The organism is Oerskovia sp. Root22 (assembly GCF_001429135.1).
Classification (GTDB): Bacteria; Actinomycetota; Actinomycetes; order Actinomycetales; family Cellulomonadaceae; genus Oerskovia; species Oerskovia enterophila.
Window position 1 is genome coordinate 679454 of the sequence record NZ_LMIL01000009.1, and the last position, 55387, is coordinate 734840.

The 55387-nt window shown below is 73.6% G+C and carries 57 protein-coding genes (2 of these 57 cut by a window edge); 21 read left to right on the forward strand and 36 right to left on the reverse strand.

What is annotated here, in order from left to right; translation table 11 throughout:
* The 3 genes from ASE15_RS13535 to ASE15_RS13545 form a co-directional block, all read right to left on the reverse strand.
* Positions 1-587, reverse strand: the 5' portion of a protein-coding gene (locus tag ASE15_RS13535; protein WP_056651838.1) for a PAS and ANTAR domain-containing protein. It extends 142 nt beyond the left edge of the window; only the first 587 of its 729 coding nucleotides appear in the window; it begins with the start codon at positions 585-587; the stop codon falls past the left edge of the window.
* Positions 588-732: 145 nt separating this feature from the next.
* Positions 733-1089, reverse strand: coding sequence for a helix-turn-helix transcriptional regulator (locus tag ASE15_RS13540; RefSeq protein WP_139107896.1), 357 nt, complete (start codon positions 1087-1089; stop codon positions 733-735).
* A gap of 5 nt (positions 1090-1094) precedes the next feature.
* Complete coding sequence (locus tag ASE15_RS13545; protein ID WP_056763657.1) at positions 1095-2378, reverse strand: MFS transporter; 1284 nt, start codon at positions 2376-2378, stop codon at positions 1095-1097.
* 85 nt (positions 2379-2463) lie between these two features.
* Here ASE15_RS13545 and ASE15_RS13550 point away from each other — a divergent pair, with 85 nt between their 5' ends.
* Positions 2464-2664, forward strand: a complete 201-nt coding sequence (locus ASE15_RS13550; protein ID WP_056763660.1) for a hypothetical protein — start codon at positions 2464-2466, stop codon at positions 2662-2664.
* Positions 2665-2667: 3 nt separating this feature from the next.
* Here the strand turns inward: ASE15_RS13550 and ASE15_RS13555 are convergent, their stop codons facing one another.
* The 3 genes from ASE15_RS13555 to ASE15_RS13565 form a co-directional block, all read right to left on the reverse strand.
* On the reverse strand, positions 2668-3129 hold the full coding sequence (locus tag ASE15_RS13555; RefSeq protein WP_056763662.1) for an HNH endonuclease: 462 nt from the start codon (positions 3127-3129) through the stop codon (positions 2668-2670).
* Positions 3130-3629: 500 nt separating this feature from the next.
* A complete protein-coding gene (locus ASE15_RS13560) occupies positions 3630-4118 on the reverse strand; it encodes a Fur family transcriptional regulator (RefSeq protein ID WP_200960548.1) in 489 nt (162 codons plus the stop codon).
* A complete protein-coding gene (locus tag ASE15_RS13565; protein WP_056763663.1) occupies positions 4115-4783 on the reverse strand; it encodes a GAP family protein in 669 nt (222 codons plus the stop codon). Before ASE15_RS13565 ends, ASE15_RS13560 begins: the two co-directional genes overlap by 4 nt.
* Here ASE15_RS13565 and ASE15_RS21680 point away from each other — a divergent pair.
* On the forward strand, positions 4770-4895 hold the full coding sequence (locus ASE15_RS21680; protein WP_255354309.1) for a hypothetical protein: 126 nt from the start codon (positions 4770-4772) through the stop codon (positions 4893-4895). The genes ASE15_RS13565 and ASE15_RS21680 overlap by 14 nt on opposite strands.
* Before the next feature lie 100 nt (positions 4896-4995).
* On the opposite strand, the gene ASE15_RS13570 is transcribed toward ASE15_RS21680, so the two are convergent.
* The 6 genes from ASE15_RS13570 to ASE15_RS13595 form a co-directional block, all read right to left on the reverse strand.
* Entirely contained in the window at positions 4996-6786 is a 1791-nt protein-coding gene (locus ASE15_RS13570; protein WP_056763665.1) for a SulP family inorganic anion transporter, read from the reverse strand.
* 145 nt (positions 6787-6931) lie between these two features.
* Positions 6932-8260 carry a magnesium transporter gene (mgtE, locus tag ASE15_RS13575; RefSeq protein ID WP_056651818.1) on the reverse strand — a complete coding sequence of 443 codons (1329 nt, stop codon included), beginning with the start codon at positions 8258-8260 and terminating at the stop codon, positions 6932-6934.
* 169 nt (positions 8261-8429) lie between these two features.
* Positions 8430-8990: a dihydrofolate reductase family protein gene (locus ASE15_RS13580; RefSeq protein WP_056763667.1), complete on the reverse strand. Its 561-nt coding sequence runs from the start codon at positions 8988-8990 to the stop codon at positions 8430-8432.
* A gap of 23 nt (positions 8991-9013) precedes the next feature.
* The gene (locus ASE15_RS13585) at positions 9014-9241 is read right to left on the reverse strand and encodes a hypothetical protein (RefSeq protein WP_056651814.1); all 228 of its coding nucleotides are present in this window, start codon (positions 9239-9241) and stop codon (positions 9014-9016) included.
* A 117-nt stretch (positions 9242-9358) separates the two neighbouring features.
* On the reverse strand, positions 9359-11923 hold the full coding sequence (gene hrpB / locus ASE15_RS13590; protein WP_200960549.1) for an ATP-dependent helicase HrpB: 2565 nt from the start codon (positions 11921-11923) through the stop codon (positions 9359-9361).
* Between the two features lie 68 nt (positions 11924-11991).
* A complete protein-coding gene (locus ASE15_RS13595) occupies positions 11992-13662 on the reverse strand; it encodes an ammonium transporter (protein WP_056763670.1) in 1671 nt (556 codons plus the stop codon).
* A 304-nt stretch (positions 13663-13966) separates the two neighbouring features.
* On the opposite strand from ASE15_RS13595, the gene ASE15_RS13600 reads away from it, so the two are divergent.
* Both ASE15_RS13600 and yidC read left to right on the forward strand, forming a co-directional pair.
* Positions 13967-14326: a hypothetical protein gene (locus ASE15_RS13600; RefSeq protein ID WP_056763672.1), complete on the forward strand. Its 360-nt coding sequence runs from the start codon at positions 13967-13969 to the stop codon at positions 14324-14326.
* Positions 14327-14422: 96 nt separating this feature from the next.
* Positions 14423-15406, forward strand: coding sequence for a membrane protein insertase YidC (yidC, locus tag ASE15_RS13605; RefSeq protein ID WP_056763674.1), 984 nt, complete (start codon positions 14423-14425; stop codon positions 15404-15406).
* A 45-nt stretch (positions 15407-15451) separates the two neighbouring features.
* Here the strand turns inward: yidC and ASE15_RS13610 are convergent, their stop codons facing one another.
* The 3 genes from ASE15_RS13610 to ASE15_RS13620 all read right to left on the reverse strand — a co-directional run bounded on the left by ASE15_RS13610 (position 15452) and on the right by ASE15_RS13620 (position 18108).
* The gene (locus ASE15_RS13610) at positions 15452-16051 is read right to left on the reverse strand and encodes a dihydrofolate reductase family protein (protein WP_056763676.1); all 600 of its coding nucleotides are present in this window, start codon (positions 16049-16051) and stop codon (positions 15452-15454) included.
* Positions 16052-16160: 109 nt separating this feature from the next.
* The gene (locus ASE15_RS13615) at positions 16161-17369 is read right to left on the reverse strand and encodes a beta-ketoacyl synthase (RefSeq protein WP_056763677.1); all 1209 of its coding nucleotides are present in this window, start codon (positions 17367-17369) and stop codon (positions 16161-16163) included.
* Positions 17370-17547: 178 nt separating this feature from the next.
* Positions 17548-18108 (reverse strand): GNAT family N-acetyltransferase, encoded by a 561-nt coding sequence (locus ASE15_RS13620; RefSeq protein ID WP_056763679.1) that lies wholly within the window; start codon positions 18106-18108, stop codon positions 17548-17550.
* 74 nt (positions 18109-18182) lie between these two features.
* On the opposite strand from ASE15_RS13620, the gene ASE15_RS13625 reads away from it, so the two are divergent.
* The 4 genes from ASE15_RS13625 to ASE15_RS13640 all read left to right on the forward strand — a co-directional run bounded on the left by ASE15_RS13625 (position 18183) and on the right by ASE15_RS13640 (position 23684).
* Positions 18183-19046 (forward strand): tryptophan 2,3-dioxygenase, encoded by an 864-nt coding sequence (locus ASE15_RS13625; RefSeq protein ID WP_056763682.1) that lies wholly within the window; start codon positions 18183-18185, stop codon positions 19044-19046.
* Positions 19043-20143, forward strand: a complete 1101-nt coding sequence (locus ASE15_RS13630; protein ID WP_056763684.1) for an amidohydrolase family protein — start codon at positions 19043-19045, stop codon at positions 20141-20143. The genes ASE15_RS13625 and ASE15_RS13630 overlap by 4 nt, the downstream gene beginning before the upstream one ends.
* Positions 20140-21405 (forward strand): kynureninase, encoded by a 1266-nt coding sequence (gene kynU / locus ASE15_RS13635; protein ID WP_056763686.1) that lies wholly within the window; start codon positions 20140-20142, stop codon positions 21403-21405. The genes ASE15_RS13630 and kynU overlap by 4 nt, the downstream gene beginning before the upstream one ends.
* Before the next feature lie 119 nt (positions 21406-21524).
* Positions 21525-23684, forward strand: a complete 2160-nt coding sequence (locus tag ASE15_RS13640) for an MMPL family transporter (protein WP_056763688.1) — start codon at positions 21525-21527, stop codon at positions 23682-23684.
* A 172-nt stretch (positions 23685-23856) separates the two neighbouring features.
* Here ASE15_RS13640 and ASE15_RS13645 read toward each other — a convergent pair whose 3' ends face one another.
* Positions 23857-28056: a beta-L-arabinofuranosidase domain-containing protein gene (locus tag ASE15_RS13645; protein ID WP_056763689.1), complete on the reverse strand. Its 4200-nt coding sequence runs from the start codon at positions 28054-28056 to the stop codon at positions 23857-23859.
* A 381-nt stretch (positions 28057-28437) separates the two neighbouring features.
* Here ASE15_RS13645 and ASE15_RS20870 point away from each other — a divergent pair, with 381 nt between their 5' ends.
* The 3 genes from ASE15_RS20870 to ASE15_RS13660 are packed head-to-tail and all read left to right on the forward strand — an operon-like array spanning position 28438 to position 31657.
* Positions 28438-29520 carry an acyl-CoA dehydrogenase gene (locus ASE15_RS20870; protein ID WP_157277219.1) on the forward strand — a complete coding sequence of 361 codons (1083 nt, stop codon included), beginning with the start codon at positions 28438-28440 and terminating at the stop codon, positions 29518-29520.
* Positions 29514-30941, forward strand: a complete 1428-nt coding sequence (locus ASE15_RS13655; RefSeq protein ID WP_056763691.1) for a bifunctional PIG-L family deacetylase/class I SAM-dependent methyltransferase — start codon at positions 29514-29516, stop codon at positions 30939-30941. The genes ASE15_RS20870 and ASE15_RS13655 overlap by 7 nt, the downstream gene beginning before the upstream one ends.
* Positions 30938-31657, forward strand: a complete 720-nt coding sequence (locus tag ASE15_RS13660; RefSeq protein WP_056763694.1) for a glycosyltransferase family 2 protein — start codon at positions 30938-30940, stop codon at positions 31655-31657. The genes ASE15_RS13655 and ASE15_RS13660 overlap by 4 nt, the downstream gene beginning before the upstream one ends.
* 122 nt (positions 31658-31779) lie before the next feature.
* Here the strand turns inward: ASE15_RS13660 and ASE15_RS13665 are convergent, their stop codons facing one another.
* The 4 genes from ASE15_RS13665 to ASE15_RS13680 all read right to left on the reverse strand — a co-directional run bounded on the left by ASE15_RS13665 (position 31780) and on the right by ASE15_RS13680 (position 34729).
* The gene (locus ASE15_RS13665) at positions 31780-32358 is read right to left on the reverse strand and encodes a Dps family protein (protein ID WP_056763696.1); all 579 of its coding nucleotides are present in this window, start codon (positions 32356-32358) and stop codon (positions 31780-31782) included.
* A gap of 122 nt (positions 32359-32480) precedes the next feature.
* On the reverse strand, positions 32481-33440 hold the full coding sequence (locus ASE15_RS13670) for a manganese catalase family protein (protein ID WP_056651775.1): 960 nt from the start codon (positions 33438-33440) through the stop codon (positions 32481-32483).
* A gap of 249 nt (positions 33441-33689) precedes the next feature.
* Positions 33690-34325: a hypothetical protein gene (locus tag ASE15_RS13675; protein ID WP_056651772.1), complete on the reverse strand. Its 636-nt coding sequence runs from the start codon at positions 34323-34325 to the stop codon at positions 33690-33692.
* On the reverse strand, positions 34322-34729 hold the full coding sequence (locus tag ASE15_RS13680) for a hypothetical protein (protein ID WP_056651770.1): 408 nt from the start codon (positions 34727-34729) through the stop codon (positions 34322-34324). The genes ASE15_RS13675 and ASE15_RS13680 overlap by 4 nt, the downstream gene beginning before the upstream one ends.
* Positions 34730-34786: 57 nt before the next feature.
* Here ASE15_RS13680 and ASE15_RS13685 point away from each other — a divergent pair, with 57 nt between their 5' ends.
* On the forward strand, positions 34787-36055 hold the full coding sequence (locus ASE15_RS13685) for a PEP/pyruvate-binding domain-containing protein (RefSeq protein WP_056651767.1): 1269 nt from the start codon (positions 34787-34789) through the stop codon (positions 36053-36055).
* Between the two features lie 11 nt (positions 36056-36066).
* Positions 36067-36678: a histidine phosphatase family protein gene (locus ASE15_RS13690; RefSeq protein ID WP_056763698.1), complete on the forward strand. Its 612-nt coding sequence runs from the start codon at positions 36067-36069 to the stop codon at positions 36676-36678.
* A gap of 24 nt (positions 36679-36702) precedes the next feature.
* Here ASE15_RS13690 and ASE15_RS13695 read toward each other — a convergent pair whose 3' ends face one another.
* The 3 genes from ASE15_RS13695 to ASE15_RS13705 form a co-directional block, all read right to left on the reverse strand.
* Complete coding sequence (locus ASE15_RS13695; RefSeq protein ID WP_056763700.1) at positions 36703-38298, reverse strand: MFS transporter; 1596 nt, start codon at positions 38296-38298, stop codon at positions 36703-36705.
* A gap of 112 nt (positions 38299-38410) precedes the next feature.
* Positions 38411-39631, reverse strand: a complete 1221-nt coding sequence (locus ASE15_RS13700) for an RNA polymerase sigma factor (protein WP_056763702.1) — start codon at positions 39629-39631, stop codon at positions 38411-38413.
* Positions 39628-40068 (reverse strand): YciI family protein, encoded by a 441-nt coding sequence (locus ASE15_RS13705; protein ID WP_056763704.1) that lies wholly within the window; start codon positions 40066-40068, stop codon positions 39628-39630. The genes ASE15_RS13700 and ASE15_RS13705 overlap by 4 nt, the downstream gene beginning before the upstream one ends.
* Before the next feature lie 238 nt (positions 40069-40306).
* Between ASE15_RS13705 and ASE15_RS13710 the strand changes: the two genes are divergently transcribed.
* Positions 40307-40903, forward strand: a complete 597-nt coding sequence (locus tag ASE15_RS13710) for a SigE family RNA polymerase sigma factor (protein WP_082618430.1) — start codon at positions 40307-40309, stop codon at positions 40901-40903.
* The gene (locus ASE15_RS13715) at positions 40896-41975 is read left to right on the forward strand and encodes a hypothetical protein (protein WP_056763707.1); all 1080 of its coding nucleotides are present in this window, start codon (positions 40896-40898) and stop codon (positions 41973-41975) included. The genes ASE15_RS13710 and ASE15_RS13715 overlap by 8 nt, the downstream gene beginning before the upstream one ends.
* A 30-nt stretch (positions 41976-42005) precedes the next feature.
* Here the strand turns inward: ASE15_RS13715 and ASE15_RS13720 are convergent, their stop codons facing one another.
* From ASE15_RS13720 to ASE15_RS13750, 7 genes are all read right to left on the reverse strand, one after another.
* Positions 42006-42602 (reverse strand): GNAT family N-acetyltransferase, encoded by a 597-nt coding sequence (locus ASE15_RS13720; RefSeq protein ID WP_200960550.1) that lies wholly within the window; start codon positions 42600-42602, stop codon positions 42006-42008.
* Positions 42603-42694: 92 nt separating this feature from the next.
* Positions 42695-43282, reverse strand: coding sequence for a hypothetical protein (locus ASE15_RS13725; RefSeq protein WP_056763709.1), 588 nt, complete (start codon positions 43280-43282; stop codon positions 42695-42697).
* Positions 43279-43839, reverse strand: coding sequence for a DUF6286 domain-containing protein (locus tag ASE15_RS13730; protein WP_056651741.1), 561 nt, complete (start codon positions 43837-43839; stop codon positions 43279-43281). Before ASE15_RS13730 ends, ASE15_RS13725 begins: the two co-directional genes overlap by 4 nt.
* Positions 43836-44276, reverse strand: coding sequence for an Asp23/Gls24 family envelope stress response protein (locus ASE15_RS13735; RefSeq protein ID WP_056763712.1), 441 nt, complete (start codon positions 44274-44276; stop codon positions 43836-43838). Before ASE15_RS13735 ends, ASE15_RS13730 begins: the two co-directional genes overlap by 4 nt.
* On the reverse strand, positions 44269-44448 hold the full coding sequence (locus ASE15_RS13740) for a hypothetical protein (protein WP_056763714.1): 180 nt from the start codon (positions 44446-44448) through the stop codon (positions 44269-44271). Before ASE15_RS13740 ends, ASE15_RS13735 begins: the two co-directional genes overlap by 8 nt.
* Positions 44449-44487: 39 nt before the next feature.
* Complete coding sequence (locus ASE15_RS20875; RefSeq protein ID WP_157277220.1) at positions 44488-44946, reverse strand: Asp23/Gls24 family envelope stress response protein; 459 nt, start codon at positions 44944-44946, stop codon at positions 44488-44490.
* Positions 44943-45503: an Asp23/Gls24 family envelope stress response protein gene (locus ASE15_RS13750; protein WP_056763716.1), complete on the reverse strand. Its 561-nt coding sequence runs from the start codon at positions 45501-45503 to the stop codon at positions 44943-44945. The genes ASE15_RS20875 and ASE15_RS13750 overlap by 4 nt, the downstream gene beginning before the upstream one ends.
* A 163-nt stretch (positions 45504-45666) precedes the next feature.
* On the opposite strand from ASE15_RS13750, the gene ASE15_RS13755 reads away from it, so the two are divergent.
* The 4 genes from ASE15_RS13755 (at position 45667) to ASE15_RS13770 (ending at position 48217) form a co-directional block, all read left to right on the forward strand.
* Positions 45667-46233: an RNA polymerase sigma factor gene (locus ASE15_RS13755; RefSeq protein ID WP_056763719.1), complete on the forward strand. Its 567-nt coding sequence runs from the start codon at positions 45667-45669 to the stop codon at positions 46231-46233.
* The gene (locus tag ASE15_RS13760) at positions 46230-46688 is read left to right on the forward strand and encodes a hypothetical protein (RefSeq protein ID WP_157257642.1); all 459 of its coding nucleotides are present in this window, start codon (positions 46230-46232) and stop codon (positions 46686-46688) included. Before ASE15_RS13755 ends, ASE15_RS13760 begins: the two co-directional genes overlap by 4 nt.
* Before the next feature lie 99 nt (positions 46689-46787).
* A complete protein-coding gene (locus tag ASE15_RS13765) occupies positions 46788-47396 on the forward strand; it encodes a hypothetical protein (RefSeq protein ID WP_056763722.1) in 609 nt (202 codons plus the stop codon).
* A gap of 29 nt (positions 47397-47425) precedes the next feature.
* A complete protein-coding gene (locus ASE15_RS13770; protein ID WP_082618431.1) occupies positions 47426-48217 on the forward strand; it encodes a glycosyltransferase family 2 protein in 792 nt (263 codons plus the stop codon).
* An 8-nt stretch (positions 48218-48225) separates the two neighbouring features.
* Here the strand turns inward: ASE15_RS13770 and ASE15_RS13775 are convergent, their stop codons facing one another.
* Both ASE15_RS13775 and ASE15_RS13780 read right to left on the reverse strand, forming a co-directional pair.
* Positions 48226-48894, reverse strand: a complete 669-nt coding sequence (locus ASE15_RS13775; protein WP_056763724.1) for a response regulator transcription factor — start codon at positions 48892-48894, stop codon at positions 48226-48228.
* The gene (locus ASE15_RS13780) at positions 48891-50063 is read right to left on the reverse strand and encodes a sensor histidine kinase (protein ID WP_056763727.1); all 1173 of its coding nucleotides are present in this window, start codon (positions 50061-50063) and stop codon (positions 48891-48893) included. The genes ASE15_RS13775 and ASE15_RS13780 overlap by 4 nt, the downstream gene beginning before the upstream one ends.
* 170 nt (positions 50064-50233) lie before the next feature.
* Between ASE15_RS13780 and ASE15_RS13785 the strand changes: the two genes are divergently transcribed.
* The gene (locus tag ASE15_RS13785) at positions 50234-51184 is read left to right on the forward strand and encodes an alpha/beta fold hydrolase (protein ID WP_056763867.1); all 951 of its coding nucleotides are present in this window, start codon (positions 50234-50236) and stop codon (positions 51182-51184) included.
* A gap of 241 nt (positions 51185-51425) precedes the next feature.
* Here ASE15_RS13785 and ASE15_RS13790 read toward each other — a convergent pair whose 3' ends face one another.
* From ASE15_RS13790 to ASE15_RS13800, 3 genes are all read right to left on the reverse strand, one after another.
* Positions 51426-52721 carry an MFS transporter gene (locus tag ASE15_RS13790; protein WP_082618432.1) on the reverse strand — a complete coding sequence of 432 codons (1296 nt, stop codon included), beginning with the start codon at positions 52719-52721 and terminating at the stop codon, positions 51426-51428.
* Positions 52722-52787: 66 nt separating this feature from the next.
* Entirely contained in the window at positions 52788-53546 is a 759-nt protein-coding gene (locus ASE15_RS13795) for a DeoR/GlpR family DNA-binding transcription regulator (RefSeq protein ID WP_056651713.1), read from the reverse strand.
* 567 nt (positions 53547-54113) lie between these two features.
* Positions 54114-54590, reverse strand: coding sequence for a hypothetical protein (locus ASE15_RS13800; RefSeq protein ID WP_157257641.1), 477 nt, complete (start codon positions 54588-54590; stop codon positions 54114-54116).
* A gap of 328 nt (positions 54591-54918) precedes the next feature.
* On the opposite strand from ASE15_RS13800, the gene ASE15_RS21875 reads away from it, so the two are divergent.
* Entirely contained in the window at positions 54919-55338 is a 420-nt protein-coding gene (locus tag ASE15_RS21875) for a dsRBD fold-containing protein (protein ID WP_369800606.1), read from the forward strand.
* Here the strand turns inward: ASE15_RS21875 and ASE15_RS13805 are convergent.
* Positions 55299-55387: the end of a universal stress protein gene (locus ASE15_RS13805; protein WP_056651708.1), read on the reverse strand. The gene runs 793 nt beyond the window's last position; the window shows 89 of its 882 coding nt (coding positions 794-882); its start codon lies off the right edge, out of view; its stop codon occupies positions 55299-55301. The genes ASE15_RS21875 and ASE15_RS13805 overlap by 40 nt on opposite strands.

Sequence of the window (55387 nt, forward strand, 5' to 3'; positions counted from 1 at the left end):
AGCAGCTCGCGGGCCACGTCGGGCAGGCGGCGGCTGCTCTCGCTCGCGTGCACCACGAGCAGGTCCAGGGCCCCGTCGGAGTCCAGCCCGTGCGTGGCCATGAGCACGCCCTTGGCCTGGTCGACGACGGCGCGGTCCGCGAGCCCCACCGCGACCTGGCGGGTCACCTCCCGGCGCAGCGCGTCCTCGTGGGCCGCGGTGCTGTCCACGACCAGGCCCACGACCTCCACGACGGCCCCCGACGCGTCCCGGCGCCCCTGACCCGTGACGGTGACCGTCCTGGTCCGGCCCCGGGCGTCGACGATCCGGTGGCTGCAGCTGAAAGGACGCCCCGTGGTCCGCAGCATCGCGATCTCGCGCAGGACCGCGTCACGGTCGTCGGGGTGCTTGTGCGAGGCCAGCAGCGCGGCCGTGGGCGCGACCGATCCCGGTGCCAGCCCGTGCAGCAGGTACATCTCGTCGGACCACCACCACTCGCCCGTGCGCAGGTCCACGCGGTACTGCGCGGTGGGGTGCGCGCGCCCGATGCTCAGCGCCTCGGCCAGAGGGTCGCGCCGGCGACGGCGGGGGGTTCGTTCGGTCGTCATGAGGTCTCGCTCTCAGCACAAAGTGTCGAGGGGCCGCTTCCTGACTCCTAGGTGCCCCACCTTAGGCCCCGGCGAGCAGGAGAGCCAGCATGCCCTCGCGTCCCGGCGGCCCCACGGTGACCTCCTGACGCCGCGGGCGCCCGCCTCACTCCTCGAGCGCGTGGTGCGGCGGCAGCGGGTAGAGCGTGTGCTCGGTGTGGTGCAGGACGTTCGTCACGAGCGCCCCCACGTGCTCGGTGGCCTGCGCGTAGTAGACGCTCGTGCCCTCCCGCCGCGAGGTCACCAGGTGGCCCGCACGGAGCTTGGCCAGGTGCTGGGAGACCGCGGGCACGGGCCGGTCGAGGGCCTCGGCGATGGCCGTGACCGACATCTCGGTGCCGGACAGCATCTGCAGCACGGCCAGGCGCGTGCGGTCGGCGAGCAGGCGCAGCACCTCGACCGCCCGGTCGAGGTCGGCCTCGGGAGGGGCGGCGGGTCGGACGTCGCGCTGCGTGGTGGCCATCCCCCTCATGCTCCCACCTGGGCGTGCGCCCGCACGGCAGGCGGCGCGTCCGCGCTGGGCGCGTCGCTCCCGGCGCCGGGGACCGGCCACAGCGCCCGCGCGGCCAGGGTCGCCGTGGCCGCGACCAGGGCGAGCACGCCCGCGGCCCAGGACAGGCTGAGCGCCCCCAGCAGTCCCGCGAGCGGGTAGGTCAGCAACCAGCACGCGTGGGACAGCGAGAACTGCGCGGCGAACGCAGCGTGCAGGTCGTCGGGGCCGACCGACCGGCGCACCACGCGCCCCACGGGCGTCTCGACCGCGGACCATCCTGCGCCGATCACCGCCCACGCGAGGACCACCCCGACCAGCGCGCCGCGCTGCGGGAGGGCGAGGACCAGGGGCACGACGGCGCAGCCCACCGTCACGAGGACGGCTCCCCCGAGCATCACGCGTCGCTCGGGCAGCGTGCGCAGCAGCCGGGGCAGGGTGAGCGCCGCGACCACCGACCCGCCGCCGCACACCGCCAGGAGGACCGCGACGCCGTCGGGCCCGAGCCCCAGTCCCACCCGCGCGACCACGACGCTCTGGACCAGCACGAACGAGACCCCCGCCGCGACCGCGAGGTCGAGCGCGAGCACGGGGCGCAGGGCCGGCGTGCGCACGAACAGCACCGCTCCCCGGCGCAGGCGCCACCCGAACGAGCCGTCCGGCCTCGAGGGGGCAGCCCCGGCCTCGTGCACCCGCCGTGGGAGCACGACCGAGACGACGAGCAGCGCCGAGGCCGCGAACCCCACCGCGGTCCCCCAGAAGAGCTGGGACGGGGTCAGGACCAGCAGGAGGACGGCCGCGAGCGCCGGGGACGCGACGGCCTCGAGGTCGTACGCCAGGCGCGAGAGCGACAGGGCCGAGGTGTAGTCGCGTTCGGCGGGCAGGACGTCGGGCAGGACGGACTGGAACGTGGGGGTGAACGTGGCCGAGGCGCACTGCAGCACCACGACCAGGACCAGCACCTGCCAGACCTCGCCCACGAACGGCAGCGCGAGCGCGACGCCCAGGCGCACGAGGTCCGCCCCGACGAGCACCGCGCGGCGCGGGGCCCGGGCGAGGAGCGCCGCGGCGAGCGGGGCCAGGACCACGTAGGCGACCATCTTGACCGTGAGGACGGTCCCGAGCACCGCGCCCGCGCGCGGACCCGCGAGGTCGTAGGCGAGCAGCCCGAGGGCGACGGTCGCGATCCCCGTGCCGGCGAGGGCGACGACCTGCGCGGTGAACAGGCGCCGGTAGACCGGGTGGGACAGGGCGGAGAGCATGCCCCCATCATCCTGCCTGCTTGCGCAGTGATGCAACTATGCAACCAATCGGCCCGGGGCGGCTCGGTCGTGGGATCCTGGAGCCGTGTCCGACCTGACGTCCCGTCGCATCCCGCCCGGCCCCATCCTGCAGGCGTTGCGCACGCACCGCTTCCTGCCCGACTGGGCCCTCGACGTGCCCCGGCTCGCGCTCGAGCACGCCCTGGACCTCGCCGAGGGAGACCCCCGGCGCCTCGTCCTGGAGGAGGACGGCACGATCCGCGTGGAGAACGCCCCGCAGTCCTGAGGGCTAGACCCTGCCGTGCGGGTAGACGTCCGCGAGCACGGGCTCGAAGGGGCGCGAACGCAGCGTCATGCCCGCCTCGAGGGGCGTCCGCCCGGCCTTGGCGCTGTTGCACGCCTCGCACGCCGCCACCGCGTTCATCCAGGTCGTGGGGCCGCCCTGGCAGCGGGGCACCACGTGGTCCATGGTCGTGGCCGGGGCCCCGCAGTAGCCGCAGCGGTGCCGGTCCCGGCGCAGGAGCGCCGCGCGCGAGTAGGGCACACGTCCCGTGCGCTCGTAGACCCAGCGGGTGTGGACGTAGCGGACCAGCTCGACCGAGACGGGGCGCTGGTAGGGGCCGAAGGTCTCGCCCTCGACGGCCTCGCGTACCGCAGCGACCCGCCGGTGCAGCATGCGGATCGCGTGCCCCAGCGAGACACGGCCCAGGACCTGCCCGCCCCCCAGGTTGTAGATGAGGACCTCGCTCATCGACCGACTCCCGTCTGCGTCCCGTGGCGTCGAGGTCCTCGACGCCACGAGCGCTCGCGCTGCGTGCGGAGAGGGCGGGAATCGAACCCGCCCCACGGGACGCTGGTGCGTCCCGTCGCCGTCCTTGGCACATGCCTCTCCAGGGGTAGCCGCCCGACTGCAGACCGGGCGACTTGGGAACTCCACGCACACCACGGTTCCCCGTCGTGACCAGGTTCATGTGCCTGGCTCGCCGCGCTACCACTCCGGCGCGGTCTCGTGTGCGTCAGCTCGTGCGGGCCGCCGGGGCGGCACCTCATGAGAACGGGTCAGGAGCGGTGACGTCCGGGCTGCCCCGTACGACGCCGGCCTCCTGACCGGACGATCACCACAGTAGCCTCCGCCCCCGGGGCCACGGCAAGGGCTTTTCGGGGAGGGATCGCGCAGGAGCTCCGCGGACGCCGTGCCGAGGGCCGCCGGGACCCGCTCCTGACGCCGGCGCGCCCTCCCCCGCGCCCGGCCTAGGCCCGGCAGGTCCCGCAGACCCCGGACAGCGCCACGTGCGCGGGGGCGAGCGTGAAGTCGGCCGCCGTCGCGAGCCACGTCGTGACCGGGTCGAGCAGGTCTCCGGGCAGGTCGATGATGCGTCCGCACGAGCTGCAGATCGCGTGCAGGTGCTCCCGGGACGGCTCGCCCGGGGCCAGGTGGTAGGCCGTGGCCCCTCCCCCGATGTGCACGTGCGTCACGACGCCCAGGATCGTGAGCCGGTCCACGGTCCGGTAGATCGTCGCGCGATGGATGCCCGGGTGCCGGTCCTGGACCCGGGCCGAGAGCTCGTCGGCGCTCGGGTGCCCCTCGCCCGTGGCCAGGACCTCGAGGACCGCCCGTCGCGCCTCGGTCACGCGGTGCCCGCCTGCCCGCAGCCGGTCCAGCGCGGCCTCGACGGGGTCGGTCTCCGGACCCGGACCGGGAGCGGCCAGGTGCTGGTGCTCGTGCCCCTGCCCGCTCACAGCGCCGTGATCCCGTCACCGACCATCTTGGCGCCCAGCACCAGGAGCAGCACGGCCATGATGACCGCGTTGTTCTGGATCATCCAGGTCTTGAGCTCCTCGAGCATGGTCGCGGCGCGCGCGCCCATCGCGAGGTAGATCACCACAGGGGCCGCGACCCCGATGCTCGCCACGACCACGAAGACCGCGAGGGCCCCGAGCTGCTCACCGGTCTCGGACGTCGCCGCCGCGATGGCCGCGGCCCCCGAGACCACGAGGAGGAGGTTCTTGGGGTTGACCGCGCCGAGCAGGACCGCGAGCCCGAACGCCTTGACGGGCGTGAAGGCGTCGATCGCGCTCATCCACTTCGGTGTCTCCGGGGTCGCGCCCGCGCGCGGACGCCCGCGCCACTGCTTGATCGCGAGCAGCAGGAGCAGGACACCCAGGACGATCTTGACGACGCTGGCCCACGCGGGCGGCCCGGACTCCGAGGGCGTCGCGGCCCCGGCCACGAGCAGCACGATCGACCCCAGCACCGCGATCCCGACGATCCACCCCAGCAGGAACGAGAACCCGTTCGCCGTGGCCTTCCTGCTGACGAGCATCAGCACGACCGCCACGATCGGCATGGGGCTGATGAGAACACCCACCGCGATGGGCAGGGACTGACCGATGGCTGCGCCCACGGCACTTCCTCTCGTCGTGCGGCGGGCGCCGGGACGCCGCGCCGCGTTCGTGGTCCTGCTCTCGACCCGGGCGCACGCGCCCGGTCCGGACCGGTTCGGCCGTGTCGGGTAGCGCCCCGCCGCACCGGTCACCCCGACCGTAGTGCCGCGCCCCTCGCGCCGCGCGGGAAGGATCCCCCGCCCCCCCGGCAGGTGCGCGGCGCCGTCGGGCCTCAGGAGGCGGGCGCTCCCGCGGGCGCGTCGCCCGCCGAGCCGCGCGCCGCCCCCGGGCCGTCCGCGAGAGCCGCGGCCACCGCGGTGTCGACGTCGGGGTAGGTGGGCGGCAGCTCGTCCGGCCCGACGGCGCCGCGCAGCACGTCGCGCACCTGGCCCACGTCCCGCGCCAGCACCAGGCGGGCGCCGACGCGGTCCAGGTCGCGGCGCAGGGTCCCGAGCATGTCGGCGGCCTCGACGTCGACGAACGGCACCGTCTCGGCGTCCAGGACCACGACCCGGGGCGAGGCGTCGGCGGCCAGGCGACGCACGGCCGCGCGCACCGTGTCGGCGTTGGCGAAGAACAGGCCCGACTCGACGCGCACCACGAGCACCCCCTCGACGCCCGTGCCCCCGTCCTTGCCCGTGGCGACCCGGCGTGCGCGGTCGACCCACACCCCGTGCGGGCTGCGCACGAGCACGGCCACGTGCGGGCGCGAGGCCCGCCCGAGCAGCAGGAACAGCGAGAGCACGATCCCGAGCACGAGGCCCGGCAGCGTGTCGAGCACCAGCACGCCGACCATGGCCGCGAGCGCCGCCCAGAAGTCGTGGCGGGCCGCCCCGCCGTACAGGTCCTTGCTGCGCGGGGTCGCGAGGTCGAACAGGCGGCGCAGAGCCTTGACGTCGACGAGCTCGATCACCGCCGCGATGACGACGGCCGCGAGCGTGGCCTCGGGCAGGGACTCGAACACGGGCGTGAGGAACAGCAGGGTCAGGACGGTCAGCGCCGCCGCGACCAGGCCCGAGACCTCGCTCCGGGCCCCCGCGCCGCCGTTCACCGCGGTCTTGGACAGGCTGCCGTTGACGACCATGCCGGACGCGAGGCCCGAGCCGAGGTTCGCGGCGCCCATGCCGAGCAGCTCGCGGTTGGCGTCGATGTCGTAGCCCTCGCGCGAGGCGTAGGTCTTGGCGGCGCCCAGCGCCTCGGCGAAGCCCACGAGCATGACGCCCGCAGCCGGGCCGATCAGGTCGGTGTAGGTGTTCCAGTCGATGCCCGTGGGCAGGCCGAGCGCGGGCAGGCCCGCCTGGATGGGGCCCACGATGTCGACGCCGTCGTCGTCGAGCCCGAGCAGCAGGACGAGCGCGATCCCGATCCCGACCACGACGAGCGAGCCCGGCACCTTGGGCAGCCACCGCTTGACGGCCAGCACCGCGGCGAGCGACCCCACGCCGAGGACCACGGTCAGCGGGTGCGCGGTGCCGAGCTCGGTGAGGATCGCCCAGAGCTTCTCGAAGAAGTTGCCCTCGCCCTTGTCGACGCCCAGCAGCGCGGGCACCTGCCCGATGACGATCGTCAGGGCCAGGCCCACGATGAAGCCCTTGAGCACGGGCTCGGAGATGAACGAGGCCAGGAAGCCGAGGCGGGCGATGCCCGCCACCAGGCACAGCACACCGGTCACGAGCGCGACCGCGGTCGTCAGCGCGACGAACGTCGCGTCGTCGCCCGGGCGGAACGCCGCGACCACGCTCGCGGACAGCGCCGCGGTCGCGGACATGGGCCCCACGATCAGGTGGCGCGAGCTGCCGAACGCCGCGTAGAGGATCAGCGAGGGCACGGCCGCGTAGAGCCCGACCACGGGCGAGACCCCCGCGATCGTCGCGTACGCGAGCGACTCGGGCACGAGCACGGCCCACACCGTCAGCCCCGCGACCACGTCGCCGCGCAGCCAGGCCCCGCGGTACCCCTGGAGGGACGCGAACAGGAGGCCGGGTCGGGTGCTCGTTGTGCGTGGACTGGTGCTGTGCGGCATGCGCCCGCCTCTCTCCCGGAGGCGCCGCGCGCGCCTCACGGGTGAACGTATCCGTGCGGGCCGCGCTCGGCATCAGGAAGGAACGGGGGCCCGACGGCGCCGCTCGCCTCGCGCTGGGGCCACGCCGCGCGTGCGGCCGTCCGGGCTAGATGCCCAGGACCACCTTGGCGACCGAGAAGTAGATGATCAGGCCCAGGGTGTCGACGAACGTCGAGATGAAGGGCGCCGCGACGATCGCGGGGTCGATGCCCACGCGGCGCGCCAGGATCGGGATGCTCGACCCGACCGTCGTGGCGAGCACGCACACCCCCACGACCGTGATGGCGAGGACCTGCGCGATCGAGACGCCCGCGACCCAGGCCGCGGGGCCGAACCCGACCGCGGCGAGCACCGTGCCGAGCAGCAGGCCCGTGAGCATCTCGCGGCCCACGACGCGCAGCAGGTCCCCACGCCGGATGTCCCCCACGGCCAGGGCGCGGACCACGGTCGTGGCGGCCTGGGAGCCCGCGTTGCCGCCCGTGCCGATGAGCAGCGGGATGAACAGGGCCAGGGCCACGACCGTGTCGAGCTCGGCCTCGAAGTAGCTCTGGACGCCGACCGTCAGGCTCGCCGCGACGATCAGCAGCAGGAGCCAGACCACGCGCGAGCGCACGAGCCCGAGGACCGAGACCGACAGGTACGGGCGGCGCAGGGGCTCGGAGCCGCCCACGCGCGCCGAGTCCTCGTCGTCCTCTGCCTCGAGGATGCGCATCGCGTCGTCGACCGTGAGGACCCCGAGGAGGCGGTCCTCGTGGTCGACCACGGGCACCGCGACGTACCCGCCGTCGCGCACGACGTTCGCTGCGTGCTCCTGGTCGTCGGTGGCCTCGACCGTCACGGCCGGGGACATGACGTCCTCGACCGGGGTGCCGGGGTCGCTCACGAGCAGCCGGCGCAGCGAGACCACGCCCTCGACCACGCGCCCGGGGCCCAGGACGGGCACGGTGTAGATGGTCTCGACGTCGTCCCCCGCCCGGCGCAGCGCGTCGAGCGCACCCTCGACCGTCGTGCCGCGGCGCACCGAGGCGACCCGGGGCGACATGCGCCGACCCGCGCTGTCCTCGGGGTACCCGAGCAGCGCGGTCGTCAGCGCCCGCTCGTCGGGCCCGAGCCCTTCCAGGAGCCGGGCAGCGACACCGGCGGGCAGCTCGTCGAGCAGCGAGGCCCGGTCGTCGGGGTCGAGCGCCGCGAAGATCTCCGCGGTCGAGTCGGCCCGCAGCGCCTCGACGAGCTCGGCCTGGATCGCCGGGTCGAGGTCCTCGAACACCTCGACCGCCCGGCCCTTGGGCAGCAGCCGGAACGCGACCGCGCGCCGCTCGTCGCCCAGCCGCCCCAGCTCGTCGACGACCTCCTGGGTGTCCATGCTCGCGATGCGGTGCTGGAGGTCCTCCAGGTCGTGGGGTCGCTCGGTCCGGGCCTCGGGGTGTGCACGCATGGCACCACCCTCTCAGGGGACCGGCCGGGGCGGCCCGTCGAGGAGAGCGCCGGCCGTCCGCCCTCGCTCCGCCTCGCCGCCCTCGGGCCCGCGCGAGATCGCCGGGGCTGCGGCGGCTCACCGCGAGGAGGTCACCGACCGACGATGTGCGGCGGCGGGCGAGCCCGGCTCAGCGGCGCACGCGGTAGTGCACGTGCACGACCCCGCTCGCGAAGCGCCGCTCGTCGACGAGCTCGAGGTCGGTGCGCACCCCGAGCGGGAAGTTCGCGAGCCCACCGCCCAGCAGGACCGGGCGTACCAGGAGCCGGACCTCGTCGACGAGCCCGGCCGCGAGCGCCGCGGCGGCGAGGGTCGGGCCCCCGAGGCCGACCTCGGCGTCGGCGCCCTGCACGAGGTCGCGGACCGCCTGGGGGTCGAAGGTCCGCTCGAGGCGCGTGCGGGGGGCCGAGACCTCGGCGAGCGTGGCCGAGTAGACGACCTTGTCCGTCTCGCGCCACTGGGCCGCGAAGTCGCGCGTCCCGGGCGACGGGTCGTCGAGCATGGCAGGGTCGTCCCAGACGGCCATGACCTCGTAGAGGCGCCGCCCGAACAGGTAGGTCCCGACGGGTCGCTCGAGGTCGTTGATGAACGCGAGCACCTCCTCGTCGGGGAAGCTGAAGGCGAACGAGCCCGACGCGTCGGCCACGAAGCCGTCGAGCGAGGTGTTGCTCGTGTAGGTCAGCACTCCCACGGTTCCTCCTCGGTGGGGGCCGCCTAGGCTCGGCCCGGGGGCGCGTCGCGGGGCGGCGCGTGGTGACGGGGGGTGTGCCGGGTCCGCACGTAGCGGGTGCCGCCGACCACCGCGAAGAGCACCGCGAGCAGGAGCAGCAGGAACGGCAGCACCGGGGCGCCGGTCGTGACGAGGAGCACGGCCAGGACGAACGAGCCGAGCGCGAGCCAGAGCACGTTCCCGACGGGTCTGGGTTCGCTCGGGCCGGACATGGTCCCCTCCTTGCGCTCGCGCCCTCTCAGCGTACTCCGGGGCCGCCGGGCGGGCATCGGGTCGCCCACAGGAACGGGCCGCCGCCGCGGGTCCTCACGTCCTGGACGGGCACCGGCTCACGCGCCCGGGACCTCGGGCCAGTCGTGCTTGGGGTAGCGCCGCCGCAGCTCGGCGCGGACCTGGGCGTACCCGGTACGCCAGAACGACTCGAGGTCCGCGGTGATCGCCGCGGGGCGCCGGGCCGGGGACAGCAGGTGCAGCAGCACGGGCACCCGGCCGTCGGCGATGCGCGGTGTGGCGCGCCAGCCGAACGCGTCCTGGACCTTGACCGCGAGCACGGGCTGGTCGCCCGCGTAGTCCAGGCGCGCGCTCCTGCCGCCGGGCAGGTCCACGCGCACCGGGGCGAGCTCGTCGAGCCGGCCCGCCGCGGGCCAGGGCAGCAGCCTGCGCAACGCGCTGGTCAGGTCGAGGCGCTGGAGGTCGGCGGCCGTGCGGACCCGCGCGAGGTCGGGCCCGAGCCACGAGTCGAGGCTCGCGAGGAGCGCGTCGTCGGACACGTCGGGCCAGGGGGCTCCCAGGGCGCGGTGCAGGAAGTCGAGGCGGCGGCGCAGCTCGTGCGCGGACTCGCGCCACGGCAGGACGTCCAGTCCCTCGCGCTCGAGCCCGGTCCGCAGCGCCGCGACGACCTGGTCGGCAGGCGGGTCGGCGATCCTCTGCGAGGCGATCTCGATCGCGCCCAGCCGCGTGGTGCGCCGGGCCTGGATCCTCCCGCCCGTCCAGGTCACGTGCTCGTCCTCGCGCAGCGCCGCCGACGCTGCCTCGTAGGCGAGGTCCTCGTCGATCGGTGCGGCCGAGCGGATCGTCGCGTCGCGCCGGCCCGCGCCGCGGTCGGCGTCGGCGACCGCGAGCCAGTCGTAGCCCGCGAGCGGGGAGCCGGGCGGGAGCGCGGCGCCGGTGCCCGACGCCATGAGGTACGTGGACCCGTTCGGGCGCCGGCGCGCGACCCTGTCGGGGTGCGCGAGCGCGACCACGAGCCCGACGGCGAGGTCGAGGCTCAGGTCCGCACGCCCCCGACCCGCCCCCCGGGCGCCGTGTCCCGGCAGCAGGCGTTCGAGCCGCTCGGCCTGGGACCGCCAGGACCCGCTCGCGGGACCACCGCGGCGCGCGTCCCGCAGGGCCGCGACGAGGTCCGCCCCGGGCGCGCGCACGTCGTCGGACAGGAGGGCGACCACCTCGGCGGCGAGCCGCGGCCCGACGACGTCGCTCGCGTCCAGCAGGGCGCGCGCGAGCCGCGGGTCGGCCGGGACGCGCGCGATCTCGCGCCCCCGGATCGTGACGGCTCCGTCGTGGTCGACCGCGCCGAGCGACTCGAGGGTCGCGCGCGCGACCGCCATCGCGGCCGCGGGAGGTGGGTCCAGGAGCGCGAGGTCGGAGCCGTCGGGGCTGCCCCAGCACGCGAGCTCGAGCGCGAACGCGACCAGGTCCGCGGTGAGGATCTCCGGGACGGGGTGCGCCACGAGCTGGGCGTGCTCGCCCGGCGACCAGCACCGGTAGACCGCACCCGGCCCCTCGCGCCCGGCGCGCCCCGCGCGCTGCTCGGCCGCCGCCCGGCTCACGCGCACGGTCACCAGGCCGGCGAGCCCGCGACGGTGGTCGGTGCGCGGCTCGCGCGAGAGCCCCGCGTCGACGACCACGCGCACACCGGGCACCGTGAGCGAGGACTCCGCGACGGCCGTGGAGACCACGACCCGACGACGTGGCCCGGGGGTCAGCGCCAGGTCCTGCTCGCGCGCGGGCAACCGCCCGTGCAGCGGCCGCACGTCGGCCGGGACGCCCGCGAGCCGGCGCGCGACGCCGTCGACCTCACCGGCTCCCGGGACGAAGACCAGCACGTCGCCCGGCTGCTCGGCCAGCGCACGACGTGCGGTCGCCGCGACGTGGTCGAGGAAGGCTCGCGGGACTCCCCGCTCGTCGAGCCGCGGCCCGGGCGCCGGGGCCCACACCTCCTGGACCGGGAAGAGGCTGCCGTCGGCAACCACGACCGGGGCCGGCGACCCGTCGCCCAGCAGGCTCGCGGTGCGCTCGGCCTCGATCGTCGCGGACATCGCGACGAGGGCCAGGTCGGGGCGCAGGGTCGCCCGGACGTCGACGAGCAGCGCGAGCGTCAGGTCCGCGTCGAGGTGACGCTCGTGGACCTCGTCGAGGACCACGACGTCGACCCCGGCCAGCTCCGGGTCGCGCTGCAGGCGACGCAGGAGCACGCCCGTCGTGACCACCTCGATGCGGGTCTCGGGACCCGTGCGCGACTCGCCGCGCACCGAGAAGCCGACCGTGCGGCCCACGGGCTCGCCCAGCAGGTGCGCGAGGCGACGCGCCGCGGCGCGGGCCGCGATCCGTCGCGGCTGGGTCACGACCACGCGGGCCGTCCCGGCACGCGGGGCGAGGCCGGCGCCCCCGGCGGCGCCGTGGGCCGCCGTGCCCGCGGCGGCGTCGTGGGACGCCCAGCCCACACCCACGCCCGCGAGCGCCGGCGGGACCAGGGTCGTCTTTCCCGTGCCGGGCGGGGCCTGGAGCACCGCGACGCCGCGCGTGCGCACCGCGTCGAGGAGCTCGGCCAGGTGGTGGCGGACCGGGAGGTCGGGCGGGGAGGCGAGCAGGCGTGCGATCGGGTCCGGGTCCACGGGGACATTGTCCCCTGCCGGGACGTCGTCCCGCCGGTCCTGCTCGCGGCGTCCCGCGACCTCGTAGGTCAGGCTCGCGGGGCCTCGACCAGCGTGTGGAGCAGGGGCGTGCGCAGGCCCACGGTCTGGCGAGACAGGAGCTCGACGACCGCCGGGGACGCGGCCTGGGCCACGCAGAGCTCGACGCGCAGGCGGCGCGCGAAGCGCGGGCGCTGCGAGGACTCGCGGAACCGCAGCGACGGCGGGTCGGCGACGACCTCGTCGACCTCGGTGACCTGGATCGCCCACGCCCCCGCGGCCTCGAGCGCGGTCGTGAGGGTGTCGAGGTCCGCCGAGTCGAAGGTCGCGGTGAGGACGACCGCGCCGGGAGCCCCCGTCGGTGCGGCGGTGCCGGGCTCCCCGGGGGCCGGGTGCTCGGACGCGGCGAGCGTCCCGGAGCCGCCCGGCCCACCTGCGGAGCCCGCTGCCGACAGCCCCGAGACCTGGCCCAGCGTGTAGGCGTTCGCGCCCTGCTCGACCTCGTCCATCCCGAACTCGTGTCCCGGGGCCACCTTGAGACCGACGGTCTTCTGGACCGCGAGCGCGATGAGGAGCGTCACGACGAACGAGAACGCGATCACGACGACCAGGGCGATCATCTGGGCGACCAGGAGGTCGGCGCCCCCGCCGAAGAACAGCCCGTCGACCCCCGCGGCGTTGATCGCGTGCGACCCGAACAGCCCCAGCAGCAGCGAACCGAGGATGCCGCCCACGAAGTGCACGGCGATGACGTCCAGGGCGTCGTCGAACCGGAAGACCGTCTTGAGGCCGAGCGCGAACGTGCACACGACCCCCGCGGCGAGGCCGATGACCAGCGCGGAGAGCGTGCTGACGTAGCCCGCGCACGGCGTGATGGTCGCGAGCCCGGCGACGCCGCCCGTGACCGCGCCGATCACGGTCCCCTTGCCCGTGCGCAGACGCTCCATGACCAGCCAGGCGGCCATGGCCGCGGCCCCTGCCACGTGCGTGTTGAGCAGCGCCTGGGCCGCGACGCCGTTGCCCTGGAGCGAGCCGCCGCCGTTGAAGCCGAACCAGCCGAACCACAGGATCCCGGCACCCGCGACGGCGAGCGGGATCGAGTGCGGGATCGAGCCGGCCCTCGGCCAGCCCTGCCGGCGGCCCACGACCACGAGGACCGCGAGCGCCGCGGCCCCGGCCGCGGCGTGCACCACGATCCCGCCGGCCCAGTCCTGGGCGCCGATCCCGACGAGCCAGCCGTCGGGGTTGAACAGCCAGTGAGCGACGAACGGGTAGACGAGCACCGACCACAGCGCGAGCGTGACAACCCAGCCGACGGTCTTGAGCCGCCCGACGGTCGCGCCGGTCAGGAGCGCCGGGGTGATGATCGCGAACATCATCTGGAAGGCCACGAACGCGAGCGTCGGGATGGCCACGTCGCCGTCGACGGCGTGCAGCGCGGGCGTCGGGGCCGTGTCGAGCCCCGTGAGGCCGAACAGCCCGAGGTCGCCCATGAACCCGTTCCCGATGTCGTCGCTGAACGCGATGCTGTAGCCCACCAGGATCCACGTCAGCGTGATCACGGCGATGGGCACCAGGTTCTGCTGCATGATGGCGAGCACGTTGCCGCGCCGGACCAGTCCCGCGTAGAACAGCGCGAGCCCCGGCATCATGAACAGGACGAGGGCCGCCGAGACGAGCACCCAGACGGTGTCGCCGCTGTCGATCACCAGCTCGGACATGAGACCTCCCGGAGAACGGCTCGGGGTGCCTCCTGGCACCCCGAGGCTACGGGCGCGTCCTTCCGCACGGCGACGCGCGAGACTGCTCTGGAGCCGACCGGGTCCCGTGGGCCACGGCGCGCCACGGACGTCTCCGGTCTGTGCGAGCATCGCACGGGATCGCCCAGTGCGACATCGGAGCACGCGAGCCCCGGGCCCGGACGGTGCGCGCCCTGCCCCGGCGCCCTCGCGTCCCCGTGGGGCGCTAGTCTGGGCGGACGCGCGGGACGGCACCCGCCAGGTCACGAGGGTCGGAGGTGGAGACGTGCGGACGGCCCAGGTACTGCGTGAGCGCTACGACCACCTGACCGCCGCGTCCGCGGCCCGGACCCTCGCGACGGTGCCGCTCGTGCTCGTGCTGGCGCTCGTCGTCGGGCACTCGCTGGGCACCACGTCGCTCGGGGCCGTGCTCTCCCTGCTCGGTGCGGCGACGCTCGCCGCGACCGCGGGCGCCCTGGGCGTCGCGCTCGCGTGCGTCGCCGTGGCGGTCCTGCTGCTCCTCACGGTCCCCGTCGCGGCCGAGCCGCTGCCGCTGCCGGCACCGGTGCGCCAGCACAGCCCCACCACGCCCGGACGGCCACGGCCGCGGGCACCGGGAGCCCTCGCGCTCCCGCGCACCGCCTGATCCCCCAGCCTTCCTGAGCCGTCCAACGGCCCGGGTGCTGCTGACGCGGCGCGGGAGCTCCACGCTCCCCTCCCCTCCGTCCCGCAGGAGTCCGCCGTGCCCGTCCTCGACACCCTCACCCATGCCCTCTCCACCCTCGTCCACCCGCTCCAGCTCGTGGTCGCCTGGATCCTCGTCCACCTCCACAGCGCCCTGACCGCCCTGGGCCTCGACCCCGCCGGGGGCGCCGGGTGGAGCCTCGCGATCGTCGGCCTCGTCGTGGTCGTCAAGCTCCTGCTCGTCCCGCTCGTGGTGACCCAGGTCCGAGGCATGCGCGCCATGCGGCTGGCCTCGCCCGAGATCCGCCGCATCCAGGAGAAGTACCGCGGCAGGACCGACGCGGCGAGCCGCGACGCGGCCCGACGCGAGCAGCAGGAGCTCATGGCCCGTACCGGGGCGAACCCGCTCGCGGGCTGCCTGCCCCTCCTGGTCCAGGCGCCGGTCCTGTTCGCGCTGTACTCGGTGCTCTCCGGGATCGGGCGTCAGACGCCCGTCGGCGCTCTCACGGGCGACCTGGTCCGCCAGGCCGACGCCGCCACGCTCCTCGGCGCCCCGCTGTCCGGCACGTTGACCGGTGCGCTGGGCGGTTCCGGCGGCCTGGCAGGGGTCCTGGTGCCCGCCGTCCTGATCGTCCTCATGTACGCCGCGCAGGTCCTGACCCAGCGGTTCAGCGCACGCAACAACCCGCCCGCCGACCCCACGAACCCGCTCGCGCGGCAGCAGGGGACGCTCGCGTTCGTGCTGCCGGCGGTCTCGGCCGTGGTGGCCGTGGGCTTCCCCGTCGGCGTCGTCCTGTACTGGGCCACGTCGTCGCTGTGGGGGCTCGGGCAGCAGCTCGTGATCGGACGCCTCGTGACGTCGGGCGAGCAGGACGGGTCGCGGTCGCGCCGGGCCCCTTCGCCGGGCAGCCCCGCTCAGGAGGCCCCGGCGGCAGAGCGCACCGAGCCGAACGGGCCCGCAGGACCCGCTGCGGCACCGCGCGCCGGAGGTCAGCGGCCGCAGCCCCGTCGGGGCACGACGCGGAAGGGACGCCGGGCCTGAGGCCTGCCGCCCGGGCGACCTGCTCGGTGCCGGGCGAGCCGCTGCTCAGTCGGAGGCACCCCGCACGTAGGTGAGGATGACGACCCCGCGAGGCGAGACGACGCTCTCGGTCAGCGTGAAGCGGGCCAGGCGGGCGCGCTCGTCGAACATGCGCTTCCCGGACCCCAGGACGATCGGGAAGACCAGCAGGCGGTACTCGTCGACGAGGTCGTGCTCGGCCAGGGCGCGGACCAGGGTCGCCGCTCCAAGGACGACGAGATCGCCGTCCTCGGAGCGGCCCGTGAGGTCCGTGACGACGCGGGGCAGGTCGGCGCCGACCAGGTGAGAGTTTCGCCAGGTGAGGTCGGCGGGCGAGAGCGCCGACGAGACGACGTGCTTCGGCATGCGGTTCATGGCAGCGATCGCCGGCTCGGAGTCGTCCGCCTGCGCCCAGGCGTCCCGGAGGATCTCGTAGGACCGGCGCCCCAGCAGCATGCCCGCGGCGCCGACCGTCGCCGCCTGCATGAACGCATCGACCGTGTCGTCACTCAGCGGGGGGACCCAGCCGCCGCGGTCGAAGCCGCCGTCGCGGTCCTCGTCGGGCGACAGGGGCGCCTGGACCACCCCGTCGATGCTGATGAAGCTCACGACGACTACCCGACCCATGGCCGACCTCCTGCTGCTGTTGCGCGGATGGTTCCGGCGGTGGGGACCGCGCCCGGTGCGCGAACTCATCGGTCCCCGCGGGCCGGCACAGCTCACCCCGTCTCGCCGCTCAGTCGCACGAGACCACGACGCTCGCGCTGTGGCCGCCGAACCCGAACGCGTTGACCAGGGCGTGGCGCGCCGTCGTCGGGCGCGCCACGCCGTGGACCACGTCGAGGTCGACCGCGGGGTCCAGCTCGTCGACGTTGAGCGTGGGCGGGACGGCGCCCTCGCGCAGCGCGAGCAGCGCCGCGACGACCCCGAGCGATCCCGAGGCGCCCAGGAGGTGCCCCGTCGCCCCCTTGGTCGACGTCACGGGAGGTGGGTCGGTCAGCGCGGCCCGCAGCGCGGCCGCCTCGTTGAGGTCGCCGACGGGCGTCGAGGTGGCGTGCGCGTGGACCAGGCCCAGGTCGCCGGGCGCCAGACCGGCCGAGCGCAACGCGAGCGAGACGGTGCGCGCCTGGTTGGCGGGGTCGCCGCCCACGATGTCGAACGCGTCGGAGGTGAGCGCGGCGCCGGAGACCGCGCCCAGGACCCTCGCGCCGCGGGCGCGGGCGTGCTCCTCGCTCTCCAGGACGACGATCGACGCGCCCTCGCCCATGACGAACCCGTCGCGGGCCGCGTCGAACGGGCGCGACGCCCGCCCCGGCTCGTCGTTGCGCGTCGACATCGCGCGCGCCTGGGCGAACGCGGCGATCGAGAACTCTTGGACCCCCGCCTCGACTCCCCCGCACACGACCACGTCGGCGCTGCCCGCGAGGATCATCTCGCGGCCCATGAGGATCGCCTCGAGCCCCGCCGCGCACGCGCTGACAGGAGCCCGCGCCCCGGCCTGGGCTCCCAGGTCGATCGAGAGCCAGGCCGCGGGCCCGTTGGCCATGAGCATGGTCACGGCGTGCGGCGAGACCCGTCGGTGCCCCTGGGTCTGGAGCACGCGGCTCTGCTCGAGCGTCGTGGCGATCCCGCCGTTGGCCGAGCCGACGGCTACCGCGAGGCGCGTGGGGTCGACGTCGGGGCGGCCCGCGTCCTCCCAGGCCTCGCGGCCCGCGACGAGCGCGAGCTGCTCGGCGCGGTCGGTGCGTCGCCTGATCCGCACGCCCAGGGTGTCGGCGAACGCGTCGTCCACGCGGGCCGCGATGCGCACGGGCAGCTCCCGGGCCCACACGTCGTCGAGGGCACCGACCCCCTGCTCACCGCGGAGCAGTGCGCCCCACGTCCCCGGCGCGGTCGACGACAGCGGTGTCACCGCACCGACCCCGGTCACCACTGCTCGTGTCATGAGGCACTCCCGTCACGGTTCCTACGGCGTCTGCCCGACCCTGGGTGCAGGCTAAGACAGGCGTACCGGATGCGCTTCACGAAAGGGCTTCACGTGAGCACCGTCACGCCGCGCCCGCCCGGTCCCGTCGGAGCCGGTCGCCCGACGACGGCGACGACGGCGACGCCCCGAGCGCTGCCTAGACGACCGCGAGCGCCATGACGTGCTGCGTCCGGCCGGCCGCGTCGAGGTACGCGCCGCGGTCGACGAACCCGGCACGGGCGTAGGCGCGCAGCCCGGCGGCGTTGTCCGCGTCGACGACGAGGACGACCGACGCAAAGGGTCCCCTGCCGAGCCGCTCGGCCAGGCGGGCCACGAGCGCCGGGAGCGCCGCGGCCACCGAGGACCCGACCCCGACCCCCTGGTGGTGCCGGTCGACGAGGAAGCCGCGGAAGACGACGACGTCCTGCGGGCGGGCGCCGTCGAGCCGGTCGAGCATCTCGTCCGACGCGCCACCCGGGTGCAGGACGCCGACCCCGGCGACCTGGCCGTCGCGCCGGACGACCAGCACGTGCCGGTCGGGGTCGGCCTCGGCGAGCGTGAGGATCTGGTCGGCGGACGCCGAGAACACGTCCTGACCAGGAGCGTCCGTGACGTCGCGCAGAGCGCGCAGCAGCTCTGCGCGCGAGGGCGCGTCGTCCGCGAGGTCGTCGAGGAACGCGACCTCGATGCTCGTCGCCCGCCCGGTTCCGCTCGTCACCCGGCGACCCTACGTCGGCACCGCTGCCCGCACGAAACGCTGACGCGGGCGCCGCGGCGCCCTAGTCTCGATCCATGACAACGCCGTCGTCCAGCAACGAGCGACCCCTCGAGCCGAGCATCGTGACCGACCTGCGCGACCGCATGACCTACGGCACCTACCTGCACCTGGACACGCTCCTGGACGCCCAGGTCCCGGTCAGCGCGCCCGTCCACCACGACGAGATGCTCTTCATCGTCCAGCACCAGACGACCGAGCTCTGGCTCAAGCTGGTCCTGCACGAGCTGGCCTCGGCGCGCGAGCTCATCGCGGCCGACGACCTGCAGTCCGCGCTCAAGCGCATCGCCCGGGTCAAGCACGTCCAGCGCACGCTGACCGAGCAGTGGTCGGTCCTCGCGACGCTCACCCCGAGCGAGTACGCGCAGTTCCGGGGCTTCCTGGGCAGCTCGTCGGGGTTCCAGTCCCACCAGTACCGCGCGGTCGAGTTCCTGCTGGGCAACAAGAACGCACGCATGCTGACGGTGTTCGCCTCGGACCCGGCCGCGCACGACCTGCTCGAGCGGCTCCTGCACGAGACGAGCGTCTACGACGAGTTCCTGCGCTACCTCGCGCGCCACGGGCACGACGTGCCCGCCAGGGTCCTCGAGCGGGACGTCACGCAGGCGCACTCCCTGGACGAGGACCTCGTCGAGACCTTCCGCGCGATCTACGAGGACCCCGAGGCCGACTGGCTCGCCTACGAGAGCTGCGAGGAGCTCGTCGACCTCGAGGACAACTTCCAGCTCTGGCGCTTCCGGCACATGAAGACCGTGCTGCGCATCATCGGCACCAAGCGCGGTACGGGAGGGTCGAGCGGCGTGGGCTTCCTCGAGAAGGCCCTCGACCTGACGTTCTTCCCCGAGCTCTTCGCGGTGCGCACCGAGATCGGCCCGCGGTGACGGGCGGCCGCGCGGGGTCCGGCGGAGCCGACAGCACCGCGAGCGCCGTCGGTCTCACCGTCGACGCCCGCTGGGAGCGGGGCGAGGGGTGGTCGGGCCCGACGGCGCTCGTCGCCACCGCGCGCGGCCTGCGGACCGCGAGGGGTGCGGATCCGGCGCCGGACCTTCACCTTGCGGGCACGGTGCTCCCGGGTCTGACCGACGCGCACGTCCACCTGGCCCTGGTCGACCCTGCGGCCCTGCGCCGGGGTGGCCTGGCCGCGGTCGACGACCTGGGCGGGGACCCCCGGGTCCTCGCGAGGCTGACCGGGACACCGGGACTGCCCGCCGTCCGCTACGCCGGAGCCTTCCTCACGGCCCCCGGCGGGTATCCGTCCGACCGGTCCTGGGCCCCGCCCGGCGCGGTCGAGGAGGTCACGGGCCCCGAACGTGCCGTGGCCGCGGTCGACCGCCAGGTCGCGGCGGGAGCGAGCTTCCTCAAGGTCGTGCTGCACCCGGGCGCAGGTCCCGAGCTCGACGACGAGACCCTGGGCGCGATCCTCACCCGGGCCCGCGCGCACGGTCGGCCCGTCGTCGCGCACGTCGAGGGCGAGCGGCAGGCCCGGCGCGCGCACGAGGCCGGGATCGACCGGCTGGCCCACGCGCCCTTCAGCGAACGCCTGCCCGACGACCTGGTCGGCGCGATGGCTCGCACGCAGCAGTGGATCAGCACGCTCGACGTCCACGGCTGGGCGAGCCCGACCCGCGAGCAGGACGTCGCGATCGACAACCTGACGCGGTTCGCCGCGGCCGGCGGGACGGTCGTCTACGGCACCGACCAGGGCAACGGCCCGCTCCCGGCGGGGATCGACCCGCGCGAGCTGCTCGCGCTCGGTGCCGCGGGCCTCACGGCCGACGGCCTGCTGCGCGCCCTGACATCGACCCCGACGGGGGCGGCGTTCACCTACGTGCCCGGCGAAGCCCTTGGTCCGGACGCCTCCCCCGAGGACCTCGTCGCCTGGCTCGCACGCGCCACGGTCCTCGTCCCCGACGACCTCACGCACCGGCCCGGCTCCGCCGGGCTCGCCCTCGAGACCCCCCGGAGGACCCACCCGTGACCGACTCCCCCGCCGCCTCCCCGCAGGTACCCACGAGCACTCCCGCGCAGCGCGCCGCCCTGCTCGACGCCTCGGACCCGCTCGCGCCCTTCCGGGACGCGTTCGTCGCGTCCGACGACGTCGTGGCCTACCTCGACGGCAACTCGCTCGGGCGCCCGACGCACGCGAGCGCCGACCGACTGGCGCGCTTCGCGACCGAGCAGTGGGGAGCCCGCTTGATCCGCGGCTGGGACGAGTCCTGGTACGAGCTGCCGCTGAGCGTCGGCGACCGGATCGGGGCGACCGCGCTCGGGGCCGCGCCCGGCCAGACGTTCGTGGGCGACTCGACGACCGTGATCCTCTACAAGCTCGTGCGCGCGGCGCTCGAGGCCCGCCCGGACCGCACCGAGATCGTGCTCGACAGCGGGAACTTCCCGACCGACCGCTTCGTCCTCCAGGGCGTCGCGGCCGAGCGGGGCACGACCCTGCGCTGGATCGCACCGGCCCACGACGGCGGCGTGACCGCCGAGCAGGTCGCGGACGCCGTCGGGCCGCGCACCGCGCTCGTGCTGCTCAGCCACGTCGCCTACCGCTCCGGGCACCTCGCGGACGCCGCGACGATCACGCGCCTCGCCCACGACGCCGGGGCGCTCGTGCTGTGGGACCTGTGCCACTCGGCGGGGGCCGTCCCGGTCGAGCTCGACGCCTGGGACGTCGACCTCGCCGCGGGCTGCACCTACAAGTACCTGAACGGTGGCCCCGGGTCCCCCGCGTTCGGCTACGTCCGCGCGGACCTGCAGGCGACGCTGACCCAGCCGATCCAGGGCTGGATGGGCAGCGCCGCGCCGTTCGAGATGGGCCCCGAGTACGCACCCCACCCGGGGGTGCGGCGGTTCCTGAGCGGGACGCCCGCCGTCGTGGGGATGCTCGCGATGCAGGACATGCTCGACCTGCTCGCCCACGCCGGGATGGAGCGTGTGCGGGCCAAGTCGGTCCGACTCACCGAGCTCGCGCTCGACCTCGTGGACGAGCTGCTGGTCCCGCTCGGGGTCGCCGTCGCCTCACCCCGCGACGCGGACCGGCGCGGCAGCCACGTCACGATCGACCATGCGGAGTTCGAGCGCGTGGTCCCGCGGCTGTGGCAGCAGGGCGTCGTCCCGGACTTCCGCCGACCCGACGGGCTGCGGCTCGGCCTGTCCCCGCTGTCCACGAGCTTCGAGGAGGTGCGGATCGGCGTCGAGGCGATCCGTGCGGCGCTCCTCGAGGGGCCCGCCGGACCCTGACCCGGGGGGCGCCCGGGGGCCCCGGGGGTCCCCGGGCTCCCCCGGTTGTCGTGCCCATCCGCCGGTGCCACCCTGGAGAGGTCGAGTACCCGGGATCCTCCCGAGGGGAAGGCACGCCCATGTTCGGCAGCATCGCTCGAACGGTGATCGCTCACCCGTGGCGCGTCATCGGCACCTGGATCGTCCTGGCGGCCGCAGTCATCGTGTTCGCGCCGAGCCTCGACGACTACACCACGGGCAACCAGCAGTCGTTCCTGCCGAGCACCTTCGAGTCGGTCGAGGCCCAGGCCGCGGGCGATGCGAGCTTCCCGGCGCAGTCCGGGGCCACCGGCAGCCTGGTCGTCGTCCGCGACGACGGCGCGGCCCTGACCGCCGCGGACCAGACCACCGTCGCGGGACTCGCGACCACGCTGGGCACCGACGCGATCCCCGGCGTCGTCTCGGTGCAGGAGACCCCGCAGTCCCTCTCGACGGACGGGCTGACCGCGGCGCTGTCGGTCGCGTTCGACGGACAGCCGGGCGACGAGGCCGTCGACGACGCCGTCCCGGCGCTGCGGACCGCGTCCGACCAGGCGCTCGCGGGGACCGGGCTCACGAGCGCGCTCACGGGCAACGCCGCGATCCAGGTCGACACGACCTCGGCCTACGCGAGCGCCGAGCGGACGATCACGATCGCGACCGTGCTGCTCATCGTCCTGCTCCTGGGACTCGTCTTCCGCAGCCCCCTGATCGCGGTGATCCCGATCGTCGTGATCGGCGTCGTGCTCTCGGTCGTCACGGGCCTCACGGCCCTGCTGGCCGACCTGCTCGACTTCCAGGTGAGCGACACCCTGCAGCCCATCCTCGTGGTGGTCCTGTTCGGCGTCGGCACCGACTACATCGTGTTCGTCCTGTTCCGCTACCGCGAGCACCTGCGCCGCGGCGAGACGCACCGCGAGGCGCTCGAGGTCTCGGTGGGGGTCGTCGGGCGCGTCGTGGCCTCGTCGGCACTGACCGTGATCGGCGCGTTCGCGGCGCTGCTGTTCGCGCGGCTCGAGTCCTTGAGCACGCTGGCGCCGGGGCTGATCGTGGCCGTGGCCGTCATGCTGCTCACCGCGCTGACGCTGATCCCCGCCCTGTTCGCGTTGCTCGGCCGGTCGCTGTTCTGGCCGCTCGGTCCTGGCCGCGAGCCCGCGCGCAGCCCGTTCGCGGCGGTGGGAGGGTTCACGGCGCGCCGCCCCGTCGTGCCCGCGCTCGGGGTGGGCGCCGTGCTCGTGGTCCTGACGCTGTTCGCCTCGGGCTACCAGGCGACGTACGACACGCTCGACGAGCTCCCCGCGAGCACCGCCTCGCGCCAGGCCTACACGACGCTCGACGCGTCGTTCCCGGCCGGTGCCCTGAGCCCCACGCAGGTCTACGTCGTGGGGTCCGCTCCGCTGGACCCGACCGCACTGACGACCCTCGCCACGAACCTCGCCGCGGTGCCCGGCGTCTCGACCGTCGCCCCGCCCTCCGTCACGACCGACGGCACGGCCGCCCTGGTGACCGTGGTGCTCGCGGACGACCCGTACTCCGGCGCGGCCATGGCGACCGTCGAGGGCCCGTTGCGCGAGGCGGCGCACGGGTCGGTCCCGGGGGCCGAGGTCTACGTGGGCGGCCAGACGTCCGCGTTCGTCGACGTGCGCGACCAGCTCCGCGCCGACACCGGGCGCGTCTTCCCGATCGCCGCGGTCATCATCGTGGTGATCCTCGGCCTGCTCCTGACCGCGCTGCTCGGGGCGGTCAACCTGCTGGTGTGCGTGGCCCTGACCTTCACCGCGACGCTCGGCGCCGTGGTCCTGCTCTACCTGCACGCCCTGGGGTACGGGGGCATCGACTTCTCGATCCCGATCGTGCTGTACCTGTTCGTCGTCGCGATCGGCACCGACTACAACATCCTGATCGCCGCGCGCATGCACGAGGAGTACCGGGCCGGGGCCGGCGCGCGCGAGGCTGCGCGCACCGCGATCACGCACGACGCGCCCACGGCCGCGGCGGCCGGGATCATCCTGGCCTGCACGTTCGCCTCGCTCATGCTCACGGGCATCGCGAACCTGGCCGAGCTCGGGTTCGGGGTCGCGGTGGGGATCGTCGTCGCGGCGTTCCTCATGGCCCCGCTGCTGGTCCCGGCGTTGTCCGCGCTCGAGGGGCGCGCGTTCTGGTGGCCGACGCGCCGGCACGCGGACGTCGGGCACACCGCCTCCGAGCAGGCGCCCGGGCGGGCGCAGGACCCGACCGCGGGCATGTCGCCCGCGTCCTGACTCGTCCGGGCACGGGCCGCGAGGCGCGGGTACCCCCGGTCCCCGGTCCCCGGTCCCCGGACGGACGCGGGGTGCCGGGGCACGCCGTCGGGCCGTGGCTTTGGATCGGAACCGACGGCCGCGCGCCGGTGCGGCCGGGACGTCTGCCCGGCCGCACCGACGCGCCCGGCCGTCAGCCGCAGGTGAGCGCGTCGTGCTCGACCTCGACGACGCTCGTCACGGCCGAGCCGTCGAGGACCGCGCTCGCCGTGACGCTCACGCTGCCCGCGGCCAGGCTCGCGGTCCGCACGGCGAACGTCTGGGACGCGCTCTTGCCCGGCGCGACCCCGGTGAAGGACTTCGCGCCCGACGCCGTCGTGAACTTCACGTCGACCGGCACCGCCTCACCGTTGACGGCCCGCACCGCGAGCTGGGCCCTGCCCGCGACGCAGCGCGGCGTGACGTCGACCGCGACCTCGACCGTCTCGGCCGGCTCGTCGGCCGCGACGATCGTCACCGTGTACGTCATCGACGTGGTGTGGTCCTGCGCGACCGCCGTGATCTCGAGCGTCGTCGGGCCACCGTCGCTCGCGAGGGCGACCCGGCGCCCGATCGTGTCGTCGACCAGGATCCCGTCGACCCTGACCAGTCCGCTCGCCACGTGCGGGTCGGCGTCGAGCGTGACCGCCGTCGTCCCCGGTGCGACGCGCAGCTCGTACTGCGCACGCGCGGGCGAGAACTCCGGCGCGAGGACCCCCGTGTCGAACGAGAGCGCCGAGAGCTCCGGGGTGCTGTCGAACACCGCCGAGCGGTCCGTCCGGACCCCGAACAGCCCGCCGACCAGACCACCGGTCGACTGGAAGCGGACCGTGACGACGGGGATCTTCTGACCGTCCTCGTCCAGGACGAGGTTCCCGCTGCTGTCCTTCTTGTAGCGGGTGTCCGGGCCGAGCTCGAGGAACCGGGCCGGGATCTCGGTCGAGTCGACGTAGAAGCCCTGCTCGTCCTTGTTCTCGGCCTTGTCGGTCACGGTGACGGTCTTGAGCCGCACGTCGTCGACGTACACGTCGAAGCTGCGCCCGCGGTCGCCCGAGTAGAACGTCGCCCCCAGGTAGTTCTCGTCCGCGCCCGGGTCGATCACCAGGTCGTAGCTGAACCACCCGCCCGCCTGGGCGTCGCGGTACTGGCGCCCCGCGAAGACCCCGACGCCCGACGCGCTCGAGCGCAGGTTCTTCGCGTTCTCGAAGTTGTTGTTGTCGAAGCTCGTGAGGCTGTCGATCGTCAGGTCCTTCGCGCGTTCCTCCTGCTTGGCACGCAGGATCCGGTCCTGCGCGGCCTGGCCGTCGGGCTCCTCGAGGTTCATGTAGATCCCGTACCGCTCGTCCCAGCGCGAGGTGTGCGGGGCGTACACCAGGTCGCCCGCGTCCGAGGTGTTCTTCAGGACGAACTGGACGTCGCCGGCCGCCGAGTCCTCGATGCGCACGACGTTCTCCGCGAGGCGCTCCTTCCAGGTGGCCGCGTCCATGCCCGCCGTGGTGATGGTCGTCTGCGCGTCCGGGTCGAACGTCGAGATGCGCACGAGGATCCCCGTGCCCACCGAGCCCCCCTGGTCCCGGGTGCCGAGCCCCGCGCTGAGCACCACGGGCCCGTACTTGAAGGCCACGAAGCTCTCGTTGTCGGCCGTGCTGTGCAGCGTGACGTCGAGCGGCATCGTGTACTCGATCACGTCGCCTGCGCGCACGTCCGTCAGGACCACGTACCCGCGCGAGAGCGTCGGGGTGACTGCGGCGCCGTTGACGGTCACGGCCGGCTCGCCCGCGATCCAGTCGGGCACGCGCAGGCGCAGCGCGGTGCCCTCGGCGACCGCTCCGCCGTCGAGCGCCCCGACCGTGAACCGGACCGTGTCCTCGTTGGGGAGGTTCGCGGTCTGGGTCAGCACCAGGTTCTGCTCCGCGTGCTCGAACGTCGAGCTGAAGAACATGTTGACGTAGACCGACCCCTCGCCCGTGAAGTAGATCGAGTCACCGAGCTTGGAGAAGTTCTCCATGCCCGTGCCCGTGCAGCACCAGAACTCGGTGAAGGGCAGGTTGAACACCTTGTGGTACCCCGGCGCCATGGGGTTGAAGTACGTCGTGGTGCCTGTCTCGGGGTTCTGCGAGGCGAGGATCGTGTTGATGAACGTGTTCTCGTAGTAGTCCGCGTACCGCACGTCCTTGCTCAGCCGGAAGAGCTCGCGCGACAGCTTGAGCATGTTGTACTCGTTGCAGGTCTCGGACGTCTCCGCGTTGGCGCGGGTCCCCTGGTTCGCGGCCCGGTCGAACAACGAGTCGGCCGCGTGGAAGTGCTCCGACTGGCTGTTGGCCCCGGTCACGTAGGTGTGGTGCTCGACCACGATGTCGAAGAAGTTCTCGGCCGCCGCGAGGTACATCGGCAGCTCCTCCTTCTCCTGCGGGGTCAGCAGGTCGTAGTACTCGGGGTTCTGCGTGAACACCGTGTACCGCTTGAGCGCACCGATGAGCTTGGGGATCGTCGTGTTGGCGTGCTTGCCCGCCAGGACGTCCTGGCCCGACGCGAGCTGTCGGAAGAGCGTCACCTCGTCGAACGCCTCGGCGGCGTCCTTGATGCGGACGTCACCCGTGAGGTCGAACAGCTCGTAGAGCGCCTCGTTCATGCCGCCGTACTCGGTGCGCAGCAGCACGTCGGTGCTCGGTAGCTTCGCGACCCGACCGGACACGTAGAGGCCGAACCCGGTCGCGATCTCGCGCGCCTTGTCCCCCGTGGGCCCGTCGACGTACTCCGCGACGTCGAGCAGGCCCGCCAGCACCTTGTGCAGGTTGTACCAGGGCACGATCACGTTCTCGTCCGAGGGCCCGGTGCCCTGGACCTGGTCCAGGACGCTCTCGCGGAACGCCGAGACGTAGCCCGCGCTGCCCGGATGGGCCGCCCCGTAGGCGTCCTGCACCCGCTCGAGGCCGTCGACGGCCGCGACGATCTCGGCCGACAGCGCGTCCTTGGTGGCCCCGTCGGGCGTGCCCGAGTAAGACATCGCGAGGGCCGACATGTAGTGCCCGAACGCGTGGCCGCGGAAGTTCACGGCGTCGCTGCGCTCCCAGCCGCCGTACCCCTGGGGGGTCGTGGGCTCGAGACCGGCGACCTTGTAGAACTCGTAGAGGAACTTCTCCGAGCTCAGGCTCAGGAGGTAGTCCTGCTCCTTGGACGCGGCGTTGTTCAAGAAGTCGTCGGACAGCAGGACCGTGGGCAGGCCGCTGTTCTCGAGAGGGTCCATCGACACCAGCGCGGGGACCACCACGTGGAGCTCGCGGGTCACGGGCGGCCCGTCGAGGTACCGCGCCGTGGCGGTCAGCGTGACCTCGGCGTCGTCCTGGCCCTCGGCGGGCCGGGTCACGGTGCCGTCGGTCGCGACGGCGTCGGGAGCCGACGACTCCCACGTGATGGTCGAGCCGCGCGAGCCCCTTGCCGCGAGGACGAGCGCGACCGTGACCCGCTCGGGCAGCGAGAGCCCGTCGGCGTCGGCCTGCGCGACCGCCTCGCGGTCGATCACCCGTCCGGACTCCTCGTAGAGCCCGACGACGTCGGCGAGCGACGCGACGCCGTCGTACAGGCGGTACTGGTCCAGCCCCGCCCGCAGGTAGGACCCGTTGTAGGACGGACCGTTGAACCCGATCGTCTTGGGCAGCGTGGGCGACGAGCCCAGGACACCGGTCGCGCCGCCCGAGCCGATCGGGCTCGCGACGGTCACCGGGACCTGTTCACCGTTGCGGTAGAACGCCACGTCCTTGGTCGCCGCGTCATACGTGACCACGAGGTGCGTCCACTCGTCCGCGGGGAGGAACGACGCGCGGTCGGCCGAGGCCACCCGGACCTTGTACGGCTGGCCCGACGCCGGGCCGATCGACAGCGCGAGCGGCGACGTGTCCGACTCCGAGGACAGGTACCAGCCGTCCGAGTTGTACGCGCCCTTGTTCCAGCTCACGACCTGCTCACCGGTCATCTTCCCCGTGGGTCGCAGCCAGAACGACAGCGTCAGGTCCTCGGGCTGCAGGTCGGTCGACGCCCCGAGGTCGAGGAACGTGCTGCCTCCCAGCTCGACGGCCTGCGACCCTTCGGCGACCCCCGGGACCCAGCCCAGGTTCGTCGTCGTCGAGCCCGCGTGCCCCTTGGCCACGACCGGGTGCGCCGCGGGCGAGACGTCGGCGAGGTCCCCCTCGAAGCGCAGGTCCAGGACCGGGGCGGGCAGGCCGGCGTCGGCGGCTGCGGCGACGGGCGCCCAGCCCGTGAGGACCAGTGCGGCCCCGAGGAGCGCCGCGACGGCGCGTGCTCCCGGGTGCGGTCTCGGTCGGCGCGTGACGACCGCTTCTCTGTGCGTGCTCATCGTGCTCTCTTCCGTTCGAACGACAGTGTTCGGAACCGGCCCGTCGACAGCTGACGGGCCGGACGTTGCGGGGAGCTCGCAGGTCCCGCTGGTGCAGGTCACGAGCTCTGACCGGTCGAGCGTGCGGGCTCGGGCATGCCCGCGATGTGCAGTGCGGGAGCGTTCGAGCCCCGTGCATGAACGTCCGACAACCCGACGGCGCGCCGTGCGCATGGTGGCCTGCCCCGGGTATCTCCCCCGTCCGGTCTGCTGCATGTTAGCGCTCACACACGGCAGGGTGTCAAGGTCGCCCTCTCGGCGACGCAGGACATGTCCCTGCCGCGTGCGAGCCGTCGCGACCCGGCCTACGGTGCGGAGACCTCGAACCCTTCTGGAGTCGCCTTGACCGCACTGCCCACCACGGCGCGGCCCACCGCCGTCGTGCTCGACCCCTCCCGCCCGGACGCCGGGCGGGCTCTCCGACTGACGGCGGCACTCGCCGACGTCCCCGTCCTGCGGGGAGACGTCGGCCCGGCCCTCGCCTGGGCGGCCCGCGTCGGGCGGACCGTCCCCGTCGCCAGCACCGGAGGGGTGCTCGAGCCCTGGGAGCTGCTCGCCTCGACCGCAGCGGTGGACGTCGGGGTGGCCCGCGTGCTCGAGCCGCACCTCGACGCCCTCTCGATCCTTGCCCAGGTCCCCGGTGGCGTGGACCTGGCCTCGATCGGCGCCGACGAGGACAGCACCTGGGGGGTCTTCGCCGCCGAGGGGCCCGGGGTACGCCTCGAGGCGGCACGGTCGACCGAAGGCTGGCAGCTGACCGGCACCAAGCCGTGGTGCTCGCTCGCCGCCTCCCTCTCCCACGCACTCGTGACCGCATGGGCCGGGGACGGACGTCGGCTGTTCGCCCTCGACCTCCGGGCGCCGGAGGTCAGCCCCGACCCGGGACCGTGGGTGGCTCGAGGGCTCCCGGAGATCGTCAGTGCGCCCGTGCGTCTGCGGGCGGCCCCCGCGGTGCCTGTCGGCGGCCCGGGGTGGTACCTCGAGCGGCCGGGCTTTGCGTGGGGCGGCATCGGTGTCGCCGCCTGCTGGTGGGGCGGGGCCGTGGGCCTGGCACGCGAGCTCTTCGCGTCGACGCAGCGTCGAGACCCTGATCAGCTCGCGCTCGCCCACCTGGGCGCGGTCGACGTCGCTCTCTCGGGCGCCCGGGCCTCGCTCGCAGAGGTGAGCCGACTCGTCGACGAGGCCACGACCGAGGCGCTCGCGCCGGGGGTGCTCGCCCGTCGAGCGCGAGGTGTCGTGGTCCGGGCCGTGGACGAGACGGTGAAGCACTGCTCCCACGCTCTGGGTCCAGGGCCGATGACCGTCGACGAGGGCTACGCGCGCCGGCTCGCCGACCTCACGCTCTACGTGCGCCAGCACCATGCCGAGCGCGACGACGCCTCGCTCGGACGTGATCTCGTCGCCCGCACGAGCGCACCGTGGTGAGGTTCGACCACCGGGACGCCGGGACCAGCGAGGCCGCGTGGCGCGCCAGCGGGTTCCTCGACCGTCTGCCCCCACTCGTGGTGTCCGCGGCCACCCCGCACCTCGTCGTGCTCGCTGCGCACCCCGACGACGAGGCGCTCGGGGCCGCGGGCCTCCTGGTACGGTCCTCGCGCCGAGGAACTCCTGTCACCGTGGTCGTCGCGACGGACGGCGAGGGGTCGCACCCCGGCTCCCCGACCCACTCTCCGGCGGACCTCGCAGCACGGCGTCGCCTCGAGCTTGTCGAGGCGGTCGCCTGCTTGGCACCAGACGCCGACGTGCGCTTCCTGGGCCTGCCCGACGGCGGCCTGCGCGAGCATCGGGCCGCGCTGCACCAGGAGCTGAGCAAGGTGCTGGTCTCGGTCGGACCGAGCGACAGAGCGCCCACCGTGGCCCCACCGGGCCGGCTGCTGCTGTGCGCGCCGTGGCGCGGGGACGGACACCGCGACCACCGCATCGCGGGCGAGGTAGCGGCCGCGGTCGCTGCGGAACAGGATGCGCAGCTGGTGCAGTACCCGATCTGGTGGTGGCACTGGGCCTCTCCCGATGACGTCAGCGACCAGGTGACGATGAGACGGCTGACGCTCACACCGGACGAGAGGGCCGCCAAGTCCCGGGCCGTGTCGGCGTACCGGTCCCAGGTGAGTCCCCTCTCGCCCGACCCCCGAGACGCCGCGGTGGTCGGCCCCGAGATGCTCCTGCGCGCCGAGCGTGAGGTGGAGGTCTTCGTCGCGGACGAGCCGCGGGGCGCTGCCCCCGTCCAGGCTGCCGCCAGGACCACGGCGGAGACTCTTCCGGTGGCCTTCTTCGACGACTTCTACCGGGGGCGGAGCGATCCGTGGGGGTTCGAGACCCGGTGGTACGAGAGGAGGAAGCGGGATCTGACGCTCGCCGCGCTGCCTCGGCCTCGCTTCCGGGCCGGGGTGGAGATCGGTTGCTCGACCGGGGTCCTGACGGCCTCCCTGGCCGCCCGGTGCGACCGGATGACGGGTGTCGACCTCGCGCAGGCTCCGCTCGACGCGGCCCGCAGGCGTCTCGGGCAGGCCGTGGAGCTCTTGCGCCTCGAGGTGCCGCGAGAGTGGCCCCCGGGGCGGTTCGACCTCGTGGTCCTCTCCGAGGTCGGCTACTACTTCAGCGCAACCGACCTGGAAACGGTGATCGACCGGGCCCTGGAGTCCATGAGCGACGACGGCGTGCTGGTCGCCTGCCACTGGCGGCACCCGGTCGCCGGGTACCCGCTCGGCGGGGACGAGGTGCACGCCGCCCTGGCCGCCCGACCTGGTCTCGCCCGGCTCGCACGTCACCTCGAGCAGGACTTCGTGCTCGACGTCCTCGTCCGCCCCCCTGCCGTGTCCGTGGCCACCGCGGAGGGTCTCGCATGACCCCGGCGGACCGGGTGACGGGGCTCGCCGTCGTCGTCCCGGTGAACGACGAGGAATCGCTGCTGCCCCGGTGCCTCGCCGCGCTGGGGGTGGCCGTCGGAGCGTTGAGGAGCGCGCGGCCCACGGTCCGGGTCGAGGTCGTGATCGTCCTCGACGACTGCGTGGACGGCTCGGCGAGGATCGCGAGAGCTGCACCGTTCACCGTGATCGAGACGTGCCACCGCAGGGTCGGAGCAGCACGCGCCTCGGGCGTCGCCGCAGCACTCGAGCGACTGGGCCCGGGTGGGTCAGGCTCCTGGGTCGTCAGCACCGATGCGGACTCTGCTGTCCCCGCACGGTGGTTGACCCACCAGCTCGATCTGGCCGAGGACGGCGCGGACGTGGTGATCGGCACGGTGCGCCCGGACTTCGCGGACCTCTCTGCGGAGCAGCGCGAGGCATGGGTCGCGACCCACGCCCCGGGCCACGCGAACGGGCACGTGCACGGCGCCAACCTGGGGATCCGCGCGGACGTCTATCTCGCGGCGGGCGGGTTTCCGGGGGTCGCCGAGCACGAGGACGTGGGCCTGGTGGAGCGCGCCCGGCTCGCGGGCGCCCGTGTCGTCGCCTCGGACGCGGGCTGCGTCCTGACGTCGGGCCGCTCGACGGGTCGCACTCCCGGCGGCTACGCGCGGCACCTGCGGGAGGATCTCGTGCCGGCATCTCGGGTCGGTTGAGCCGGCCGCGTACCGGGCCGACGGCGCCTCCCGGACGCGCCGGCCCCGTCACCATCGCACGGGTCCAGGGACGACGCGTCCCCCTGCCCGCAGGTGCGAGCAGGGGGACGGCGCGTCGTCGGTCAGGCTTCCTTCTTGGCTGCGGCCTCCGCCTTGCGAGCGGCACCGGTCTCGGTCGTCGCGCCCGAGGTCGAGAGCTCGCCGCCCGAGGACTCGAGGTGCGCGCGGACGAACCAGTGGAACAGCTCGAGGTCGCGCAGGTGACCGACCAGGAGGTCGTTGGTCACGGTGTCGAGGTCCTCGGTGTCGGCGGCGGCCTGGCGGTGGTCGGCGATGACGCCCCGGTAGACCTCGTCGAGGGCACCGAGATGGGCGATCGTCGACGCACGGCCGAGGCTGTAGTCCTCCCAGGTGCGCTCGGCGACGATCGCGCCCGGCGTGCCGCGCGGCGGGACGCCCAGGGTCGCGATGCGCTCGGCCGTGCTGTCCACCATCTCGCGGACGGCATCGACCTGCGGGTCGATCATCTCGTGGACCGCGATGAAGTGCGGCCCCACAACGTTCCAGTGGATGTGCTTGAGCGTCAGCGCCAGATCGTTGAGCGCGTGGAGACGCCCCTGCAGGATCGCGGCGACCTTCCCGCCGTCCTCCAGGGTCAGCGACGGGACGGTGTACTCGGGCAGCTCCTTGCGGACAGCCATGTAGTCCTCCTCGATGCTCGTTCCTTCAGCCTTCTTCAGCGCAGTGCGCTTCCTCCATCGTGGCCGCGTGGCAGAGACCTTGCAGCGCGAGCCGTGGTGAGACGCGCCACGTCCCCCGTGCGCTAGGCCTTGCTGGTCGGTGCGAACAGGGGTTCTGCAGCCGTGGCCATCTCGAGGTCGGCCGTCGCCTGGATGAGCGCGAGGAGCTCGGGATCGAGACCGGGAGAGAACTCCTCGTACCGTTCCCGGGCGATGGTCGACGGCACGCCGGGCGGGGCCTGCTCGGTCGCGTCGAGCTCCGTCCCGTCGTTCGAGGGCGACATCCCCTGGAAGATCCGCCCGGCCTCCGAGGCACCCTCGAGGTCGAACGTGTACTGCTTGGACTGAAGCCCCAGGTCGACGAGCTTCTTGACCTCGGGGAACTTCTCAGCGTTCGTCTTGGGTATGGGCAGCAGCTTGCCCCAGTCGACACCCAGCGTCTCGAGGGCCCGGGCATAGGCGTTCTCGTGCGCCTGGTCCCTGACGATCAGGTAGGAGATCGTCGACCGGGCGGTCTTGTTGTCGGTCATCTCGTAGATCCGGCACTTCTGCAGACGTCCCGTGGACTCGAGCATCAGGTTGTAGAGCAGGTCCAGGACGAGGTTCCCCGAGTTGTAGACGTAGCTGCCGCTCCACGGGTTGCCGGCTGCGTCGACGGGCAGGGCACCTTGAGCGGCGACCAGGTAGTGATGGATGTTGCCCTCCCCCAGGGCCAGGTCGAGCGGTGTCTTCCCGCCGGCTCCGGGCGTGTCCAGGGGGTCGGTCTTCTTACCGTTGTAGCGCGGTGAACCGTCGAGGAGTCGAGCGATCGTCGTGCCGATCAGCTCGACGTGGCTGATCTCCTCGGTCCCGATCCCCTGGAGCAGGTCCCGGTACGGCTTGCCCGTCGGGCCGCGGAAGTTGATGCTCTGGAACAGGTACTGCATCATCGTCCGCATCTCGCCGAACTGGCCACCCAGGCCTTCCTGGAGGGCGTTCGCGGCCGCCGGGTCGGGTTCGTCCGCCACGATGTCGTTGATCAGTCGCTGCACGTGCAGATACATCTCGAGCCTCCTCGGTGAAACCGATGTGGATCCGTCCACCGTGCGCTCCACGTGCACCGCCGGCCTCTGGGGCGCCCGGACAGCCCTGGGGACTGCGAGTCGCCCCACCACCGTCTACGGTCGTCAGAGGACCGTCCTGTCACGGACGCGGCGCGCACAGCGGCCCCCGACCGGCCGCCATACCGCCGCTCGACCGACCGAGCGGGGCGGGGTGGTGACCTGGTCGGACATGCGGGGCGCGCGGCCGTCTCAGCCCCCTAGACCTCGATCGACGCCGAGCGTCGCGACGAGGTCCTCGTGGAGCTCGAACCACACCCGGTGGCACGACTCGACGTCGGTGCGGTCGACCCAGCCGCCGTCACCCGCCTGCACCCGGCGGAGCGCGGCGGCGAACCGCACGTCATAGCCCGAGAACCGGGAGAGCACGTCGCCGAGCCGTCGCACGAGCGGTGCGAGCGCGCGGTCGAGCGCGGCGAGCTCGCCCAGCACCTCGGCGTCCCACGCCGGGTCGGTGTGGTCGTTGGCGGCGAGACGGTCGCCGGGCGTGGGCCGCAGCTGCCAGGCCGTGCACGCCTGCTGCAACCGCGCGTTGAGCGGGAGGAAGTCGCGGTGGACCTCCCTCACGTCCTCGGCGCGCCCCGTGCGCGTGAGCTCGGCCGCGAGCTGCCGCTCGTTCTCGGCGCGCCCCGCGACCGTGAGCGACCACCCCGCGAGGCCCGCGAAGGCCGACCGCTGGACCCAGCCGCGCGCCTCGGCGTCCTCGAGCAGCTCCCCCGTCTCGTCCTGGTCTGTCCCGAACCGGCGGGCGAGCCACGGGACGTCGGCGAACCCGACGACGCGCACGGCGTGCAGGACGAGCAGGTCGACGGGCGAGTCCTGGGTCACGTGCGCTCCTCCTGCTTGGCCGCGAGCCGCTGGTAGTGCTGCTGGCACGCCTGCGGCGAGTTGAATCCCATCGCGTCGGCGATCTGGGCCCAGGTCAGTCCCGCGCTGCGGGCCGTGAACAACAGCGCGTCCTCGAGCCCGGCCACCTCCGCCCGGGCCGCGGGCAGGAGCGCGAGCGCGCTGAGCAGGTCGGTCGGAGCCAGCTCGGACGAGCGCCAGAGCGCGAAGCGCGCGAGGTCCACGGCCGACGGCGGCACGGGGGCAGGCTGCCACGGGCGGTCCGCGAGCGTGTCCGCACCGAGGCCCAGGAGGTGGGTGCGCGCGTCGTGCTCGCGGCGCGCCTGGTCCTGGTCGGCACCCGCCGTCTCGTGCCCTGCACTGGCCAGGTCCTTCTTGCGTGACATGCGACGATCCTGCACAATCAACAGATTGTTGTCAACAATCTGTTGAAGGCGGTACGGATGATCATCCCCCTCGCACAGGCGGAGCGGGAGACGTGCGGAGGCAAGGCAGGCACGCTCGGGATGCTCGCGCGCGCGGGGTTCGCGGTGCCCGACGGGTTCGTCGTCCCCTTCGGCGTGCCGCTCGACGTGCACGGCCTCGTGGAGCCGCGTCCCGCAGCAGAGCCCGGCCGGTCGGACGCCGACGTCCCGCTCCCCACTTCCCTGGTCGACGCGCTGGCACGGGGGCTCCGTGCGCTGGGCGACCCGCCCGTCGCCGTGCGCTCGTCGGCGGCCGGCGAGGACACGGCGCGCGCGTCGGCCGCGGGGCAGCACGAGTCGGTCCTCGCAGTCCAGGGTCCCGACGCCGTCGCGCACGCCGTGCGCACCTGCTGGGCCTCGCTGCACTCGCCGCGGGCGAACGCCTACCGCCGAGGCAGCGCGCAGGACGCTCCGGAGGACGGCGCATCCATGGCAGTCCTGGTCCAGCGCCTCGTGGACGCCGACGCCTCCGGGGTCCTGTTCGCCCCCGCCGCGCCGGGCGGCGTGACCGAGATCGAGGCCTCGTGGGGACTCGGGCCCAGCGTCGTCGAGGGCAGGGTCGCCCCGGACTCCTACCGGGTCCGGGGCGACGGTGCCGTCGAGCTCACCGTCGGCCGCAAGGGGACCCGGCTCGACCGGAGGGGCCCGGGGGTCGTCGCGACCCCGGTGAGCGCGGACGACCGGGACCGCCCCGTGCTCGACGACGCGACCACCCGACGGCTCGCCCACCTGGGGCAGCGCGTCGTCGAGGCGCTCGGCGGTGCCCAGGACGTCGAGTGGGCCCTGGCCGGGGAGACTCTCTGGATCCTGCAGGCCCGGCCCGTCACTGCGGACCTCCCTTCGTGGTCACCGGCGCCCGCTCCGCCGGATCAGGACCCGGGGGCCGGGGTCCTGACCGGCATCCCGGGAAGTCGTGGCGCGGCGACCGGGCCCGCGCGGATCGTCCGCGACGCGTCCGACTTCTCGCGGGTGCGTCCGGGCGACATCCTGGTCTGCCCGTTCACCGACCCCGCGTGGACTCCCCTGCTGCACGTCGCCGCAGGGGTCGTCACCGAGACCGGGGGCGTGCTGTCGCACGCGGCGATCGTGGCCCGCGAGCGCCGCATCCCCGCGGTCCTGGGCGTCCCCGGGGCGACCACGTCGATCCCCGACGGCAGCATCGTCACGGTCGACGGTTCGAGCGGCACGGTCACGACGGGGCGAGCACGTCGACGCCTCCTGCACCTCCCGCGAACACCTGACCCCTGAGAGGACCGTCCGTGGGAGCACGTCGTCTCTACCTCGTCCGGCACGGCGCGGCCGACGCGTTCGGCGAGCTCACCGCCGTCGGTCGCCGGCAGTCGCGGCTGGTGGGCGAGCGCCTCGCCCGGGTGCCCGTGACGGCCGTCTGGCACTCCCCTCTCCCCCGCGCCGCCGCGAGCGCGCGCGAGCTGGCTAGGTATCTGCCGCAGGCGCGCACGAGCGAGGCTGCCGAGCTCGTCGACCACGTCCCCTACGTCCCGCCGCCCGACGAGATGCCCCGGTCCTGGGCCGGGTTCTTCGACGGCTGGGACGAGGCCGAGGCGAGCGCGGGGCGCCGGACCGCCGACGCGCTGGTCGCACGCTTCGCGTCGGCGCCCGACCCGGCGGTCCACGGCAGCGACGACGTCCACGAGGTGCTCGTCACGCACGACTACCCGATCGCGTGGCTCGTGCGGCACGCCCTGGACGCGCCGCCCGCGCGCTGGCTCGGCCTGAGCAGCGCCAACGCCGCGCTCACGCTCGTCGAGTACCGGGCCGGGCTGCCCCCCACCCTCGTGGTGCTCAACGACATGGCCCACCTGCCGACCGCTCTGCGCTGGACGGGGTTCCCCGGCCCGGCGCGACCGTGACGGCACGGGGACAGGCCCGCCCGGTCAGCCCAGGTCCAGGCCGTCGAGCGACGAGCGGGGCGTCTGGTCCGGCAGGCGCAGCATACGGAACGAGTTGGCCAGCCCGAGCAGCCCGGCGAGGAGCGGGACCAGCAGGGCCACCTGCAGCGACCGGTTGCGGGCGCGGTCGTTGATGGCCAGCACCTCGGCCTCGACCTCGGGGGGCTGCCCCGTGATCTGCTCGGCGAGCCGGGACGTGCTCATGACCTCCGCGTCCTCCTCGAGCGTGGCGGCGATCTGCTGCTGCTCGGCGGCCGGGATGACCTCGCTGCTCTGCGTCATCTGCGTGAACCCCAGCGAGAGCGCGGCGAGCATGATGCCCCCGGCCATGGCGAGACCGAACGACAGACCGAACGACCCCGCGGCCGAGTTGACGCCTGCCGCCTCGCTGACACGCTCCTCCTCGACGGGCGCGAGCGTGTAGTTGTTGAGCTGCGACACCAGCAGGCCCAGTCCGCAGCCGGTGATCGCGAGCGGGAGGACGAGGTACCACCCGCTGTCCACGCGGGGGACGAACGGGATGACGAGCCCGATCCCGATGCTCGCCAGGAGGAAGCCCGTGCGGATGATCGCCGCGGGACGACGGGCTCCCGAACGCCTGCCCGCCACGACCGCTGCCGCGAACATCGTCAGGGACAAGGGGGCGAGGGACAGCCCGGCCTGGAGGGCGTCGTACTCGAGGGTCATCTGGAAGAAGAGCGGAAGCGCGATCATCGCGCCTCCCAGCGTGATCTGCTGCAGCATCTGCCCCGTGACGCCCGTCGTGAAGTGCGGGTGGCGGAACAGGTCCGGGTCGAGGAGCGGGACCCGGTGCGCACGCTTGCGGCGTTGCAGCCATCGCGCGAGCAGCACGAGCGCGACGACCCCGACGGCCATGAGCGCGCCCACGAGCTCGCCGCCCTCCTGCCAGACGAGGATCCCGAGCACCACACCACCCATGCCGATCACGGACAGCACCGCGCCCACGACGTCGACCTGTCGGGAGCCCGTGAACGGGACGTCCCGGACCAGACCGATCTGGCTCAGGACGACCGCGATGATGACCACCTCGAGCGCGAACCCGACCCGCCACGAGAGGTAGGTCGTGACGAACCCGCCGAGGAGCGGGCCGACCGCTGCGGCGATCGCGGCCGACGCCCCGACCAGCGCGTACGCCTTCTTCTGGTCCGTGCCCGAGAAGTTGCCGTGGATCAGCGACTGCATCGCGGGCAGCAGCAACGACGCGCCCAGCCCACCCACGATCGCCCAGAACACGACGATCGCCGTGAGGCTCTGCGCGAGCGTCATGGCCAGCGCACCGGTCGCGTACGCGAGCAGGCCCAGGACGTAGGCCCGCTTGCGGCCGATCAGGTCGCCCACCTTGCTGTTGATGAGGATGAACGCCGCGGAGACCAGCGCCTCGAGGGCGATCGCGGACTGCACGCCGCTCGCGGTGGTGCCCAGGTCGTCGACGACCGCCGAGATCGACACGTTCATGAGCGACGTGTCGACGACCAGGACGAACATCGCCGCCGCGAGCAGCAGCATGAGCCGGCGGCTCCCCGTGGACTCGGGAGCGGCGCCCTCCGGTGTGGTGCTCATGTGCCCGCCTCGGCTCCGGGTGCCTCGCCCGCTCGTGCGGGCGGCGTCCAGGTGACGGTCGAGGGCGCCCTGGGGCCAGCCTAGGGACACCGAGGAGGTCGTGCGCGGCGGGTCAGCCCGCGGTCGCTGCCAGGCGCGCAACCTGGGCGGCCAGGTGCCGCTGCTCGGGAAGGCTCGTCGCGCGGGCCGCCGCCCGACGGTAGTGCTCGAGCGCCGCCGTCGGGCGCCCGGCGCGTTCCAGGAGGTGCGCGCGGACGACGTCGACCCGGTGCGGGTCGCCTGGGACCGGGCCGAGCCCGTCGAGGACCACGAGCCCCGCGACCGGTCCCTCGACCATGGCGACCGCGACCGCGCGGTTGAGCGTGACCACGGGGCTGCCCGTCATGCGCTCGAGCAGCCCGTAGAGGCCGACGATCTGCGGCCAGTCGGTGTCCTCCGCCCGCTGCGCCCGGTCGTGCGCCGCGGCGATCGCGGCCTGGAGCTGGTACTCGCCGACGTCGCCGCGCGCGAGCGCCCGGTCGAGCAGCGCCAGCCCCTCGGTGAGCAGGGTGGCGTCCCAGCGCGCGCGGTCCTGCTGGGCGAGCGGCACGACGTCGCCGGCCGCGTCGGTCCGGGCCCGCCGTCGGGCGTCCGTGAGGAGCATGAGGGCCAGCAGGCCGCTCACCTCGGGGTCCTCGGGGACCTCCTGGTGGAGCCGACGGGTCAGGCGGATCGCCTCGTCGGTCAGGTCCACGCGCTGGAGCGCGGGGCCGGCCGAGGCCGTGTGCCCCTCGGTGAAGACGACGTACAGCACGTGCAGGACCGGCCGCAGACGCGCGGGCCGCTCCTCGGGGCCCGGCACGGTCAGCGGCTCGCCCGACGACGCCACCTTCTGCTTGGCGCGGCTGATGCGCTGGGCCATGGTCGCCTCGGGGACGCCGAAGGCCCGGGCGATCTCGAGCGTGGTGAGGCCACCGACCGCTCGCAGCGTGAGAGCGACGGCCGACGGCGGGGTGAGCGCCGGGTGGCAGCAGGCGAAGAGGAGCGCGAGCGAGTCGTCGCGCGCGGAGGGCTCGGCGCCCGGCACCTCGCTCGCCGCGAGCGCCCGCTCGCGCCGGCGGCGAGCGATCTCGCTGCGCTGGGCATCGACCAGGCGCCGCGAGGCGACCTGCTGCAGCCACGCACGGGGGTGCCCTGGGACGCCCTGCGCGGCCCAGCTCGTCACGGCCGCGAGGAGGGCCTCCTGGACGGCGTCCTCGGCCCCGGCGAAGTCGCCCGAGCGGCGTGCGAGCGTGCCGAGGACCTGCGGCGCGAGATCGCGCAGCAGGTCCTCGACGGCAGGGTCGGACGTCAACGGGCTCCCTTCGCCGTGTCGAGGAACGCAGCCATCTCGGCAGCGTCCGACGGCGAGTCGTCCATGATCCGTCGCACCTGGATCGGCTGCTGCGTGGGCCGCCCTCCGCGCCCGGGCACGGCCGAGACCCGCGCGGCGATCTCGAGCGCCCGCGCCTCGGACTCCACGTCGACGATCTGGTACCCGGCGAGCCACTCCTTGAACTCGGCGAACGGCCCGTCGGTCACGACCGGTGCCGAACCGTCCGACCGCACCACCTTCGCGAGGTCGGGGCCCGTGAGGACCACGGTCTCGACGAGCTCCCCGCTCGCGACGAGCTCGGCGTTGAGCGCCCCGTAGTACTCGAGGTGCGCCGTCACCTCCTCGGGCGTCCACTCGTCCATCGGCGTCTCGTCGACCCCCGACCGGAAGTCCACGCCCACCAGGTATCTGGCCATCGGTCTCTCCTCACGTCCGTCGTGCCCAGCGTGGCACGCTCACCCCGTGGTCGGAACCGGTCGAGCGTTCTCGACAGGGGGACAGGGTCGAGAGGTCGAGGCTGACGACGCGCGGCCGCGGGCACGTGCTGGGGCGAACGGGCCCTGCGAAGAAACCTCGAAACCCGATCGAGCCGAGAGGGAACCGATCGGTGGGCTCGTGCGTGGTGGAAGGGTATGCAGGGATGTCGTGGGTCAGATGACGAGCACTGAGGCGGGCGTGACGGAGGACGAGATCCTGTGGGCGGACGGCGCCGCGGACCGGTACCTGGCTGCCGGGAAGGTGAACCGCGACGCGGAGTTCGTCGACTTCGTGGAGACGCACGGCGGCCGCCTGGAGAGGATCGCGTTCCTGATCAGCGGCGACCACCACCGGGCCGAGGAACTGTGCCAGGCCACGCTCGAACGGACATATCGGTCCTGGGCGCGCGCGCGGGACGGCGACCCCTTCGTCTACGCGAGAAAGATCCTGACGAACCTCAAGATCGACACGTGGAGACGCACCCGGCGTGAGGTCCTGCTCGAGCCCGAGGGCCGCCCCTCGGGTGCGGTCCCGGATCACACGGCGGAGATCACCGTGCGGGACGAGCTCGTGCGCGCCTTGCTGCTCCTGCCGGTCCGGCAGAGACGCGTGGTCGTCCTGCGCCACCTGCTCGACCTGTCCGAGGCCGAGGTCGCCCGTGAGCTGGGCCTGCCGCACGGAACGGTGAAGTCCAACGCCTCGCGGGGGCTCGCCCGGCTCCGCGCAGAGCTGACCAGCACGACCACCCCGACGGCGGGAGCAAGCCATGACTGACGACGACGACTTCGCAGCGGACCTCCGCACTCTCGCCGATGAAGCGATCCCCGTCGGGCACATGTCCGGCCCGCCGACTCTCGCCCTGGTCAAGCGCCGCTCGCGCAGACGCTCGGCGCGGGTCGCTCTGGTGTCCGTCATGTGCGGAGCACTGATCGCCCTGGGCGCCATAGCCCTGCCGCGTGTCGGGATCGCCACGATGGCGCCGGCGTCCTCGACACAGCTCGCGCCCGGGATCGAGGTACCCGCCGACCCGACGACGTCCGCGCGCACCGGCGGGGGGCTGGTCGTCGACACCAGGGTGCCCGGCTGGACAGCCGGCACGCGACTCTTCGTCGTCAGCAGACTCAGCACCCAGGATCGAGCCGTCAACGCCGTGTACGAGGGGGACGACGCCGACCTCCGAGAGCTCCGGGCCGGGAACGCCGCCGGCACGATGCTGCTGAGCTCGGACGCCACCGCGGCCTCGGCGACCTCTCCCGACGGTGACCACCAGGTCGTCATCGGCCTGGGAGTCCCCCCGGAGGCCTCCGCCGGCGGGCCGCCCGGCCGGAACGAGCGGCGTCTGATCTCCTGGGACCTGTTCCCCGCCGCGGACGGCACCCTCGTCTCCTCGGTGGTCCTGCCCGACTCGCTGATGAAGGACGCGGCCGGCCTGCCCCTCGACGTCATCTCGCTCAGCAAGGTCGATGGCGAGATTCCCGCGTTCGGTGGCTTCTACTCCATCAGCGCCTACCGCAACGGGGTCGGCCTGGACGGCTGCCTGGGTGACTGCTCTGCCATCTTCACCGACGAGAGCTCGACCGCCTTCCCGAACGACGGCCCCCAGGGCGTCGCACGGGCGCAGCGCCTGACCGTCGCGAGCGCCATCGAGGACGCCGTTGCCAGGGCAGAACTCGCCGGGGAGTCCCGACCCTCACCCTGGGCGGTGTGCGTCGACGTCCGCGAGGAGCTCGACCGCGCCACGGGGGCCGAGAGAACCGACGACGACCGCCTCGTCCAGTGCATCCTCAGCACGTCGGACTGGACCGCCCATGAGGCTGAGATCGCCTCCGCTGACGGGACCGGCTGACAGCCCGATCTCGACGCCCCGACGGACGCGCTACTCGTTCGAGCGCGCGCCGGCCGGGGCCGGGCCGCCCGTGGAGACCCAGGAGCCGAAGGGTTCGTCAGGCATGTCCTCGTCGGTCTGCTCGGTCCCGCAGACCACCAGGCCCCGCGCCTGGTAGTTCGCCAGCGCGGCGGGACCGTCGAGCGTGCAGGTATGGACCCAGACGCGGGCGGCCGGCGGGAGGTCGGCCCGCTCGGCCAGAGACCAGGCAGCCGCGATGCCGTGCTCGAGGAGCCGGCCACCCAGGCCGCGGCCGATCGCCCGCTCGGCCAGGCCGAAGTACCGGATCTCGACGTGCGTCCCGCTCGCATCCACGAGGGGCTGGAGATGGACGTAGCCCCAGGGACCGCCCTCGCCGTAGAGGACCCAGAACTCCGTCCCCGGCACCTCGAGCTCCTCGACCCACTGCTCACGCGTCCAGCCGAGCCGCTCGGTCCAGAACCACGGTCCGCCCACCAGGCCGTAGAGGAAGCGGGCGTACTCGGGAGCGACGTCGACGGTCCGCTCGAGGCGTACCTCGTCGGGCAGGGCGCGCGGCGTGGCCACGGGCGGCTGGAGCATCTGGAGCGTCGTGATGGTGACCTTCACGGGACTCAAGGGTAGAGGCCCCGGCCGGGACGTCGTCTGCCGACCGGCCTCGGACCGCGACGCACCGCGAAGGCCCGGCGACGCCGCGGCGGTCAGGCGACGCGAGCCGCGCGGTCTGGGCGGCGGCTGCTCCTGATCCTCAGGGTGGTGCGGGAGCGGAGCCTGTCGTCGGGCAGGACGGTCGCGGCGTCGGCGAGGAGGCGGTCCAGCCGGGCGGCGAGAGCGGGCAGGTCGGTCGCCGGGTCGACGGTGACGACCAGGCTCAGGACGAGCTCGGGCCCCTCGTCGTGCAAGGTGGCGGTCGCTCGGTGGACGGAAGGGATCTGCTGAGCCGCGTGGGCCGTCGCGTTCGCCACGGCGTCTCGGGAGATCCGCAGGCGCATGGTCCGGGTGGAGCCGGGCAGGTCCTGTTCGGGGACGGAACGGGCCGGCAGGTGGGCAAGCATCCACCACAGCGCGACGACCGCGAGGAGGACGGCGACCGCGCCGGCCGCGTAGGGCCACCACGGCTGAGCCACGGCATCCTGGGTGGCTGTCGTGTCGATCGCGTCAGGGACGCCGTCGAAGAGCTCGGCCAGGGTTCCCGTGGTCCACAGCAGGGCGGTGGCACCGACGACGACGAGCACGAGGCCGGCGAGGGCGAGCAGGGCGCGGTCGAGTCGCAGGACGGTGCGGTTCATGATCGTTGCCCTTCGCCGGGTCGCACGGTCAGGCGCGGCGGTTGCTCGAACGCCGAGAGCTGGTGGGAGACCTCGGCACGGACGTCGTCGAGGATGTCCGCGGACCCGGTCGAGCGGACCGTGACCCGCACCGCGGTGCGGGAGACCGACGTGCTGGTGCCCAGCACCCCGGGCACGTCGCGTGCCGTCGCGTTCACCCAGCGCGCGACGTCGGCGGAGCGCACGTGGATCCCGCTGGTGGCGGCGATCCGCCGGGTGGTCCGCGGACGGGGGCGGACGGCCTGCCACACCAACCAGAGGCCGAGCAGGGCGAGCACCACGCCGGCCGCTCCCACCCACGTCTCGGGCTGCAGGCCGTCCAGGGAGTCCGCGAGCGAGGCGATCCAGCTGGTGCCGGCGCCCCGCAACGCCACGAACGACGCCTGTCCGGCGAGCACCGCGACGGCCAGCAGGACGACCGCCAGGAAGAAGGCCCACGAGGTCAGCGCGAGCCCGGCCCGAGGCGACCTGGCCGGAGCGGGGACGTGCTGCGTGGATGGTGCCGTGGGTGTGCTCATCGGACTCGCTGCTCCTTGGGCGGACCGGCGACGTCGGACGGGTCGACGATGCGAGCCACGGTCGTACGGACCTCGTCGACCTGCACCCCGGTAAGGACGAGGAGCTGGTCGGTCACGGCTTCGCACACCTCGCGAGCGACACGTGCGGCCGGGTAGGGCCAGACCAGGGCGATCTCGAGGAGGACGCGGGCACGGTCGCCGGCTCGTGAGCACACGACCTGGGGATAGCTCCTGCCCAGGGCTCTCCCCACCGTCCCGGCCGTGGCCGCAGCTGGCGCGACGCCCGCGACGCCGAGCACCGCCGCGCGGGTGACCTTGTCGACCACCCGGTCGGCGACCCGCAGCACTCCCCGGTCCGCGGCGTCGACCGCCTCGGCGCGGACGTCGGGCCACGGTTCGTCGAGGAGGACGTCGCCGCCCCGAGCCGGGTCAGACATGACGTCGGCTGCGGAAGGCTGCGCCGAGGTCGATGCGGCCCTCGATCTGGGCCGCGACGAGCCATCCGACGCCCCCGAGGACGACGGCGAGGAGGAATCCCCAGAATCCCCCGAGGATCGCGGCGATGGCGAGCAGGAGGCCGGTGAGAAGACCGGTCGTGGACACGGACATGTGTACTCCTTGGACGGCGCCCGGTCAGGGCGGTGACGATCATGTCGGCGAGGGCTCGACGTCCTCGACGAAGACGTGGACCGGCTCCGAGACCAGGGCGCGCACGGCCTCGTGGACGTTGCCGGCGACCTCCGGGATGGGGCGCCCGGCGGAGACCACCAGGTGCACCTCGGCCTCGTCGGGCCGGAGCCTCACCCCGGTGACGGCACGACCCGGCAGGTAGGTGGCGACCTCCCCGAACGCCCCGGCGTGCAGGCGCACGACTCCCGGCACAGCGAGCACCGCCGCCACCACCCGGTCCGCCAGGTCCTCCTGGTCGGCGACGTCCGCGACGTCACCCGCAGAGGCACGAGGTGGACGAGGAGGAGAGGCGGCGAGAGGCCGCCCCACGGGCGAGGTGTCGAACGCTGCCGCGACGTCCAGGGGTGTCGGGGCGACGGGCTCGGCGTCCCGGCTGGACGTCGGAAGCCCGGAGGATCCCGGTGACGAGGTGGTCATCGCACTCGCCCGCCACCTTCCTCGCCCTCACCGCCGGCCGAGGACTGCTCCCGCGACGAGGACCGCCCCGAGCTCAAGTCGGCGTCGTCGTCGGGCAGATGGACGTCGTTGACGTCGATGTTGACCTCGGTGACCTCGAGCCCGGTCATGCGTTCGATCGAGGTGATGACGCTCCGCCGGACCGCCTGCGCCAGGTCGGCGATCGAGACCCCGTAGTCCGCGACCAGGTCCAGGTCGACTGCGGCCTGTCGCTCGCCGACCTCGACGTGGACGCCGGAGGTGGTGTCGCTGCCGCTCCCGGGGATGTACTCGCGGAGGGCGCCGAACGCCCGGGCCGCTCCCCCGCCCACGGCATAGACGCCCTGGACGTTGCGGGTCGCGATACCCGCGATCTTGGCGACCACCTGGTCCGCGATCGTCGTGGTGCCGTGCTCGGAGGCCAGGGCCGACACGTGCTCCGAGCTCTCGCGCGGCGCACGTGCCAGGCTGTTGTCCCGGGGTCGTGCTGAGGCCCCCGCAGCCGGGGTTCCCGTGGTGGGGGTGCTCTGCTCGCTCATCGTCGGCTCCTCGTGCTCAGGCTGACCCGCCCGGTCCGGGCGGTCTGGACGTTCCCCAGTGAGTGCTGACCTAGGACCGATACGTCACGCGCTCGCGAGTGTGATCTGCGTCACACGTGCGCCGCGGCTGGCGAGTCCGCCGAGGATCGATATCGTCGGACGGATGGAACCCCTCGACGCGGGTGGCGGCTCGGGGACGGCCTCGGACCTGTTGCTCGCACGCCGGGCTGCGCTCCGTGACCGAGACGCGTTCACCCAGCTCGTCGACCGGCACGGCCCGGCGCTCTACCGATACGTCCTGCGGATGGTCCACGATCCTGAGGTCGCCGCCGACTGCCTCCAGGACACCCTGGTGGCCGCGTGGACCGGGTTCGCCGAGTTCCGCGGAGAGTCCACCCCGCGCACCTGGCTCTTCGGGATCGCCACCCGCCAGGCCTATCGGCACCGGAGCCGCGTCGCGCTGCAGCCCGGTCCTCTGCCCGACGACCTCGTCGAGACCGCGACGCACCGACCCGACCAGGACGCCGTCGACAGCGCGCTCGTCGAGGCCCTCGACATCGCCCTGCTCGGTCTGCCACCGTTGCAGAGGTCGTGCTGGCTGCTGCGCGAGATCGAAGGACTGCACTACGCCGAGATCGCGCTGATCCTCGGCACGACCCACGACGCCGTACGCGGGCTCCTCCACCGGGCCCGCTCCACGCTGGCCGAGACGATGGAGGGATGGCGATGAGCGACGAAGCCGTCCTCGACCGCGCCACGCAGGCACTGCGGCGTCACACCGACCGAGGGTGGACCGTCGTGCGGGAGAACGCACTCCTCAGGGCGCTGTCCGCCTTCCGCCCCTCTGCCCCGGTCCGCGGTCGCACGGCCACCCCCGCGGGCGCTGCGGACTACTTCGTCGCGGCCGACGTCGTGGTCGCGGCGCTCCGCGAGAGCGTCGCCGCGGTGCCGAGCGCCGCGCCGCTCACGATCACCTGCTCGACCGACGACCACGACCGGCTCGTGGCCGTCACGATCGAGATCGTCGCCGCGTTCGACGATCCGCTCCTCCCGCTCGCCGCCGCCGTCCGTCGCGCCGCGACCTCCCGCCTGCGGATCGTGCTCGGCGACCTCGCCCCCCTGGCCGGCGCGGTCGCCGTCCACGTCGCCATCACCGACGTCACGGACGACCCGCGCGAGCTCTAGGTGTGCGCCCGTACCAGCGCCGTTGCCCGCGCCGCCGCCGGACGACCCGCGCTGTCCCGTTCCCGCGCGAGTCGCCGTGAGCGTCGCTAGGTTTGCCCGATGACCACCGGCGAGATCCGCGGACGCAGCACAGCGTGGACCGCCGCGGGTGACCTCGTGCGGGTCCTCGCCGGGATCGCGGTCCCCGTGGGCGGCCTGCTCTACGGCCCGGTCGGGATCGCCCTGCTCTCGCTCGTGCTGCTCGGCACCGTGCTCCCCCGCGCGATCGGGCTCGACGGGCCCGTCGACCCTGCCATCGGCCTGACCCTGTCGGCCGCGGCCTGGATCAGCCTCCTGGACCTCTATGCCCTGGCCTCCTGGCTCGATCTCGTCGTACACCTGGTGGCGACCGCCGTCCTCACGGTCCTCGCCTATGCCCTCCTCGTGTTCCTGGGGGCCCTTCCCGTGCCCGGTGCGATGCTCGCCCGATCGACCGGGGCAGGCGCTCGCCACGACGGGTCCGGCCTCTCCCGCCCACGTCTCGGTGGTGTGGTGACGGCGACGGCGCTCGGCGTCCTCCTCTCGCTGCTGTGGGAGGTGGGCGAGTGGGCCGGCGCCACCTTCGTCGACGAGTCGATCAACGTCGGCTACCGGGACACGCTCGGCGACCTCGTCGCAGGCGGGGTCGGCGCCCTCCTCGCCGGGCTCTTCCTGGTGAGGCGTCCGTGAACCGGGCGGCCTCGGGCTGCGCCATTCCGATGACGGTCGTCATCCCCGTCAAGGACGACGCCGTGCTCCTCGAGAGCTGCCTGTCCGCGATCGCTCGACAGACCCGGCCCCCGCACGAGGTGATCGTGGTCGACAACGCCTCCTCGGACGACAGCGCGGCCGTGGCGCGCCGCGCGGGCGCGCGCGTGATCAGCGAGACTCGGCCCGGCATCGCTGCGGCTGCGTCCACCGGGTACGACGCCGTCCCGACCGGCATCATCGTGCGCTGCGACGCCGACACCCTTCCTCCCGAGGACTGGCTCGAACGGGTGCACCGAGCCTTCGCCGACGACCCAGGGCTGGCCGCCCTCACCGGTTCGGGCTTCTTCTACGACCTGCCGGCGGTCCGTGGTCGCCTCGCCCGGATCTTCTACCTGTGGGGCTACTACGGGGGGATGCGCGCCGCCATCGGCAACGTCCCCCTGTGGGGGTCCAACATGGCGATGCGCGTCGACGCCTGGCGCGGGGTCCGTCGCCACGTCCACCGGTACGACGCGCTCGTGCACGACGACACCGACCTCAGCTTCCAGCTCGGCAGCACCGCCCGTGTCCGCTACGACCCCCGGCTCGTCGTCGGCGTCTCAGGGCGCACCTTCGAGTCCGTGGCCGCCGTGCGCCGACGCTTCCGGCTCGCGTGGCACACGCTTGCCGTGAACTGGGCCGACAGCCCGCCCTGGGACAGGTGGTCGGCGCGGATCACGTCCAGGTGGCGCCGCCACCCACCCCCCGCCCAGGGTGCGGTTCGGCGACGGCCACGATCACGTCGGCCCCCACGAGGCTGAAGCCACCGTCACGGCCGCGCCGTGACCAGACCCGACTCGTAGGCCAGGATCACCAGATGAGCCCGGTCGCGCGCGTGCACCTTGGCCATGATCCGGTTGACGTGCGTCTTGGCGGTGTGCGCGGAGATCACGAGCTCGGCCGCGATCTCCTGGTTGGTCAGGCCGCGGGCCACGAGCAGGAACACCTCGCGCTCGCGCTCGGTGAGCCGGTCGAGCCCCTCGTCCTCCCACGCTCCCGCTCGAGGGCTCTGCCGGCGCACGAAACGCTGGACGAGCGCCCGCGTCGCGGCCGACGACAGCAGCGCCTCGCCCAGGTGGATCGTGTGGACCGCGCGCACGATGTCCTCGGGCTCGGCGCCCTTGCCGATGAACCCGCTCGCCCCCGCGCGCAACGCCGCGACGACGTACTCGTCCTCCTCGAACGTCGTCAGGACGAGCACGCGCGTGGTGGCCCCCGTCGGACCGGCGCAGATCTGCTCGGTCGCGGCGATCCCGTCGAGCTCGGGCATCCGGATGTCCATGAGGACGACGTCGGGAGCCAGCTCCGCGGCGGCGCGGACGGCCTCGCGGCCGTTCGACGCGTCGCCGACGACCCGGATCCCTCCGCTGTCGGTGAGGATGTCGCGCACGGCCTGGCGCACCAAGGGTTGGTCGTCGACGACGAGGACCGTGATCATCGCTGTCCCCTTCCCCCGGCGCTCTGCGCGCTCGTCTCGGCGGGCAGCGTGATCTCGAGCCGGAACTCGCCGTCCGTGTCCGACGTCGTCGCGCGCCCCCGCACGGACGCGACCCGCTCGCGCAGCCCGCGCAGACCGTGACCGCTCGAGGGCGCGTCGGCGTCCTCGGCGCGCAGCGGGCTCGTGATCGTCAGGGCGAGCGCACCGTCGCCGGCTCGGACGTCCACGACCGCCCGGTCGCCACCCCCGTGCTTGTGCGCGTTCGTGAGGCCCTCCTGGACGGCGAGGTAGGCGACGTGGTCGCAGGCCGGCGAGAGCGCGACGAGGACCGGTTCCCGCCGCAGCTCGACGTGCAGGCCCGCGTCGGCGAAGCGGCGGACAAGCGCGTCGAGCTGGTCCAGCCCCGCCTGCGGGCGGAGGTCGGGCCGTTCGCCGTCGTCGTCGGCGCGCAGGAGCGCCATGAGCCCGCCGATGTCCGCGAGGACCGTCCGTGACGCGCTCCGGATGGTGGTGAGGGCCTCGCGGGCCCGTTCGGGCCGGGACTCGAGCGACGACGACGCGACGCCCGCGCTCAGGCTGATCACCGAGATCTGGTGGGCGACGACGTCGTGCAGGTCGCGGGCGATACGAACCCGCTCCTCGACCACGCGCCGTCGTGCCTCGTCCTCGCGGCCCTGCTCGGCCCGTTCTGCCCGCTCCGTCACGGCCGCGATCGCCTCGCGCCGCGACCTCGTCGCGTCACCCAGGGCTCCCGCCAGGACGATGAACGTCACGAACTGGACCGCACGCGAGTCGAACAGCTCCCCGTCGAGCGGCACCGCGCTCACGAAGAACACCACGAGGGCCGCTGCGGCCACGCACACGAGCCCGAGGGACCGCCGCGTCCGGTCGGCGACCGAGAAGGCCGTGATCATGACGGCGACGAGCGCGCTCGGGGCCAGCGTGCCCGCGAGCGCTACCGCGACGGTGCACGCCAGAGACACCCCGAGGGCGACGAGCGGGAGCCGCCGACGCAGCGGGATCACCACGACGGGCACGAGCGCGATCACGAGCAGCAGCCCCCGGGCACGGAAGAGCTCGTCGGGGAACGGCAGGACGCCGAAGAGCACGACGGCGGCGACCGCGACGACGTCGCTCAGGGGTACTGCGGCAGCTCGAGGGGACAGCACTCCCCCAGTATCCCGGCCGAGCGGTCCGGACGGATCGCCCCCGAGGGTGACGTGCGCGTACCGCGAACGCGTTACCGAGGTGACCACGCGGGGCTGACGCGCGCGGCGACCCGGCCGACGATGCTGGACCGGAGGGCGGAGCACATCAGGTGCTCCCCGGGGAGGGACGTGTGAAGAAGTCTGCGAAGAGAGCGCTCGTGACGGTGACGGTGATCGGCGCGGTGCTCGCGGTCGGCCTGGCCACGACGAGCGTGGTGAACGCCGTCGCGACCGGTCGGGAGAGCGACCGGATCGAGTCGTACGGCCGGTCCGTGACCGTCGACGGGCGGCAGATGAACGTCGTCGTGACCGGGAGCGGTCCGGTCGACGTCGTGCTCCTGCCGGGGTTCGGGACGGCCTCCCCCGCACTCGACTTCGAGCCGCTCGTCACCGATCTCGCCCAGGACCACCGGGTCGTGGTCGTCGAGCCCTTCGGCTACGGCCTGAGCGACGGCACCGACAGGGCGCGTACGACCGAGAACATCGTCACCGAGGTCCACGCGGCGCTCCAGGAGCTCGACGTCGACCGCTACGTCCTCATGGGTCACTCGATCGCCGGGATCTACGGTCTCGAGCTCGCCACGCGGTACCCGGACGAGGTGGCGGCGTTCGTCGGGATCGACACGAGCGTGCCCGGCCAGCCGAACATGGACACGACGTTCCCCACGGGCCTCATGGCCGCAGCGAAGAACCTGGGCCTGGTCCGCGTCCTGGCCGCGGTCGGCGGGGACGGGCTCGACGGCTCGGTGTACTCCGACCACGCGCGCGAGCAGATGACGATGTTCACCCACCGGAACTCGATGCGCCCCACGTATCTCGACGAGATGGCGCACATCGGCCCGAACTTCGAGCGCGCGCTCGGGACGACGTTCCCTGCCGACCTGCCGCTCCTGCTGTTCACCGAGGCGGACAACGCGACCAACCCCGACTGGCTCGCGCTGCACGAGCGGCAGGCCGCGAGCGTCGAGGACGGCACCGTGGTGCCTGTTCCGGGCGACCACTACCTCCACCACACGCACGCACCGGAGATCGCTGACGGGTTCCGGCAGTGGGAGGCGGCTCGCGACCTGACGACGGGCTGAGGACAGGTGGGCACCGGGTCGTCCCGCCCTCGTCGGAGGGCGGGGCGACCCGATCGGACGCGCGATCGATCGATCAGCCGAGCCCGCTCCGCCGCCGTCGCAGACGGGGCCCCGCGCTGTGGGCCTCCTAGGACGCGGTGCGACAGCCGCTCACCACGACCGGAGGCCGCGAGGGTGCCCGACGGCGCCGGGCGCCCTCGCGCGGCGTGCAAGCGGCCCGGCAGGCGGCAGGCGACGCGCGTCAGGCCCGGAGGGCTCGACGCGTGTCGAGGACCTGGGAGGCCAGCACGACGACCAGTCCGGCCGCCGGGACCACCAGGAGGCCCGCCCGGAGCGACGAATGGTCGGCGACGAGGCCGACGAGCGGCGGGGAGAGCAGGAAGCCGATCCGCATGAGCCAGCTCACGACGGCCAGCCCGGTCCCGGGGCGCAGGCCCGGCAGCTCGTCCGCGCCGTGCATCGCCGCGGGCACGAGGGTCGCGATGCCCAGTCCCGCCGCGGCGAACCCGGCGATCGTGCCGAGCACGGTCGGGAAGGCCAGGGCAAGGCCCATACCGACCGCGGCCAGGGCGCCGCCCGCGCGGGCCACGGCGCGCTGACCGAACCTGTCGACCACGCGGTCCCCGACGAGACGACCGACGAACTGCGCGCCGGTCAGCGCCACGAAGCCGAACGCCGCGAGCGAGAGCGGCGCTCCCAGCGACTGCGAGAGGTAGACGGCGGCCCAGGTGCTGCCCGAGTCCTCCACCACGGCGCCGGCCGCGGCGATGAGGACCAGGGCCGCGAGCGTCCCGACGCGCACGAGCAGGCCCGGGACACGGGAACCATGCGTCGCGCGGTCCGTGGCGGGTGCCACGCTCGTGGAACCCGTGCCCGAGGCGGCCCCGCCCGCGCCGTCGGCGGCCTCGACGCGGTCCGCATCCTCGGGGCCGGGCAGCAGGAACCGGTAGCACGAGAGCGCGACGGCCGCGAAGACCAGGGCCGACAGGCCCAGGTGCAGCCCCCGCGACATGCCGATCGCGACCGCACCAGCGCCCATGAGCCCGCCCGTCACGGCACCGATGCTCCACACCGCGTGGAACGAGTTGAGGATCGACCGCCCGTAGCGTCGCTGGACCCGCAGGCCGTGCGCGTTCTGGGCGACGTCGGTGATCGCGTCCATGGCCCCTGCGAGCAGGAGCCCGACCGCGAGCATGGTCCACGTCGAGGACGACCCGGCGGCCAGGACCCCCAGGCCGGTCAGGATCGTGCCCACCACCGCGACGCGCGAGGAACGCAGACGCCGGATCAGGACGCCCGCGGCGAGGCCTGCGACGAGTGCTCCCGTGGGGAAGGCCGCGATCGCCAGACCGTACTGCGCGTTGCTCAGACCGAGCTCGGCCTTGATCGCGGGGTACTCGGGAAACAGGTTGGCGAAGATGGCGCCGTTGGTGAAGAACAGCGCCGCGACGGCGACGCGGGCCCGGCGCAGCTCACGCGGGACGGCTGCGCCCCGGGCGAGGCGTGGACGTGGGCGGGCCACGGTGGTGTCGGTCATGGGTGAGGTCTCTCAGGGTCGTGGGTGGGAGGCGTCCGCCGTGCGTCGCCTCGGTCGGCTAGCTGGTCAGACGCCCAGGACGTCGACGCCGGCCTGACGGATCTGGGCGACCGCGTCAGCGGGCGCCTCGGGGTCGGTCACGAGCACGTCGAAGTCGGTCACCTCGCACACGACCGCGAGCGCCGTGCGCGAGAACTTCGCGGCCTCCCCGACGAGGATCGTGCGCCGCGCGCTGGACATCGCGGCGCGCTTGGTGGCGGCCTCGACGTCGTCGAACGCGGTGACGCCGTCGGTGGGAGACAGTCCGCAACAGCTGATGATCGCGGTGTCCACGCGCAGCGAGCGCAACGAGGCCTCGGCCATGGGACCGACGAGCGAGCCCTCCCCGAAGCGGGACGTCCCCCCGGGGACCTTGAGCGTGGTCGAGGCGCTCGCGGAGAGGACGTGAGCGGCGGGGATCGACAGGGGCACGACGGTCAGGCGCCGCCCGACGAGGGCGCGGGCGATCGCGAGACCCGTGGTCCCGCTGTCCACGATCACGGCCTCGCCGTCGCTGAGCAGCCCTGCGACCGTCTGCGCGATGCGTTCCTTGGCCGGGGTCGACTCGATCTCGCGCAGCGCGAACGGCAGCTCCTCCCCCCTCAGCAGCAGGCTGACCGCGCCACCGTGGACCCGGCGGAGCGCACCCGCGGACGCGAGGGCGTCGAGGTCACGGCGGACCGTGACCTCAGAGGTATCGAGCTCGAGGGCCAGGTCGGCGACCTCGAGTCGTTCGGTCTCGCGGAGGCGCTGGACGATCCGCTGCTGTCGGGTGGCACTGTCCATGCCGCCAAACGTACACAGCGTTGTTCCGAATGTAAACGTCGCGCTTTCGTTTCGAGCCATCAGGCACGCGCAACGCGGCGGTCGGCACCCCTGGTGCGAAGGCCAGGGGTGAGGGCGGCCGTCGATCGAGAACTCCGCCGCACGCCATCGCGACCTCGGCGCCTCGTCAGCGCCCACCTGGACCCAGGGCGCTCAGCGGCGCCCTCAACCCTCCTGGTGCGCGAAGCGCTGTCGCGAGAGCGGGCTGCTCGCCCACCTGGTGGTCCGACCGGTGCCGCCCGACCCGCTCGACGCGGATGCACGAGCAGGTCATACCGGGCCGATGGAGAGGCTGGTCCCGAGCGGTCATGGAAGCGGGGCGGACGACGACGGCACGCTGAGTCCGTCGGGGGCGCTCTTGCACGTGAACGAGCGACCCAGTACTGATCCGCCCAAGCACAGTCTGCGGCGAGCGGTCATGGCGCACACACCTGGACCTGACGTCAGCGTCAGGAAGTCAAGGCAGTCACGGCCGGTCGCCTGCTGGAGCGCAGGAGGGACGACGGCTCCGGGCGTCGCGAGCGAGCCTCAGCCGCCCGTGAACATGGAGATGGTCAGCGCAGAATCGACCGCCAGGCAAGGCTCGTCGAGGGCGGAAAGGGCATCCCGCCAGGCGTCCGACCTGATGACGGTGGGTTCGGTCCTCGCCCAGAGCTCGACCGCGGGGACAGCCTCCTGCAGGTCGGCGACCCCTTGGCTGACGGCGCTGTCGCCGCTCGAGGGGATGCGGTGCAGCACATGTGTCGCGACCTCGTACCAGCCCTGCTGCTCCTGGACGGCCACGCGGCCCTCGCTCAGGGCGATGTCGGCGTTCTCCACGATCGACATGACGTCGGAGACAGCCGCGCACGCGGCAGCGTCCTGCGCCGCGTCGTCCACGGGTGCGTCAGCCTGGACCACCTCGCCCGTGGGTTCCGGAAGGGCGCTGCTCTCCCCGCTGCAGCCGGCCACCATCAGAGCCACCAGCACCAGAGCCGAAGCCCCGGCCGTCTTGCTTCCTCGCATGAACGCACCCCCGTCGTGACCGTGTGTGCCCTGAGACTACAGATTCGCGCGGGGTGCGGAAGACCAGGCTCACCAGCCCCACAGGGGCGGCGACGCCACCGCACACTGGATCGTCGAGAGACACCGCAGCTCAACTCGACAACCACCTCCGTGCGCGACGCACACGGAACGCTCGTGCGGCATGCGAGTGGGCAGACGCTGCGGATCTGCCCGGGTGCGGGGTACGCGGCCGAGAAGCGCCTCGACGTCGGGCCTTGTCGTCGGCCACGACGCCGGCCCGGGCCGGCGCGCGAGCTGCGGCACGCGGAGCGGTGCCCGTCACCCGACGATGGGTACACCTCTGGGTGCGGCTCGACCGGCCCAGGTACAACGAGAGGCTAGGAATCGTTCCGATTCCCTATCGCCTCTCACGGTCGGGCTGACAGGATGTGAACCTGCGACCCCTTGTAGCCCCTCCGAACGATCCGATTCCGCGGATTCGCTTGGCCTTCCTCCTGTGAACTATCTGGCCGCCACCGAGATCGGTGAGGAGCTCGCGACCGCTCGAGCGCTACGTGATCTCGCAGATCATCTTCTGCAAGCGAGACATGCGACATCGCAGAGATCGAGCACCATGAGGTCCATCTGTCCCAGTGACCCTGCTGACCAGGTATCAAGTACTCAGCATGCTGCGGAATCTCATCCGTGCCCTCGTGCTGATGCTCGTCCTCAATGGCTGTGCGTGACCAGTACGGGCCATTTGGCGTGACGGAGCAGGCCCTGGCTCACTGACCCCAGAACGGGCCCCCTGAACTCGC

What these genes read in the sequence shown, in the direction of transcription:
- ASE15_RS13595 (WP_056763670.1), bottom strand. Translation starts at nt 13,662, where the DNA reads ATGTCCGAGCTGGTGATCGACAGCGGCGACACCGTCTGGGTGCTCGTC.
- ASE15_RS13665 (WP_056763696.1), bottom strand. Translation starts at nt 32,358, where the DNA reads ATGGCTGTCCGCAAGGAGCTGCCCGAGTACACCGTCCCGTCGCTGACC.
- ASE15_RS13750 (WP_056763716.1), bottom strand. Translation starts at nt 45,503, where the DNA reads ATGAGCGAGCAGAGCACCCCCACCACGGGAACCCCGGCTGCGGGGGCC.
- ASE15_RS13725 (WP_056763709.1), bottom strand. Translation starts at nt 43,282, where the DNA reads ATGAACCGCACCGTCCTGCGACTCGACCGCGCCCTGCTCGCCCTCGCC.
- ASE15_RS13735 (WP_056763712.1), bottom strand. Translation starts at nt 44,276, where the DNA reads ATGTCTGACCCGGCTCGGGGCGGCGACGTCCTCCTCGACGAACCGTGG.
- ASE15_RS21680 (WP_255354309.1), top strand. Translation starts at nt 4,770, where the DNA reads ATGGCTGCGCCCACGGCACTTCCTCTCGTCGTGCGGCGGGCGCCGGGA.
- ASE15_RS13685 (WP_056651767.1), top strand. Translation starts at nt 34,787, where the DNA reads ATGATCATCCCCCTCGCACAGGCGGAGCGGGAGACGTGCGGAGGCAAG.
- ASE15_RS13755 (WP_056763719.1), top strand. Translation starts at nt 45,667, where the DNA reads ATGGAACCCCTCGACGCGGGTGGCGGCTCGGGGACGGCCTCGGACCTG.
- ASE15_RS13715 (WP_056763707.1), top strand. Translation starts at nt 40,896, where the DNA reads ATGACTGACGACGACGACTTCGCAGCGGACCTCCGCACTCTCGCCGAT.
- ASE15_RS13765 (WP_056763722.1), top strand. Translation starts at nt 46,788, where the DNA reads ATGACCACCGGCGAGATCCGCGGACGCAGCACAGCGTGGACCGCCGCG.
- ASE15_RS13640 (WP_056763688.1), top strand. Translation starts at nt 21,525, where the DNA reads ATGTTCGGCAGCATCGCTCGAACGGTGATCGCTCACCCGTGGCGCGTC.
- ASE15_RS13730 (WP_056651741.1), bottom strand. Translation starts at nt 43,839, where the DNA reads ATGAGCACACCCACGGCACCATCCACGCAGCACGTCCCCGCTCCGGCC.
- ASE15_RS13760 (WP_157257642.1), top strand. Translation starts at nt 46,230, where the DNA reads ATGAGCGACGAAGCCGTCCTCGACCGCGCCACGCAGGCACTGCGGCGT.
- ASE15_RS13625 (WP_056763682.1), top strand. Translation starts at nt 18,183, where the DNA reads ATGACAACGCCGTCGTCCAGCAACGAGCGACCCCTCGAGCCGAGCATC.
- ASE15_RS13740 (WP_056763714.1), bottom strand. Translation starts at nt 44,448, where the DNA reads ATGTCCGTGTCCACGACCGGTCTTCTCACCGGCCTCCTGCTCGCCATC.
- ASE15_RS13585 (WP_056651814.1), bottom strand. Translation starts at nt 9,241, where the DNA reads ATGTCCGGCCCGAGCGAACCCAGACCCGTCGGGAACGTGCTCTGGCTC.
- ASE15_RS21875 (WP_369800606.1), top strand. Translation starts at nt 54,919, where the DNA reads ATGGGTACACCTCTGGGTGCGGCTCGACCGGCCCAGGTACAACGAGAG.
- ASE15_RS13610 (WP_056763676.1), bottom strand. Translation starts at nt 16,051, where the DNA reads ATGGGTCGGGTAGTCGTCGTGAGCTTCATCAGCATCGACGGGGTGGTC.
- ASE15_RS20875 (WP_157277220.1), bottom strand. Translation starts at nt 44,946, where the DNA reads ATGACCACCTCGTCACCGGGATCCTCCGGGCTTCCGACGTCCAGCCGG.
- ASE15_RS13570 (WP_056763665.1), bottom strand. Translation starts at nt 6,786, where the DNA reads ATGCCGCACAGCACCAGTCCACGCACAACGAGCACCCGACCCGGCCTC.
- ASE15_RS13540 (WP_139107896.1), bottom strand. Translation starts at nt 1,089, where the DNA reads ATGGCCACCACGCAGCGCGACGTCCGACCCGCCGCCCCTCCCGAGGCC.
- ASE15_RS13800 (WP_157257641.1), bottom strand. Translation starts at nt 54,590, where the DNA reads ATGCGAGGAAGCAAGACGGCCGGGGCTTCGGCTCTGGTGCTGGTGGCT.
- ASE15_RS13790 (WP_082618432.1), bottom strand. Translation starts at nt 52,721, where the DNA reads ATGACCGACACCACCGTGGCCCGCCCACGTCCACGCCTCGCCCGGGGC.
- ASE15_RS13545 (WP_056763657.1), bottom strand. Translation starts at nt 2,378, where the DNA reads ATGCTCTCCGCCCTGTCCCACCCGGTCTACCGGCGCCTGTTCACCGCG.
- ASE15_RS13770 (WP_082618431.1), top strand. Translation starts at nt 47,426, where the DNA reads ATGACGGTCGTCATCCCCGTCAAGGACGACGCCGTGCTCCTCGAGAGC.
- ASE15_RS13555 (WP_056763662.1), bottom strand. Translation starts at nt 3,129, where the DNA reads ATGAGCGAGGTCCTCATCTACAACCTGGGGGGCGGGCAGGTCCTGGGC.
- ASE15_RS13710 (WP_082618430.1), top strand. Translation starts at nt 40,307, where the DNA reads ATGACGAGCACTGAGGCGGGCGTGACGGAGGACGAGATCCTGTGGGCG.
- ASE15_RS13695 (WP_056763700.1), bottom strand. Translation starts at nt 38,298, where the DNA reads ATGAGCACCACACCGGAGGGCGCCGCTCCCGAGTCCACGGGGAGCCGC.
- ASE15_RS13705 (WP_056763704.1), bottom strand. Translation starts at nt 40,068, where the DNA reads ATGGCCAGATACCTGGTGGGCGTGGACTTCCGGTCGGGGGTCGACGAG.
- ASE15_RS13615 (WP_056763677.1), bottom strand. Translation starts at nt 17,369, where the DNA reads ATGACACGAGCAGTGGTGACCGGGGTCGGTGCGGTGACACCGCTGTCG.
- ASE15_RS13645 (WP_056763689.1), bottom strand. Translation starts at nt 28,056, where the DNA reads ATGAGCACGCACAGAGAAGCGGTCGTCACGCGCCGACCGAGACCGCAC.
- mgtE (WP_056651818.1), bottom strand. Translation starts at nt 8,260, where the DNA reads ATGCGTGCACACCCCGAGGCCCGGACCGAGCGACCCCACGACCTGGAG.
- ASE15_RS13680 (WP_056651770.1), bottom strand. Translation starts at nt 34,729, where the DNA reads ATGTCACGCAAGAAGGACCTGGCCAGTGCAGGGCACGAGACGGCGGGT.
- ASE15_RS13670 (WP_056651775.1), bottom strand. Translation starts at nt 33,440, where the DNA reads ATGTATCTGCACGTGCAGCGACTGATCAACGACATCGTGGCGGACGAA.
- ASE15_RS13795 (WP_056651713.1), bottom strand. Translation starts at nt 53,546, where the DNA reads ATGGACAGTGCCACCCGACAGCAGCGGATCGTCCAGCGCCTCCGCGAG.
- ASE15_RS13775 (WP_056763724.1), bottom strand. Translation starts at nt 48,894, where the DNA reads ATGATCACGGTCCTCGTCGTCGACGACCAACCCTTGGTGCGCCAGGCC.
- ASE15_RS13660 (WP_056763694.1), top strand. Translation starts at nt 30,938, where the DNA reads ATGACCCCGGCGGACCGGGTGACGGGGCTCGCCGTCGTCGTCCCGGTG.